This is a genomic window from Pseudomonas sp. GZJR-8, assembly GCF_002916705.1.
GTDB lineage: Bacteria > Pseudomonadota > Gammaproteobacteria > Pseudomonadales > Pseudomonadaceae > Aquipseudomonas > Aquipseudomonas synxantha_A.
The window spans coordinates 1-57,080 of record NZ_JXSI01000019.1; the positions used below are offsets into that span (position 1 = coordinate 1).

Consider the following 57,080-nt stretch of genomic DNA (forward strand, 5'->3'; position numbering starts at 1 on the left):
GACTGCGCCGGAAGTGGGGCGAATTATAGGCTTCCAGAATCTGCCGTCAACTCTTAATTTGGGTTTTCTATTAAATCCGCGGCAAACTCAAGAATTACACTATATAGACAACCACTGCGTGCGATTTGAGCAATATATTGCTCATCGCTTGACAGTTAAGCATCATAGCGTCTTCTGCTTATTGACTACGACCTCAGAAGAGCCCTCTCAATGACCACTTCACCCCGCAGCCTGGCCTCGGCACTGTTTCCCGTAGGCCTGCTGTTGATCGCCATGGCCTCCATTCAATCCGGGGCATCATTGGCCAAGAGCATGTTTCCCGTTGTCGGCGCACAAGGCACCACCGCCCTGCGTTTGATTTTTGCCAGTGTGATCATGCTGCTCATATTGCGACCATGGCGCGCCAAGCTGACGGCCAAGTCACTGCGCACAGTGATCATCTACGGGATGGCGCTAGGTGGCATGAACTTCCTCTTCTATATGTCACTGCGCACTGTCCCCCTGGGAATTGCCGTAGCGCTCGAATTCACAGGCCCGCTTGCTGTAGCTATCTATGCCTCGCGCCGAGCTGTCGACTTCGTGTGGATTGCTCTGGCGATCATTGGCCTGCTTCTGTTGATTCCGACGGACAAGGCCAGTAGCGGCATTGATCTGATAGGGGCCGCTTACGCGCTGGGCGCCGGCGTATGCTGGGCGCTCTACATTTTGTTCGGCCAAAAGGCGGGAAATGACAATGGCGTCCAGACCGCCGCGCTCGGGGTAATGATTGCCGCCCTCTTCGTTGCACCGATCGGCATCGTGCATGCCGGCGCCGCGCTGCTGACGCCGGCACTGATCCCTGTCGCCATCGGCGTGGCGATTCTGTCCACTGCCCTGCCCTACACCCTTGAGATGGTCGCACTAACACGCCTTCCCGCCCGTACTTTCGGCACACTGATGAGTATCGAGCCGGCGTTCGGCGCCCTCTCCGGCCTGTTTTTCCTGCACGAGCATCTATCGCTCGCCCAGTGGCTGGCCATCACCTGCATTATCCTGGCCTCGGTCGGTGCCACTTTGACGATGCGCCACGAATCCAAACCACTGGTACCCGCCGACTGATCATCTTTAACCCCAGCTCTGGTATTTGCCGCTCATTTAGGCCATGTTTAGGCCGTAACCGAATGTCATTCATGGAGAATTTCGACACGGACTGCATGAACGCTTCGCTCGAGAGCGAGTAAAGCAGCCCTGTTCTTTGCAGGGCGGCTATTAAGGATGGGAATGAAACGAATTTTGATACTGTTGCTGGTTGTGGGCATCGCGGGGTGTGCCGCCACCACTAAAACAGAAGTGAAACGCGGTAAAAAAGGACTGCATATCAACTGTTCGGGCCTGTCCTCCTCCTGGGACCAGTGCTACACCAGTGCCGCCAATTCATGCGGCGCCAAGGGTTATCGAGTGATTGCCAAGTCCGGCGACAACTCCGAAGAGCCAGGGGACTATCCCTTCGGTCTCAACCCTGCCGGCTATACCAGCCGCAGCATGATCGTCATCTGCAAATAGCTGCCCGAGCAGTCTCCCTGACTGCTCATCTTAAATTTCCACACAGGCCAGGCCATTTACGACATGGCGACTAAACTCCTGCTCGATCATCGAGCCAATGGAGTTCCCATGACGCACAACAACAAAATCGTATTGGTGGTAGGCGCCGGTGACGCAACCGGCGGCGCCATAGCCAAGCGCTTTGCCCGAGAAGGTTACATCGCCTGCGTTACCCGTCGTAGTGCCGACAAACTGCAACCACTGGTAGACAGCATTCAATTGGCGGGCGGGCAAGCCCATGGCTTTGCCTGTGATGCACGTAAAGAAGAAGACGTGATCGCACTGGTAGAGCAAATCGAAACGGAGCTGGGGCCCATTGAAGCGTTCGTCTTCAACATCGGTGCGAACGTGCCTTGCAGCATTCTGGAAGAAACCGCACGCAAGTACTTCAAGATTTGGGAGATGGCGTGTTTCTCCGGCTTCTTGAACGCGCGCGAAGTCGCCAAGCGTATGGCCACCCGTAAACGCGGCACCATCCTGTTCACCGGCGCCACTGCCGGCTTGCGTGGGGCCGCGGGATTTGCCGCATTCGCCGGGGCCAAACATGGTATCCGCGCCCTGGCCCAAAGCATGGCGCGGGAATTAGGCCCGATGAACATCCACGTCGCCCATGTAGTAGTCGATGGCGCCATTGATACCGAGTTCATTCGCGAAAATTTCCCGCAAAAATATGCCCTCAAGGATCAGGACGGCCTCCTCAACCCTGACCACATCGCCGAAAACTACTGGTACCTGCACAGCCAGCCCCGGGACGCCTGGACGTTCGAGCTGGACCTGCGCCCCTGGAACGAACCCTGGTAACACGCCCCTATAACAATAAGCAGCGAGTATCGACCATGAGTAAAACCCTGGAATTTTTCTTTGATCTCGGTAGCCCCGCGACTTACCTGGCCTATACCCAACTACCGGCACTCTGCACCGAGACCGGCGCGCATCTGGTCTATCAACCGATGCTGTTGGGCGGCGTATTCAAGGCTACTGGCAACGCCTCACCGATCACTGTGCCGGCCAAGGGTCGCTACATGCTGGATGACTTGGCGCGCTACGCCAAACGCTACAATGTACCGCTCAGTTTCAACCCGCACTTTCCCATCAATACACTGGTACTGATGCGCGCAATCACCGGCATACAAATCCATGAGCCTGAGCGCTTCTCCGACTTTATCGACTGCCTGTTCCGCGCCCTCTGGGTGGAAGGCCGACACCTGGGCGATCCGGAGGTCGTGGCCCACGTGCTGACCGAGCATGGGTTCGACCCAGAGCAGGTATTGGCCCTGTCCAATGATGAAGCCGTCAAAAACGCGCTCAAGGACAAAACCGAACAAGCCGTTAAACGCGGCGTGTTCGGTGCCCCCAGCTTTTTTGTAGGCAATCAGCTGTTCTTTGGTCAGGACCGACTGGACTTCGTGCGCGAAGCCCTCAGCTAAATATCGCTTGCAGCCGGCGCAGGCCGGCTGCAGCCAATCAAATAGCTGTGGTACGCACCTGCAACCACTCAAGCGCCGCACCACTGAGCAGCGGGCTCAAGCGCTCACGCACCTCGGCGTGATAGGCGTTGAACCATTCGCGCTCATCCGCCGTCAGCAACGACGGTTCCAGGCAACGGGTGTCAATCGGGCACAAGGTCAGGGTTTCGAACTTGAGGAACTCCCCAAACTCGGTCTTGCCCGCTTCACGGTTCAACACCAGGTTTTCGATGCGTACACCCCAACGACCAGGGCGATAAGTCCCCGGCTCGATGGAAGTAATCATCCCAGGTTGCATCGCTGTTTGTGGCGCGGCAGCGGCCTGGTAGGCAATAACCTGCGGCCCCTCATGCACATTGAGGAAATAACCTACGCCATGACCTGTACCGTGACCGTAGTCCACCCCTTCGGCCCAGATCGGCGCACGGGCAATCGCATCCAGCAACGGTGAGAGAATACCTTTGGGGAAGTGTGCACGGGACAGGGCAATCACCCCCTTGAGTACCCGCGTGCAATCGCGCTTCTGCTCATCACTCGGGGTACCGATGGGCACCATCCGCGTGATGTCCGTGGTGCCGCCCAGGTACTGGCCACCGGAATCGATCAATAGCAAGCCATCGCCTTCGATCAGGGCATGCTCTTGTTCAGTCGCGTGGTAATGCGGCATGGCGCCGTTGGCGTTGAACGCAGCAATGGTGTTGAAGCTCAGCGACACATAGCCAGGGCGGCGGGTACGCGCCGCAGTCAAGTGTTCGTCGATCGTCAGTTCGGTAATGCGCTCGCGGCCCAGGGCGCTGTCGAGCCAGGCAAAAAATTCGCACAACGCAGCGCCATCCTGCTCCATGGCCTGACGAATATGTTCCGCGTCCGCCAGGCTCTTGCGGGATTTTGCGAGCGTAGTCGGGTTGAGTCCTTCAACCAGCTTGACGCCGGCATCGAGATTTTCCAGCAAGCCGGCCGTCACGCGTGCGGGGTCCACTTGCAAACTGGCCCCCGACGGTACGGCACGCAGTGCATCGGCCACTTCGCTGTAGTCGCGCAACGTCACGCCATCCTGCTCGAGCATCACCCGCAACTCGGCATCGACCTTGCCCAGCGCGACAAACAACGTAGCCTGCTGTTGGTTGATCAACGCAAAAGATACAAATACCGGGTTGAAGGACACATCACCGCCACGCAGGTTGAACAACCAGGCGATGTCGTCCAGCGTCGCGATGAAATGCCAATCGGCGCCCTTGTCTTTCAAGCTGGCGCGCAGTGCGGCGAGTTTCTCGCCACGGCTGACGGTGGCTTGAGGCGGCAGATGCTGGTAGATCGGCTGGTTTGGTAGCGTTGGGCGGTCTTGCCAGACTTCATCGAGCAGGTCGATATCAGTGCGCAAGCGGGCGCCGCGCTCGGCCAGCTTGCCCCCCAGAGTACGTGCCGAAGCCACGGCCATGACCGCACCGTCCACAGCCACTACGCCACCTTCAGGGGTTTGCTCGGCCAGCCATTCCAACGGCCCAGGCTGGCCCGGTTGCAGCTTTACCAACTCAATGCCACTGCCCTTGAGTTCCTTGGTCGCCTGCTCCCAGTAACGGCTATCGGCCCAGACCCCGGCAAAATCCGCCGTGACGATCAGTGTCCCCACCGAACCATGGAACCCCGACAACCATTGGCGCCCCTGCCAGTAGCCCGGCAAGTATTCGGACAAGTGCGGGTCAGCCGATGGCACCAGCAGGGCGTGAATGCCCTCGCGGCGCATCAGTTCACGGGTATGCGCCAGGCGCTGGGGAACCGTTCCATGGGTCAAAGGCTGCGTACTCATTGTGTCTCCTGCTAACCACGAATAATTGTTATATGTTGCCAATGATAAATCAGACCGCCCAAAACGCCGGGGCGCTGGCCAATGCTGCCTTGATCAACTGTGCGGCTTCGTCGATGTCCTGTTCGGTGGTAAACCGGCCCAGGCTCAAGCGAATGGTACGACCGGCGGTGCGAGCATCATGCCCCAGGGCCAGAAGCACATGGGACGGTGCGTTGCTTGCCGAATTGCACGCCGAAGTCGCGGAAAAGGCAATGCCCGCGCTCAGTGTGGCAGAGTTGAACTCACCCTCGCTGAACGTCAGGCTCAGGGTATGTGGAATACGCTGAGTTGGGCTGCCATTGAGGCGCAAGCCGGTAACTGACGTCAGGTGATCCAGCAGGCGCTGGCGCAACGCTGCAATCCGAGCCTTCTCATCAGCAAAGGACGCTGCCGCCAAGGCAAACGCCGTCCCCATGCCGGCAATCTGATGGGTCGCCAGGGTGCCAGAACGCAAGCCCCCTTCGTGTCCACCGCCATGAATCTGCGCCAGCACTTTCTGCTGCGCCAAAGGCCCGACATACAACGCGCCGATACCTTTGGGGCCGTACAGCTTGTGCGCGGAGAATGACATCAAATCCACCGGCCACAGGCCCAGGTCGATGGCTACCTTGCCAGCCCCTTGCGCCGCGTCCACATGAAACAACGCGCCATGCTCACGTACCCGCGCACCGATGGCCGGGATGTCATTCAGGGTGCCCAGCTCGTTATTGACCAGCATCAGCGAGACCAGGAAGGTGTCCTCGCGCAGGGCTTCGCTGACCGCTTCGACGCTGATCAAGCCGTCCGCATCCGGCACCAGGTAGGTCACCGCCACGCCGGCTTCCTGCAGTTGCCGCGCAGTATCCAGTGTGGCCTTGTGCTCGATCTGGCTGGTGATGATATGCCCACCCGCCACACCCCGGGCCTGGGTCACTCCCTTGAGCGCCAGGTTGTTGGACTCCGTGGCGCCGGAGGTCCAGACGATCTGCTCCGGCTGGGCGCCGACCAGTTCAGCGACCTGGCGACGCGCCTGTTCAACCGTGTGCCGGGCCGCCTGGCCGAATGCATGGGAACTGGACGCCGGGTTACCAAAATTGGCATTGAAGCCCAGGCACTCGACCATCACCTGGATAACCCGCTCATCCACCGGCGTGGTAGCGGCGTAGTCAAAATACAACGGACGTTTATTCATGACGTTAAAACTCGCAGAGCGTGCTCCCGAACGCAGCGTCTCGGGGGGGCATCGACCGGAACAGAGGTCGTCAGGTTTAACCGATCGAATGCCATTAAAGAAGGTAACTTTATTTAAATGTGCGTAGGAACGCTCCTGGAATTGAGCTTAACAGGCTGAAGTAGCTCCATGGCAAACAAAAAGCCCGAGGTTCCTTAAGGGAATCCTCGGGCTTTTTATCGCAAGAGGCCGGCTCAACTGGGGCGACCATGCAGGACTACGCTGCGCTCGGCGTTCATTTCACCCTGGCGATCAAAAGAGAAAGGCTTCTGTGGCTGGCCAAGCAACGCAGCGCGCTGCTGCTGATATTCGTCAAACGACAAGCCGCGACGGCTCAGCGCCTCCAGGGCCAATTGCCTGGTCTCCTCGGCGGTGTATGGACGCAATTCCGGGGCTGGATGGGACGCACATCCGGCAAGGACAGAGGTAACAAGTAGCAGCGAAACAGCGAGGAAACGGTTCATGGCGGCGGCTCTGCGAGAGGGGGTTCAAGTCAATGAACACAGGCTACTCCCGGTCCTTCTCGGTGAAAAATCATCGCCCGTGATAGTCGCTATCAACCGGCACGCCACCTTCAACAATCAGCTGCTAATATTCCTTAAAGATCTATAAATATGCAAACACATCCATTTACGGAATAAATCATTTTCTCTATAAATAGCTTCACACGTCAGCAACTGTGCAGTGGCAACAGCCAACCCCAAAACTGGGGTCAGACAACAACTCCCTTTCTCGGCAGCGAGCGCCATACCCATACAGATCAAAGCCTGAACCCGTTGGTACAGCCCTTGTTCAACCTACTTCACCTCTGTTGCTCAGTACCCGCCGTTAAAGGAGCTGTTAACTAGTGTTCCCGTTGCTGCCGCAGCTGTATGCCAGCCTGGCCGGGTACGGGGTTACCAGCCTGACGGGGCCGCTGGGGCATTGAGCCAGTACTTGCCGATCCCGACGTTCTACTCCTGAGAGAGGTGCCCATGCAGCTTTTGACCCTACCGCCCTCGCCCGCCCTTGCGACCTCGATCCGCGCCACGGCCCAGGTCTTCGAAGACCCCAAATCCCAGGCACTGCTCGACCATATCCAACAAGTGGCGCCCAGCGAAGCCAGCGTGCTGATCATCGGCGAGACCGGCACCGGCAAAGAGCTGGTGGCGCGGCATATCCACAACCTCAGCGCTCGGCGCAACCGGCCGTTCGTAGCGGTGAACTGCGGGGCGTTCTCTGAATCCCTGGTGGAAGCCGAGTTGTTCGGCCACGAGAAAGGCGCGTTTACCGGCGCCCTCAGCGCCAAGGCCGGCTGGTTCGAAGAGGCAGACGGCGGCACCTTGTTTCTCGATGAGATCGGCGACCTGCCGATGGCCATCCAGGTCAAACTGCTGCGGGTGTTGCAGGAGCGCGAAGTGGTGCGCCTGGGCTCACGCAAAAGCATACCTATTGATGTAAGAGTCCTGGCCGCCACCAACGTACAACTGGAAAAGGCCATCAACGCCGGGCATTTTCGCGAAGATCTGTACTACCGCCTCGATGTGGTCAGCCTGGAGCTGAGCCCGCTGCGCGAGCGCCCCGGCGATATCCTGCCGCTGACCCGCCACTTTATCCAAGCCTACAGCCAGCGTCTGGGCTACGTCCCGATCACCATCAGCAGCGAGGCCGAGCACAAACTCAAGCGCTACAGTTGGCCGGGCAATATTCGCGAGCTGGAAAACGTGATTCACCACACCTTGCTGATCTGCCGCAACGGCGTGATCGAGCGCGACGATCTGCGCCTGTCGAATATGCGCATCGAGCGCCAGGACGACAGCCAGCACGCCACCGACAACAGCGCCGAAGCCTTGCTTGCGCGGGCGTTTCAAAAGCTCTTCGAGGAACAGGCCGGCGCCCTGCATGAAAAAGTCGAGGACGCTTTATTACGCGCCGCTTACCGCTTCAGCCATTACAACCAAGTACACACCGCCAACCTGCTGGGCCTGAGCCGCAACGTTACGCGCACGCGCCTGATCAAGATCGGCGAGCTGGCGGTAAACAAACGCCGGCCCGGGCAAACGCTGCTGGGCGAACGGATGCTGCATTTATCCATTTAAGCGGCAGTGCAAAGCATCGTCCTGACTGCGCTCAAAACTGCGCAACACCTGGAATGATCCGAAGGTTACAGCCGTCGCTTGATGCGCGCGGATCAGTGTCCAGAAATCTTCGTCGCCGTGCTCGAAACGCTTGAAGGCTGCTTCTCCGTCCTCGCGGGATTGCCATTGCAGGTAATTGAGCACCCGCCGCCCATCATCGCTGACCTGCACACTGGCACTCAGAAAGCCACCATGGCTTGCCGCGAGGCGCTCGCTCTGGGTGGTCAAGGCCGCCACCAGGGCTGATTGCTGGCGGGGCTCGATCTGAAATTCGATCAATTGAGTGAAGCTGCGATTTTTCTCTGATACCTGCATGAGCACTCCCCTTTCTCTGTAGGCAGAATCTTGCGATTCGATGTCACGCAGGGTAAAACCTCTAGTTAAGTCGAGGTCAAGCACTGTTTGGGAGTCTTACATGCTCAGCAACGAACTCAGCGTCGGTCAGTTGGCCGCCCGCAGCGGCGTAGCGGTCACCGCCCTGCACTTCTACGAATCCAAAGGGCTGATCAAGAGCAATCGCAATGCCGGCAATCAACGGCGATATCCACGGGACGTACTGCGCCGGGTGGTGCTGATCAAAATTGCCCAACGCCTGGGCATTCCGCTGGCGACCATTGGCGAGGCATTGCGGGCCCTGCCCGATGGGCGCACACCGAACGCTCACGACTGGGAACGGCTGTCGGCCTTGTGGCGTCAAGATCTGGATGAGCGCATCAACAAGCTGACGCTGCTGCGCGACAAGCTCAATGGTTGTATCGGGTGCGGGTGCCTGTCGATGGAGGCGTGCCCGTTGCGCAATCACGATGACCAGTTGGGTGAGCGTGGCCCTGGTGCGCAACTGCTGGAGCCCACGCTTGATTCCGATCGGTAAAGCCGGTTGCGCAATGCAACGTGACCTATAGTGAAAAGGCTGTAACTCCATAACCACAATCAAAGGAGAACGTTATGAGCGTTAAACCTATTCCCGAGGGTTACCACGGCATTACTCCCTACCTGGGCATCAACGAGGCCGCAAAGGCGATAGATTTCTACAAAAAGGCCTTTGGCGCCTCGGTGTTCATGCGCCTGGACATGCCCGACGGCAGGGTCGGCCATGCGGAGCTGCGTATTGGCGAAGCGGTGATCATGCTGGGCACGCCCTGTGACGAAACGGCCCTGCGCAATCCCGACTCACATCCCAGTGTCGGTTTGCACCTGTATGTGAATGACGTGGACGCACAATTCAAACAGGCGGTTGATGCCGGCGCCAGCGTAGTGTCCGAGCCGCAGGATCAGTTCTATGGGGATCGCTCGGCGAGTGTGAAGGATCCGTTCGGTCACCTCTGGTTCCTGGCCACCCATAAGGAGGACCTGACCGAGGAGCAAATCCGCCAGCGTGCCATGCAGATGTTCAAGCAAAATTAACCCTGTGGGCGTGAGCTTGCTCGCGCCTGCAACACGCCACGCCTTGCCCCAGGTTCCAGCCGGCCAACACGCGTGGCCTGCTCCGGCAAGCTAAAGGCCTGTGTGGAGTCTGGAACACTTCAAGGGTTTGTCGATCTGACACCCCGGTACGCATTGCGCCCCAGCCATATCGTCATGACCAACAAGGCGGTCAATGGCAGCCCATGGAACAACACGATCACCTGGGCCGGCGTCCACGTCACATAGAACGGCCCGACCACCAGCATGCCCACGCCAAAACCGGCCATCTGGATCAGGGTCAAGAGGCTGAACAGCGGCAAGCGCAAGCTATCGGGCTCGCTTTGCGCACGGGAGATCAACGCCACCTCGGACAATCCATCGCCCAGCCCTGCCCACACCACCAGCAACAGCGCCAGCCACAGTTCGGTCTGCTGGAATGTCAGGATAAAGCCGCTGGACATCAACGCCACACCGAGCATGAACAAGCGCTCCATGCCTTGGGTGCCACGACCTTTCAACACTGCACTGGCGATGCGCGCGCCAACAAACTTGCCACAGGCCCACACGGCCAGCAGATAGCCCATGACCGTCTTGGCCGTGTCCGGTGAAATGTACTGCGACAGCACTGGCCAGCCGACGTTATGGGCCGCGCTGCCAAGGGTGTCGAGCATGCTGATCAGCAACATCGCGGCCAGCACCGGCGCACCGCGCAACCCCTTGGTCAGCTCGTGCCATTCGGCGGCCAGCCCGCGATGCGCGGCAACAGCAACGCTAAACAACGCGCGCAAGGGCAAGACCAGGCAAGCGGCAATCACATAGGTGCCGATGTTGACGGCAAACACCGCTTCAAATCCGCCCGTGGCGATCAGCAAGCCGGAGAGCAAACTGCCGAAGACCGCGCCGGTGGCGGCCGCCGAGGTGATCCATGCATTGGTATTCACCCGCTGCTCCAGCGCGACCCAGGTGGGCAACTGACTGTTGAGGCCAATGGCAAACAGCGAATTGCACAGGCCGATACCGAAGGCGATAAAGGGAAGAAGGGTGAGTTGATGGGCCGGTAACAACACCAGCAGCGGCGTCAGCAACAGCGCCCGGGCCAGGTCCAACCCCGCCAACGTCCCACGCCCGGCAAACCGCCGAAAAAACGGGATGCCAAACAGGCTGGCGACAATCCCGCCGGTGACCCGGCACGCCAGGAAAATGCTGACAAACACTACGCTCTGGCTGAGCCAGTACACATAAGTGGACAACGCCACCATGTTGAGGAACGCGCCAAAATCCGACACACCGCGAGCAAAGATGATCAGGCGAGCGTTGCGGGTCGACAGATTCAGTTGTTGATCGTGGCTCATGCAGGCTGTGCCTCCTCGACACTGCGCAGGCTTACCAAGAGCACATCGCGCCAGGCCGGTGCCGTCTCCACCCGCGGTCGCACCTCCCCGGCCCGATGGTAGAACCCACGGTCGTTGATCACGATAGTCTCCAGAAATTTCTCCATCGGCAGTTGCAGCAGCCGGCTGTGCTCCGTTTCGTCGGCAAACACCTCCGACACCACCGGCACCGTGTTGCATTCGCCAATAAAGTGCATGAACACCCAATCCAGGCCGTCCTGGTGAATCCCCGAAGTGGTCGGGCTGCTTGATGGCCCATCCGCCCGCACCCGGAACTGATGGATATCGATCGTATAAGTCTGTTCGCCCAGGTGCGGGGCAATCACTGCAAGGTCCGTCGCCAGCAGCTTCTGCATGAGTGGGTGCTCGATAAAGCCCTCCTCGCTATAGCTCAGGTGGTTCACGCCCTGGCGATAGTTCACCGCGTAGGTGACCGGCGATTTGAACGCCGTATTCCTGTCGATCTGCAATTGCCGTGACGGTAACAGACGATAGCGCAAGATGCGCCGTTCGCGGTGGGTGTAAGTCCTGAACGCCTCGTCGCGCACCAGGTTATCCCAATACGCGCGAAAGCTTTGCTCCTCACCCGGTTCAACTTTGACCAGTTCGCGAAAGTCCGGGCGATGACAGAAGTGATGTTCGCGCAAAAGCGCCGAAATCTGAGGGATGTCCATATCGCTATCCTGCAACCGGTGGATCGATGAGGATGCGCAGGTGTTGCTGCAACGCATCGTGCAAGGCATGAGCGTCGGCGGCATTGCCAACCTGGGCCCAGCATTTGAGCAAATAATGCTCCTCGATATCCGCGTCAATGTAGTGGCCGGGGTCCTGCGGGGCATATTCCAGCACCGAGCGGTGTTGGTCCAGGAACTGCAGGCCGTCAATGCCCCTGAAAAGGCCACTGTGCTGCGGATAAATCGCCAGCATCGCGTAGTGTTGCCCCGCCTCGGCGATCTTATGTGCGCCGGCCTCCAACTGTGCATTGATGCCCTTCTCGCCCAACAACAATCCCATGTACAACTGATAAGGATCGACACCGGCCAAGTCGCGGAACGCCGAGTTCACATACAGTCCGCCCAGGCGCGGGTTGATCTCGATGACCACCGGCCCTGCGTCCGTCATGCGAAACTCGAAATGCACCACAGCGTTGGTCAGGCCCACCGCGTGCAGGCAGTCCACCGCGTACTGGCGGATCTGCTCACACTGGGCCTGGCTGAACGACGTCGGCGGGGAAATCAGCAGGTTCTCAAGGACGGTGCCGCTGCGCTCGGTCAGTAGCAGTTTTTCATTGATCAGCAGCGGATGGACACGCTCGCCGGCAATCACACATTCCACACTGCCTTCGATGCCAGGAATATAACCTTCCAACAGAATGCTGCGCCCTGGCAGGTATTCACGCCGCAGCCCACCCTCAGGCGGCAGGGCGTGCGCACAGCCGTAGAAGTCCGCATAAGCGGCGGCGCCATGATCACTCACGAAATGCCGATAGTGGCTACGTAGCTCCTCCCAGTTCGAGCATTTTTTGATAAACGCCGAAGCCCCGCCAAAGGGCGGTTTGGCGATCAGTGGATAGCCCACGCGCTCGGCGCTTTGCTGGAGTTCCTGTTCGTTGTTGCACAGCACGAACGGTACCGAACGCAACTCATGCTGTTTCAACACGCGGCGCATCAAGAACTTGTTATTGCACGCCGCAATCGCCTCTGGGTGGCTGTAGACCAAGCCCAACCGCTGACACGCCTGCGCAACGATACAGCCCACCTCCCCTTGTGCGGACGGGTGCCCGGCCTGGCAGAAAATCCCCCGCACCTGATAACGCCCGTCCAACTGTCCGACCAACTCCAGGATGGACTGCTCACTGAGCGTTTCGAGCAGGAACACTTCGTCACTGTCGTCCCTGAGTCGTTGCAGGTGCTTGCGCCCCGCCACGGCGGCCGTCAAACACGCCAAGCCGTGGGCGCGGGCCACCGTGAAATGCGGTTCCCGGTAGCGGTAGCGAGCGCAAGCGCTGTCATCCACATCAATAAACAGAATCGCACCCTGTTTCATACCGCATCCTGCCAACTGCACCATTGGCCCTCCCAGTTGCGAAAACGGTAAGTACGCTGCCCATCGCGAACTTCAAAATGCGGTAAGTCTTCAGGTTTTTCAAAGTCCAACAACGGCACGGTGAACTTGCCTTGTGCGTGAGGAAGTACATATTCGGGCAGGGCAATATTGGATACGCGGCGTTTGAGCCGATCCATTATGACGATGGCTTGGCTGATCGAGGCCTTATACTCTGAAGCACCGGGTGAAAACGGCATGAAGTGATATAAGTAATAGGGCTTTACGCCCAGACGATAAAGATCAATGAATAATTTATGCAACGTCGCTTCATCATCATTCACGCCACGCAACAGCGGCATGTTAGAGAATACTATCGGCACCACGCCCTGAATCCGTTTAACCGCGAGGGCAAAATCAGCACTGAGTTCAAGCGGGTGGCAGACATGCACACCAAATGCATTGACTTTGTACTTGTGCAGCATCGCCACCAACTCATCGGTCACGCGAAACGGGTTGAAACTCAACGCCCGCGAATGAATGCGTATCAGCAGGTCATCACGAATGCCGCGCAATACGGCCAACATCTCCTCAAGCTTGCGGTCGGCCAGCATCAGTGGGTCACCGCCACTGAGAATCACCTCTTCAATCGCCGGGTTAGCGCGAATGTACTCCACCGAATCCTTGAACGAGTCGGTGTTGGCGTTAGCTTTGTCGGTGCCCACCTGCAGCGTGCGCAGCGCCTCGAAACAGAACTGGCAATAGGCATTGCAGGTGTTGGTGGTGCGCAGGATCACGCGGTTGTCGTACTTGTGCTGGCAGATGGGCGTCTTCATCTCATGATTGAGTTCCCAGTTTTCGGAACTGCCGTCGTAGTCGCCCTGCACCTGTTCGCTCCAATACGGTACTACCTGGCGCCACAGTGGGTGGTCCATCACCTCGCCGGTGGTGAGTGAACGCTTGATCAAATCAATGTAGTAAGGCGTGATCTGCATCTTGCGATCTTGCAAGTTGTGCTCGATATGCGCCGTTGTGGCCTCGCCCCATCCACCGCAGGCATTGCGCAGTGCAGGTTCATCGCGGATGGCATTCTTCTGCTGCCAACGCCAGTCTTGCCACTGAACTGAACGATGCATGGCTTGATCAAAAATCGACATGAGTTTGAACTCTCTGTTAAGGCATAGGGACGCGTACTTTTCCAGCGCAGGAAAAGTATTATTCGCAACAATGACAACCGACGGGCAGGCGACAGACCACGATCAAGTAACTAATTTGATCACCGGCACCAGAGAGATAAAACAGTTCGCCACGTGATGGCGCGAATAAACGACTAGCACGGTCATGCAATCAACTTCCTTTTTATAATATTTCGACTTCCAAGTCCGCACCCACTAAAGCCGATACCCGCCAATGTGTCAATACAATAAACTTGTAATTTGTCTGGAATTAACCTGCCCCCGCGCCAACACCCTTTAATGACAAGGGGGGGGCTTTCGTTCAAGCCAAGCTATTTGAAAAACAAATAATACTGAAAGCAACGCGCGCCGCTGTTATAGAGAGCGTTATTTCTACTTATATAACTACGTAGCCGCACTTCCGCTGAGCCAGGGGTTGGGCGCGAGGCAGTGGCGCTCAAATGCATGGCTGATGACGAAATCACCCAGCGGCATGATCACGTCCCTGGAGGTCAGGCCCGGCCTCACGCAAGCCGCTGAACGCTTGCAGGCTGGTGTATTGCGTGTTCGATCAGCTCTCAAATGCGGCCTGAATGTGAACCTGAAACATTTTCTTTCATATGCGCCTTAGGGATTTCTCATTCTCATTCGTCTTAATTTAGATACAGCCCGTCGCGTCAGCAAAAGCTACGACTGGCCTTTTCCGGGCTTTCATTGCCCCCTTCGCTCAAGACCCTCATTCATATGTCGAAGAAGTCACGCTCCAAACTCTGGTTTCTCGTACATAGCTGGCTGGCGTTGCCCATCTGGTTCTTTGTACTGATCGTCTGTGTCACCGGCACCCTGGCCGTGGTGAGCCAGGAAATCGTGTGGCTGGCCAACCCGGATATCCGTGCGAGCAAGCCGTCGGATGACGCCCAGCCACTGAGCTTTGACCAGGTGATCGCGGCCATCAAGCGCGATGAGCCCAAGGCAATCGTCCAGTCCATCATTCGCCCGGATGAGTCGCACTTCGCCCTGAGCGTCGGCCTCAGCTACCCGGATGGGCGCTCGGTGGACGTCTACGCCAACCCCTATACCGGAGCGATCCAGGGCATCAGCCCCTCGTTCAACTTCCAGCAATTTACCCGCGCGCTGCATGGCTGGTGGCTGGTGCCGTTCACCAATGGGTACAGCTGGGGCTGGTACCTGGTATCCGCGCTGGGCTTGCCACTGCTTGCCTCGCTGATCACCGGGCTGGTGGTGTACAAACGCTTCTGGAAAGGTTTCCTGCGCCCTACCCTGCGTATCCGACACGGTGCGCGGATCTTCTGGGGCGACTTTCACCGCCTGAGCGGCATCTGGTCCATCTGGTTTATCGCGGTCATTTCAATCACCGGCACCTGGTTCCTGATCGAGGCGGCCTTGAGCGACAACCAGATATCCATTTCCAGTGAGCCCATCGTGCCGGTGATTGCCCGTGAAAAGGTGCCATTGTCGGCGTCGGGCGTCCCGGCACCGATGATCCCTATCGATAAGGCCATCGACATCGCCGCCGAAAAAATCCCGGGGCTGGACGCCAGCTTTGTGTTCATGCCAAGCAACGCGTACAGCCACCTGCAAATCGGCGGGCGCGGCTGGTACCCGTTGATGTTCCAGACCGCGCAACTGAACCCCTATGACGGTGAAATTGCTGTCTCGAACCTGTTGTCCGACCGCACCCCCCTGGAGTTCGTCACCGAGTCGATGCGCCCGCTGCACACAGGTGACTTCGGCGGTTTGTGGATCAAGTTGATCTGGGCCTTCTTCGGCCTGGTGCTGAGCATGATGGTATTGAGCGGCTTGCTGATCTGGACCAAGCGCACGGCCCTGGCCACCCTCAATGCCCTCAAGCGCGAAGCCAAGACGCAACGTCAGCCCGCTTCTATCCCGGCCATGCACGCCAAAACCTCGGAGGCACAGCGATGAGCAAGGTCGCGACCGTACCGCCATCCCCCCTGCGCGCCTTCTGGCTGAAATGGCGTTTTCACATCAATGTTCTGCTGTTGCTGATACCGCTGGGGTTCATGCCCAAGTACTTCGCCGACGCCGCGCTGTTTCGCGGGGATGCCGGCATCGGCGAGCGCGTAGCCGGGCAAGTGCAAGTCGGACCCTGGAGCCTGACCCTGGCCGAGTTCCGCAATGAAGGCCCGAGCCCGAACCCGGCCGGGCCGATGAAATTCTTCAACGCCGCCCTGTGTGACACCTGCGCCAACGAAGTCAAGGCCACCTACCTGCGTATCGGTAAACCCCGCAGCCTGCGGGCCGCCGGGGTGATCTTCTTCGGTACGCCATACCGTATGGGCGCCGCCCTGCCGGTGCCAGAACGCACACCAGTGGACGCCGAAGTCTGGGTGACCATGGAAGGCTGGGACGGCAGCATGCACCAGGGTTCCATCCCGCTGAACCAGGCTTCGCCTGCCACCATCGCCTGGCTGAACAAGCAAGGAGTCAAACCATGACGTTCAAGCGCCTGACCCGCGCCGCACTGTTACTGTGCGCCGGCTTGAGTACCACCGCCTTTGCCCACAACCCGATGTGCGAATGCAAGGAAATCCCCGGCGAGCAGATCCAGTGCAAAGGCGGCTTTTCCGACGGCAGTGGCGCACCCGGCGTGACGCTGGATGTGATCGGCTACGACGAAACCATCCTGGTGCCCGGCAAGCTCGGTGAAGATTCGACCCTGACCTTCAAGAAGCCCGCAGCCGAGTTCTATGTGCTGTTTGATGCAGGCCCCGGCCACGTGGTGGAAATCGACCAAGCGGATATCCAGGCGCAATGAGTACTACACAGGTTGTACGCCCCGCCGGTGCCGGCCATGAAACGCTCTATGTGCTGCTGCTGTGCCTGATCATCCTGGCGGTGGCGGGCACGGTCGTGGCGCTGCACGGTGAAACCCAGGAAATTGCGGCGGTGCCAAGCCACCAGTTGGACGCCCGCCGTGACCTGAGCGCCGCCGAGCAAGGCATCTACGCCGACCTGCGGGTGACTCTGGATGAAATCCACTTGTTGCAGCAGGAGCAAAGCGCCCTGCCGACACCTGAGCAACTGGCCGACGAAGGCTTCGCCCCCTTTGCCCAGGATGCCAGCTCGGTCAGCCGTGGTGGCCATCGCTGGCAGTTACTCCCCTCGGCCGCCTACCTGGGCTTGAGCCAGGCACCGGCCACCAGCGGCTCGCTGCTGATGCGCGTGCAGGGCGACGAGCCGGATATCTGGCTCAACCGCAGCGTCAATCTTGCCGCCCCCTCCGACCTCACTGACCAGGCACTGATCGCAGCCGGCTGGCAGCAAGTGGTTGCGCAATTCGATGCCGGCGTGACCCGCCAGCATCGTCACTGAACGAGAAGACCGATTGCCCATGTCTATTTCATCGCCCCTGTTGCGCCTGTTACTGGTCAGCTTTCTCAGCCTGCTGCTCGCTCCCCTGGCGAATGCCGAAGCAGCTAAACGCCTGCGTATCGGCATCACCCTCCACCCCTACTACAGCTACGTGGCCAATATCGTCGGCGACAAGGCTGAAGTGGTACCGCTGATCCCGGCCGGCTTCAATCCACACGCCTACGAGCCCCGCGCCGACGACATCAAGCGCATCGGCACTCTGGACGTGATCGTGCTCAATGGGGTTGGCCATGACGACTTCGCCGACCGCATGATCGCCACCAGCGAGCGCCCGGACATCAAGGTGATCGAGGCCAACGCCAACGTGCCGCTGCTGGCGGCCACCGGCAATGCCGCGCGCGGTGCGGGCAAGGTGGTCAACCCGCACACCTTCCTGTCGATCAGTGCATCGATTGCCCAGGTCAACAACATCGCCCGCGAGTTGGGCAAGCTCGACCCGGACAACGCCAAAACCTACACCCAGAACGCCCGCACCTATGGCAAGCGCCTGCGCCAGATGCGCGCCGACGCCCTGGCCAAGTTGACCAGCGCCCCCAACCCGGACCTGCGCGTTGCCACGGTGCACGCAGCCTACGACTATCTGTTGCGCGAGTTCGGCCTGGAAGTCACCGCAGTGGTAGAACCGGCCCACGGTATCGAGCCAAGCCCCAGCCAGTTGAAGAAAACCATCGATGAACTGCGCGCCCTGGATGTGAAGGTGATCTTTTCGGAGATGGATTTCCCGTCCACCTACGTCGAGACCATCCAGCGTGAATCCGGGGTCAAGCTGTACCCGCTGTCGCATATTTCCTATGGCGACTACAGCGCTGAAAAATACGAAGTGGAAATGACCGGTAACCTCAACACTGTGGTCCGCGCAATCCAGGAGTCAGGGGCATGACCGCCGCCCAACAACTGAACGCCGTCAGCGTCGGCCCGACCCTGAACTTCGACCAGGTCTCGCTGACCCTGGGGCGCACCGTGATCCTCGACGACGTGAGTTTCCAGGTACAGCCAGGCAGCATCCATGCGCTGGTCGGTCCGAATGGCGGCGGCAAAAGCTCGCTGATCAAGACCCTGCTCGGCCAAACGCCCCACCAGGGCCGTTTAAGCCTGGAGTGGCCGGCCGCGCCCGGCACCATTGGCTACGTGCCTCAGGCGCTGGAGTTCGACCGCGGCCTGCCGATGACCGTCGACGATTTCATGGCTGCCATGTGCCAACGGCGGCCTGCGTTCCTTGGCCTGTCCCGGCATTACGCAGCGGCGATCGGTGACGCACTTGAGCGCGTCGGCATGCACGACAAACGCAAGCGTCGCATGGGCGCGTTGTCCGGCGGTGAACGCCAGCGCGTGCTGCTGGCCCAGGGCCTGATCCCTGCACCGCAATTGCTGGTGCTGGACGAACCCATGTCGGCCCTTGATGAAGCCGGCATCCAGGTGTTCGAACGGCTGCTCAATGATTGGCGCCTGGCCGGGATCACCGTGCTGTGGATCGAGCACGACCTGGAAGCCGTCGGCCGCCTGGCTGACCGTGTCACCGGCCTGAACCGTCGCGTGCTGTTCGACGCCACGCCAAAAGAGGCGCTGACCCCGGACCGCCTGCTGACCCTGTTCTCCACTCACCCGCGGAGCCCGGCACAATGAGTTATGAAGCCTTTCGCTTGATGGTCCAGGGCTGGGCGTCTTCCGGTTACCTGCCGGAAGCCCTGGCCTACGGGTTTGTGGTCAACGCCCTGCTCGCTGGCTTGCTGATCGGCCCGGTGCTGGGCGGCCTGGGCACGCTGGTGGTGGTCAAGCGCTTTGCGTTTTTCTCCGAAGCGGTCGGCCATGCTGCGCTGACCGGCGTGGCCGTGGGCATCCTGCTGGGCGAACCCTACACCGGGCCCTATGGCAGCCTGTTCGGCTACTGCCTGCTGTTCGGCATCCTGCTCAACTATCTGCGCAATCGTACCGGCCTGGCGCCGGATACCTTGATCGGCGTGTTCCTGTCGGTGTCGCTGGCGCTGGGCGCCAGCCTGCTGCTGATCCTGGCCGGCAAGATCAACGTGCATATCCTCGAAAACGTTTTGTTTGGCTCGGTACTGACGGTCAACGGCAATGACTTGCTGGTACTGGCAATCGTCGGTTCGCTGGTCATGGCCCTGGCATTGCCGCTGTACAACCGCATCATGCTCGCCAGCTTCAACCCGCAACTGGCGGCGGTGCGCGGTGTGGCGGTGAAGACGTTGGACTACCTGTTCGTAATCCTGGTGACGCTGATCACCGTGGCTGCGGTCAAGGTGATCGGCGCGATCCTGGTCGGTGCGCTGCTGGTGATCCCTGCCGCCGCGGCGCGCCTGTTGAGTCAATCGCTCAAGGGCTTTTTCTGGGTCTCGGTGCTGATCGCCACTGTGAGTACCCTGTGCGGCATCCTGCTGCCGATCATCTTCGACCTGCCGATCCCGTCCGGCGCTGCAATCATTCTGGTTGCCGGTATCGCCTTCGCCTTCGCCGCCATCGCTCGCGGCACCGTGCCCAGCCTCAAAGGGAATCTTGGATAATGCGCCCTGTCTTTCGCCCAATGGCCCTGGCCATCGCTTGCTTGATCAGTACATCGGCACTGGCTGCCGTTGATGGTTTTGACCCGAAGGAATTCAAGGCCAATCACGGCCTCGGCCATGCCGCGCTGACCAAGGCCAAGTCGGTAAAACCGGTCAAGGTGCTGGCCTCGCTGCCCATTACCTACGGTTTGGCCGAAGTGCTGCTCAAGGATACCGACGTGCAACTTGAACGCGCCGCGCCAGCCAACCTACCTGGCTCGCGGCAGGTGTCCTACTTCACCGGCCGCGGCGCGGCGGCACTCAACACCTTGGCGCAGGACGCCGACGCCGCCATCGGCTTGCGCTCGCTGTGGGCCGATGATCCGCTGTACCCCGTGGCACGGCGCAGCAATATCCGCATCGTTGAAGTGGACGCTGCACGCCCGGTGGACGGTGGCTTGCCGGGCATTGCGGTACAACCGGGTGTCACCGATGGCCTCAACAGCCAACCCTGGCAATCGAGCAACAATCTGGGCCGTATGGCCGATGTATTGGCCGCCGACCTGAGCCGCCTGGCGCCGGCTGTCAAACCCAAGATCGACGCTAACCTGGCCGCGCTCAAACAGCGTTTGCTCAAGCTCACCGCCGACAGCGAGGCGCGCCTGGCCAAGGCCGATAACCTGAGTGTGGTCAGCTTGAGCGATCACTTTGCCTATTTGATCAGCAGCTTGAACCTGGAACTGGTCAGCACCGATGCTCGCCCAGACGCAGACTGGACGCCTGAAGCGCTGCAAAAACTCAGTGCGCAGCTCAAGGACAACGAAGTGGCGGTGGTGTTGCACCATCGTCAGCCGAGTGAAGTGGTAAAAGCAGCTGTCACTGCAGGTGGCTCCACACTGCTGGTGTTGAATGTGGACGGCGCCGAACCGGTGACAGAGTTGCAAACCAATGTGGATCAGGTGATCAAGGCGCTGACGCCATAACGTCTACCCCCACATGAATCGCATCATGGCGCCAGAACTCCAGGTCGCAGTCGATCAAACGCTGGTGCTGGTCATAGTTGACCCGGGCGATGCGCAAGCCCGGGCTGCCCACCGAGACGCGCAGCGCAGCGGCCGCTTCCACCGGCAGTGAGGTCGGCACAATCTCGAAACGCACCCGCCCGTAGTGCAAGTCATATTTGCTGGCATACAGCTCAGTCATCGACTGATTCAAATCACACGCCAGGATCCCCGGAAAATACTGCGGGTTCAGGTAGTGCTCCACGTACAACACCAGGCGTCCGTCAATCCTGCGGCCCCGGCAAATCTGGATCACGCTCGACAACGCCGGCAACTGCAACCACGCGCACACCGCCGCCGACGCCGGTTGCAAGCGTGCGGAAATGACCTGCGTGGAAGCCTCACGCCCCTGGTCGCTGACCATCGCGTGAAAGTGGCTGCGCTGCATCAGGTTATAGGCCAGCCGCGGTGGCGAGACGAACCAGCCCCGGCGCTCTTCGCGATAAATCTGTCCTTGGGCCTCCAGTTGTAACAAGGCTTCCCGCACGGTAATGCGGGTGGTACCAAACAACTCGCTGAGCTTGCGCTCGGCGGGCAATTTGCTGGCTGGCGGCAACAGGCCGTGGTCAATCTGCTCCTGCAGCGCCAGGCCGATGGAAGTTACCGCCTTGATTGCCTCATCCCGCATCAACTTTACCTATCTGGACTAGACCAGCACCGTTCAGGTGCACAAATCGCGCTCTATCTGGGCTTTTGCTGCTGCGAGCCAGCCTAGGCATTACAGATGACCGACAGATGACAGCCGGTATCCACCGCCTGCACCACACCCTGCAATACATCGGCCAAGTCCAGGGCCTGCGGGCTGTTGGGCATGGTCTACGCTAAGTCTGAGCTGAGCGACACCCGTGCTTCAAAAACGACATCGACATGAAACTGTCATCCATCGGGCCTAAATTGGCTCAGGTATTGCTGACCTAGACCACACCCTCGCCAACGTTCGTATAAGACGCCGCGTGTAAAACGCCCAAAGGAGCTTCGGATGAAACAGCTTTTCCTGGCATCACTGTTAGGCTCGACCATTGCCATGTGCACCGCCGCCATGGCCGCTGATACCGATCTAAAAACACTGGAAGCCGCCGCCAAGGCGGAAGGCGCCGTCAACAGCGTCGGCATGCCCGATGATTGGGCCAACTGGAAAGGCACCTGGGAAGACCTGGCCAAGACCTACGGCCTCAAGCACATCGACACCGACATGAGTTCGGCCCAGGAAATCGCCAAGTTCAAAGCCGAAAAAGACAACGCCAGTGCCGATATCGGTGACGTGGGCGCAGCCTTCGGCCCGATCGCGGTGAAGCAGGAAGTCACCCAGCCATACAAACCCTCCACCTGGGCGCAGGTTCCGGATTGGGCAAAAGACAAGGACGGTCACTGGGCCCTGGCCTATACCGGCACCATCGCGTTTATCGTCAACAAAAAACTGCTGCACGGCTCCGAAGTCCCGACCAGTTGGGCCGACCTGCAAACCGGCAAATACAAGGTGTCGGTGGGTGATGTAAGCACCGCAGCCCAAGCCTCCAATGCGGTACTCGCCGCCGCTATCGCCAACAAGGGCGACGAGAAAAACATCGCACCGGGCCTGCAGTTTTTCACCAGGATCGCCCAGCAAGGTCGCCTCTCACTGTCCAACCCGACCATCGCCACCATGGAAAAAGGCGAAGTCGAAGTTGGCATTGTCTGGGACTTCAACGGCCTGAGCTACAAAGCCAAGATGGCCAACCCGGATGACTACGTGGTGCTGATTCCATCGGATGGCTCGGTGAAATCGGGCTACACCACCATCATCAACAAATACGCCAAGCACCCGAACGCCGCCAAGCTGACCCGCGAATACATCTTCAGCGATGCAGGCCAACTCAACCTGGCCAAGGGCAATGCGCGTCCGATCCGTGCAGAAACCGACCTGAAGCTGCCGGCCGATATCGCCAAGAACCTGATCCCGGGCGAGCAATACACCAAGGCCAACCCGCAGCCGATCAAAGATGCCGATGCCTGGGAAGCGACGTCCAAGAAGCTTCCGCAGATGTGGAACGAGCAGGTCATCGTAGAGATGAAGTAATCGGTCTCTCTGATCGAAGTGCGGTCAGTGTGGGAGCTGGCTTGCCTGCGATAGCGGTCTGACATTCAACATTGGTGTCCACTGATACACCGCCATCGCAGGCAAGCCAGCTCCCACATTTGATCCGGTTTCAACCGAAAAAACGATATCTGCCCATCTGTCGCGGAGCCCCAGCCCCCATGAAGCACACTGTCATCCTTGTCGTGCTCGACGGCCTGAACTTCGAGGTCGCCCAGCACGCCATGGGACACTTGCAGGCCTACGTCGGCGCAGGACGCGCAGCCCTCTACAAACTGGAATGCGAACTGCCCGCCCTGTCCCGCCCGTTGTATGAATGCATCCTCACCGGCGTGCCACCGATTGACAGCGGCATTGTCCATAACAACGTCTCGCGCCTGTCCAACCAGCGCAGCATTTTCAATTACGCCACCGACGCCGGCTTGAGCACCGCTGCGGCGGCTTACCACTGGGTCAGCGAGTTGTATAACCGCACGCCCTTTCTCGCCGCCCGCGATCGTCACACCGACAACAAGGCACTGGCGATCCAGCACGGGCATTTCTACTGGACTGACCACTATCCGGATTCCCATCTGTTCGCCGATGCCGAGAGCCTGCGGCTCAAGCACGCGCCCAACTTTTTGCTGGTGCATCCGATGAATATCGACGATGCCGGCCACAAGCATGGCCTCGACACCGCGCAATACCGCAACAGCGCCCGTTCGGCCGACATTATCCTGGCCGACTACCTGCAAGGCTGGCTCGACGCCGGCTACCAGGTGCTGGTCACGGCCGACCACGGCATGAACAACGACCGCTCTCACAACGGCCTATTGCCGCAAGAGCGCGAAGTGCCGCTGTTTGTCCTCGGTGACGCCTTCAGCCTGGATGCTGACGCCGCGCCGAAACAAACCGATCTGTGCGGTACCGTCTGCGAGCTGCTTGGCGTGCCGCACGACAAACCGGTGTGCCGGGAGTTGCTCAAGTGAATTCGATGACCCGCGGCAAATGGCTGGCCCTGCTGTGCCTGGTGCCCTTCGCACTGTTCTTTATCGTGTTCGAGATCGCGCCGCTGGTATGGGTGCTGATCAACAGCCTGCAAACCGAAGAGGCCGGTTGGGGCCTGGAAAACTTCACACGGATCTTCAGTTCGAAGTTCTACCGGCAGGCGATTCAGTTCAGCCTGGAGATCAGTTTCTACTCCAGCATCTTCGGCATCGTCATCGCCACCTTGGGCAGTTATTCGTTGCGCCGGGTGGATTCGCCGCTGCGCAACTTCGTCACGGCCTTTGCCAACATGACCAGCAACTTCTCCGGCGTGCCCCTGGCCTTCGCGTTCATCATCCTGCTGGGCTTCAACGGCAGCATCACCATCATGCTCAAGCAGGCCGGGATCATTCAGGACTTCAACCTGTACTCCAAGACCGGCTTGATCATCCTCTACACCTACTTCCAGATTCCTCTTGGTGTGCTGTTGCTCTACCCGGCCTTTGATGCATTGCGCGAAGACTGGCGTGAGTCGGCTGCGCTGCTCGGCGCCAATGGCTGGCAGTTCTGGCGACATATCGGCTTGCCGGTGCTCACCCCTGCCCTGCTTGGCACTTTCGTAATCCTGTTGGCCAACGCCCTTGGCGCCTACGCCACGGTCTACGCCCTGACCACCGGCAACTTCAACGTGCTGCCGATCCGCATCGCGGGGCTGGTCTCTGGTGATGTGTCGCTGGACCCGAACATGGCCAGCGCCCTGGCCGTGGTACTGGTGGCGCTGATGACGGTGGTCACCGTGGTCCATCAACTGCTGCTCAAGAGGAGCTACCATGTCTCGCGCTGATGCCGGCCCGGCCTCCCTCTACCATCGGGTAGTGGTGTACCTGCTGTTCCTTATTCTGGTACTGCCGCTGATCGGCACCTTTGTCTACTCGATCTCCAGCAGTTGGTCGGCGACTATCCTGCCCGCCGGATTCAGCGTGAAATGGTACGTACAGCTGTGGAGCGACCCGCGCTTTCTGATGGCGTTCGGGCAATCGTTGCTGGTGTGTGTGGGCGCGTTGATCCTTTCGGTGGTATTGATTTTGCCGCTGCTGTTCGTGGTGCATTACCACTTTCCCAAGCTTGATGCGCTGATGAACATTCTGATTCTGCTGCCCTTCGCGGTGCCGCCGGTGGTGTCTTCAGTCGGTTTGCTGCAACTGTACGGTTCCGGGCCGTTGGCGATGGTGGGTACGCCGTGGATTCTGATCGGCTGCTACTTCACCGTGGCGCTGCCGTTCATGTACCGGGCGATCACCAACAACCTGCAAGCCATCAACCTGCGCGACCTGATGGACGCCTCGCAACTGCTCGGCGCCAGCACCTGGCAAGCGGCGATCCTGGTGGTGCTGCCTAACCTGCGCAAAGGCCTGATGGTGGCATTGCTGTTGTCGTTCTCGTTCCTGTTCGGTGAGTTCGTGTTCGCCAACATCCTCGTCGGCACGCGCTACGAGACCCTGCAGGTGTACCTCAACAACATGCGCAACAGCAGCGGCCACTTCACCAGTGCCGTTGTGATCTCCTATTTCTTCTTTGTGCTGGTGCTGACCTGGGCCGCCAATATCTTGAACAAGGACAAAAGCCAATGAGCTTCGTCAGCGTCCAACATCTGCAAAAAAGCTACACCGGCACGCCAGTGTTCAGCGATATCAACTGTGAAATCGCCAAGGGCGAGTTCGTCACCCTGCTCGGCCCGTCCGGTTGCGGCAAGTCCACCCTGCTGCGTTGCATCGCGGGGTTAACCTCGGTAGACAGCGGCACAATCCTGCTGGATGGGCAGGACATCGTGCCCCTGAGCCCGCAGAAACGTCAGATCGGCATGGTGTTCCAGAGCTACGCGCTGTTCCCCAACATGACCGTGGAGCAGAACGTCGCGTTCGGCCTGCGCATGCAAAAGGTCAACGCCGACGACAGCCACAAGCGCGTGCAGGAAGTGCTGCAATTAGTTGAGCTAACGGAACTGGCCGGCCGCTATCCGCACCAGATGTCCGGCGGCCAGTGCCAGCGCGTCGCCCTCGCCCGCTCCCTGGTGACCCGCCCACGCCTGCTGTTGCTCGATGAACCGCTGTCGGCATTGGATGCACGTATTCGCAAGCACTTGCGCGAACAGATCCGCCAGATCCAGCGCGAACTGGGGCTGACCACGATTTTCGTGACCCATGACCAGGAAGAAGCCCTGACCATGTCCGACCGCATCTTTTTGATGAACCAGGGCAAGATCGTGCAGAGCGGCGATGCCGAAACCCTCTATACCGCCCCGGTGGATGTGTTTGCCGCCGGTTTTATCGGCAACTACAACCTGCTCGATGCCGACAAGGCCAGCCAGTTGTTGCAACGGCCAATCAAGGGGCGCATTGCCATTCGCCCCGAGGCCATCGAGTTGAGCCGCAGCGGCGAGCTCGATGCGCTGGTGCGCAGCCACAGCTTGCTGGGTAACGTGATTCGCTACCGCATCGAAGCCCGTGGCGTGGAATTGGTGGTCGACGTACTCAATCGCTCGGCCGACGACCTGCACCCGGACGGCCAGCGCCTGGCACTTTCCATCGACCCCAGCGCCCTGTGTGAAGTAGCCTGACAGGCAGCGACCTATTGAGAGAGAACATGACGGATGGCATTGGTAATTTTTGATCTGGACGACACCCTGATCCACGGCGACTGCGCCACCCTGTGGAGCGAACAGATGGGCCGCCTGGGCTGGGTAGACCCTGAGTCGTTCATGCGCAGGAACAACGAATTGATGGACGCCTACAGCCGAGGCGAGTTGCGCATGGAAGACTTCATGGACTTCAGCCTGGAGCCGATGATCGGCCGCACCCCCGAAGAAATCGAGCATCTGGTGGAGCCGTGGGTTGAGGACGTGATCGAGCCGCTGATCTATAGCGACGCCACCAAGACCATCGCCCGCCACCGTGCGAATGGCGACCGGATCCTAGTGATTTCCGCCTCGGGCACTCACCTGGTCACGCCGATTGCGGCGCGTATCGGTATTGAAGAAGTGTTGGGGATTAACCTGGACGTCGGCCACGGCGTGTACAGCGGCAAGACCGTAGGCGTGCTGACCTATCGTGAAGGCAAGATCACGCGCCTGCTGGAATGGCTGGAGCAGGAAGGAGAAACGCTGGAGGGGGCGTATTTCTACTCGGATTCGCGCAATGACTTGCCGCTATTGCTCAAGGTCGACCACCCGCAGGTGGTGAACCCGGACCCGGTGTTGCGCGCCCACGCCGAACAGGCCGGCTGGCCGATCCACCACTGGACCTGAATCAATAGAGATCAACCTGTGGGAGCTGGCCTGCCTGCGATAGCGGTGCAACAGTGAAGAATTCTTCATCTGGTGCACCGCTATCGCAGGCAAGCCAGCTCCACACTGACTGCATTTCAATCCAGGATTCGGTCAGGCTGTTGGCAATATGGACTACATCGAATGTAGGACTGGGTTCTTCTAACCCTCCACATGCCCCTCAACGCCTTGCAATGCTTTCACAGTGCCTCCATAGTGAGTCTGGACTGAGCCCGTAGCAGTAGCGTCGGGCTTTTTGCATTATGCGACCGGACCATATGGAACCGGCTCCCTCAAAGACGGCCTAATATGCGTTATCAATTGCCCCCGCGTCGAATCAGCATGAAGCATCTGTTCCCCAGCACCGCCCTCGCTTTTTTCATTGGTCTCGGCTTCGCGTCGATGTCGACCAATACGTTCGCAGCCAATAGCTGGGACAACCTTCAGCCTGATCGCGATGAGGTGATCGCCAGCCTTAACGTTGTCGAGTTGCTCAAGCGCCATCACTACAGCAAGCCGCCGCTGGACGACGCTCGCTCAGTAATCATCTACGACAGCTACCTCAAGCTGCTGGATCCGTCGCGCAGCTACTTCCTGGCCAGCGATATCGCTGAGTTCGACAAGTGGAAGACGCAGTTCGACGACTTCCTCAAAGGCGGCGACCTGCAGCCCGGCTTCACCATCTACAAGCGTTACCTGGACCGCGTCAAAGCGCGTCTGGACTTCGCCCTGGGTGAGCTGAACAAAGGTATCGACAAGCTCGACTTCACCCAGAAGGAAACCCTTCTGGTGGATCGCAAGGATGCCCCTTGGCTGACCAGCACGGCAGCGCTGGACGACCTGTGGCGCAAACGCGTCAAGGACGAAGTGCTGCGCTTGAAGATCGCCGGCAAAGAGCCCAAGGCCATTCAGGAACTGTTGACCAAGCGCTACAAAAATCAGTTGGCGCGCCTGGACCAGACCCGTGCCGAAGATATCTTCCAGGCCTACATCAACACCTTCGCGATGTCCTACGACCCGCATACCAATTATCTGTCGCCGGATAACGCGGAAAACTTTGATATCAACATGAGTCTGTCCCTGGAAGGCATTGGTGCCGTCCTGCAAAGCGACAATGACCAGGTCAAGATCGTACGTTTGGTACCGGCAGGTCCGGCGGACAAGACCAAGCAGGTCGCCCCGGCAGACAAGATCATTGGCGTGGCCCAGGCCGACAAAGAGATGGTCGATGTGGTCGGCTGGCGCCTGGACGAAGTGGTCAAGCTGATCCGTGGCCCCAAAGGCAGCGTGGTGCGCCTGGAAGTGATTCCGCACACCAACGCACCGAACGACCAGACCAGCAAGATCGTGTCAATCACCCGTGAAGCGGTGAAGCTCGAAGACCAGGCGGTGCAGAAGAAAGTCCTCAACCTCAAGCAGGATGGCAAGGACTACAAGCTGGGCGTGATTGAGATCCCGGCCTTCTACCTGGACTTCAAGGCGTTCCGTGCCGGTGACCCGGACTACAAGTCCACCACCCGCGACGTGAAGAAGATCCTGACGGAACTGCAGAAAGAAAAAGTCGACGGCGTGGTCATCGACCTGCGCAACAACGGCGGCGGCTCCCTGCAAGAAGCCACCGAGCTGACCAGCCTGTTTATCGACAAAGGCCCAACCGTGTTGGTCCGCAATGCTGATGGGCGTGTCGACGTGTTGGAAGACGAGAACCCGGGCGCCTTCTACAAGGGGCCGATGGCGTTGCTGGTCAACCGTCTCTCGGCCTCGGCTTCAGAGATTTTCGCCGGCGCCATGCAGGACTATCACCGTGCGCTGATCATCGGCGGCCAGACTTTCGGCAAGGGCACCGTGCAGACCATTCAGCCGCTGAACCATGGCGAGCTGAAACTGACGCTGGCCAAGTTCTACCGGGTTTCCGGGCAGAGCACCCAGCATCAGGGCGTGCTGCCGGATATCGATTTCCCGTCGATTATCGACACCAAGGAAATCGGCGAAAGCGCACTGCCTGAAGCCATGCCATGGGACACCATCCGCCCTGCGATCAAGCCGGCGTCGGATCCGTTCAAGCCGTTCCTGACGCAGTTGAAGGCAGACCACGACACCCGCTCTGCCAAGGATGCCGAGTTCGTGTTTATCCGCGACAAGCTGGCCCTGGCCAAGAAGCTGATGGAAGAGAAAACCGTCAGCCTCAACGAAGCGGATCGCCGTGCACAGCACTCCAGCATCGAGAATCAGCAATTGGTGCTGGAAAACACTCGCCGCAAAGCCAAGGGTGAAGATCCGCTCAAAGAGCTGAAGAAAGAAGATGAAGATGCCTTGCCGACCGAAGCGGATAAAACCAAACCGGAAGATGATGCCTACTTGGCCGAGACTGGCCGGATCCTCCTCGACTACCTGAAGATCACCAAGCAGGTGGCCAAGCAGTAAATGATGGCAATTTAATGTGACCGCTCCACGCAGTGTCATCATATAGACATCATTCTGTCGTGAAATGAAAGGACCGCAGGCTTAACGCCTGCGGTCCTTTTTTTTCGATCGAGATCGCCATGACCGTGACCGAACCGCTGGATGCATTGGGCTCAATCCTGGCTCAAGGCAGTTTGCACACCGCAGGAAGCGCGCCTGATGTTGCCCAAGCCGGATAACACCACGACTGCCCTCAGCGATGAAGGCAGTGACCTCAGCGCCCTGCTGAACGAACAGCCAGCGGTGGATCAAGACACCGCCACGGCTCAAGTGCTGGAAGCGTTCCATCACCAGGCCAATCTCAATTCACTGGCGGTGCTGGATGGCGGCGGTCGCCCGATTGGAATTGTGCACCGACACTCGCTGTCGGACGCGCTGCTCAAGCCGTTCGCGACCGACTTGTTTGCGCGCAAACCGATCAGCCGATTGATGAGCGATGATTTCCTGGCGGTGGAGTTGAGCCAGTCCTTGCAACAGGTCAGCCGTTTATTGACCAGCCGCGCACGGCAGCGCATCGAAGAAGATTTCATCATCACGTTGAACGGTGACTATCTGGGCCTGGGCCGGGTGATCGACGTGCTCAAGCTGATCACCGAACTGAAAATCCAGCAGGCGCGCTACGCCAACCCGCTGACTTTGCTGCCAGGCAACGTACCGATCCAGCAATGCCTGGCTCGGCTGTTGCAGCAACAGCGCGAGTCGCTGATCTGTTATGTGGATATCGACAGTTTCAAGCCGTTCAACGATATCTACGGCTACGGGCGTGGGGATGAAGTGCTGCTGTGCCTGGCGCAATGCCTGAACGACCAGGTAGACCCCAGCCGCGACTTTGTCGGGCATATTGGCGGCGATGACTTTTTGCTGGTGCTGGGCCCGCAGGATTGGCGCAAGCGGCTCAACCAGTTGCTGGACGACTTCCATACCCAATGCCGACGCTTTTACCGCGCCGAGCACGTGGATGCTGGTTGCTTCGTGTCACTCAACCGTCAGGGCGTGCGCCAGGAGTTCGCCTTGCTATCGCTGTCTATCGGTGTGGTGCATCTGTATCCACAGGCCTGTGCGCAACTCGATGCCAGCCAGTTGGCAGAACTGGCCTCGCAAGCCAAGCACCATGCCAAGGACGTGGCCGGCTACAGCATCCATGTGATCGACAGCCTGGACATGTACTCAGCAGCGCTTTAAGCCTCGGCGGACTCCGGGTATTCGTACTCGAACACCCGCACCACTTCCGAAGCGTGCCAGGACGCAGCCGCCACGCCATCGGAGGGTCCACTGAAGCGCCCGAGACGCTCCACACACTCAAAGAACCCGGTACGTGGCAGGCGGCTGGCACCCTGGCTGATCACCAGGGAACTGCGCAGCGGCTGCTCGGCCTTGGCATCCAGCGCCGCCAGGTGCTCCAGGGCAGCCGCCAGGGTTTGCATGGCTGGCGTCGGAAATTGCAGGCGCTCAAGCAGCGCCCGGTACGTCAACAAATGGCGCTGGCGACGCGCCTGATCCAATTCGTTGAGCAACCCATCCCAGTGTTGACGGCTGATACGTAGGCTCAAGACTCATCCCTCCAACCTGCCACGCCCAATTCCCAGGCCAGGCTGCGGCGAATGGCGGCATCCGGCTGGCGTTCACCACTTTCAATCAAACCAAGGTACGAGGGGCTGATCCCCACCGTGCGTGCCAGGGTCTCGATAGCCAGGCCCTTGGCTTCACGCAGGCCGCGCAGGTCTGCGAGCGGGCGCAGGTCCTGGTCGATGGCGGCAGAGGCGGCAGGAGAAGAAGCGGGTGTAGGTGGCTGCTGACCGGCAGCTCTTAGCAGTGCCTGGTACTGGTCCCATGGCAACACCGCATATTCGGGTGCGCCATCGCGCGAAATGATCTGAATATCCATGACTGCCCCGTAGGATAAAAACACTTACTAAGTAAGTTCTTTCCTTAGAAGTGTAATCCTAACAGCCGCGAAGGTCGCTGGGGGATCCCCGGCATCATTAGTTTTTTTGTGGGTTTTCCTGGGCCAGCAGCTCAGGCGTTGCAGGGAGGCGCTCAACCACCGCGAGTTTTTCCGGGCGTTGCGCATCCCGCCAGGCGCGAAAGGCGCTCAGTTCGCCGCTCAGGGTCTTCATGACCCATGCCAGCACCGCGATGTCGTCGAACATGCCGAACATCGGGATGAAGTCCGGGATCGCGTCAATCGGGCTCAGAAAGTACATCAACCCCGCCACCACCGAGATCAACGCCTTGGGGCTGATCGCTCGGTATTCGCCGCGCCAGTAAGCCAGGCAAAGGGCTTGGAGCAATTTGAGATCATCCTTGAGCTGGCCCAGGCGATTGCCCTGGCTTGAGCCTTTGGCCGCAACGGCAAACAGCAAGGTCGGCAAACGTCCACGGCCCAGCAGACGCGCGGCCATGGGCAGAAAACGGGTGAAGTTGAAGGGTGGTTTCATCAGGCACTCCAGTTCCAGGCGAGGTAAAAGGTTATCCACACAAATTGTGGATAACCTTGTGAACAGAGCCTGTTTTATCAGCTGAAAGCCACGGTCTATAAGGCTTACAGTCAGATCGGGCGTTTTTTGCGCACATAAAAAAAACCCAAGATTTCATTGACTTGGCCTGTATGTGCGGCTACCCGTGCTCGAGTCTTACATCAGACTGCGCGCAATGCTGCGGGTTCTATCGGATTTACCCAGAAACAACAACGCCCCGTCGAGACGGGGCGTTGTGTGTTCAGGCGCCGATTACTTCTTGGCGGCTGGTGCAGCAGGTGCGTCAGCAGCTTCTGCCTTGGCTGGGTCCTTGATGCCCAGCAGTTCCAGGTCGAATACCAGCACGGAGTTGGCTGGAATCGCCGGGCTCGGGCTCTGGGCGCCGTAGGCCAGGTCGGACGGGATGTACAGCTCGACCTTCTCGCCAACGTGCATCAGTTGCAGGCCTTCGACCCAACCCGGGATCACGCCGCTGACCGGCAGGTCAATCGGGCTGCCGCGATCCACGGAGCTATCAAAGGTGGTGCCGTTGGTGAGCTTGCCGGTGTAGTGCACAGTCACCACGTCGGTTGGCTTGGGCTGGGCGCCGTCGGCCTTCTTCACGATCTTGTACTGCAGACCGGAAGCGGTGGTGACGACGCCGTCTTTCTTGGCGTTGTCTTCGAGGAATTTCTTGCCGGCAGCTGCCGACTCTTCGCTCATTTTGGTCATGCGCTCTTCAGCACGCTTTTGCAGCGCGGCGAAGGCTTCAACCAGCTCGTCATCTTTGAGCTTCTGCTCTTTCTTGCCGACAGCATCTTCGATGCCTTGGGCTACCGCTTTGGAGTCCAGGTCATCCATGCCTTCTTGGGCAAGGCTCTTGCCCATGTTCAGGCCGATGCCGTAGGAAGCTTTTTGCGCCGGGGTTTTCAGCTCTACGCTGGTCTGCGAATCACAACCCGCAAGTACCAGGCTAACCAGGGCCACCGCCGCCGCCAACCGATGCTGTTTCATGCTATTTCCTTGTTCATGCGCCAAAAGGGCATTCGAATAAAGTCGCGAGCTTATCAGGCGGCCACGACCAATGGCTACCGGCATGTGAGCAGGAAACTTCTGATAAGTTCACGTGTTTAAAAGCATTTCCATTTATCATGGGGCACCGCGACGGATCGCGGGACCGCCTGCCAGCAGGCTCATCGCTACTTGCCGCACCTGTGGCGCAGTGGCATAACAACGCGACAATTCGACAAGGATAGTTATCTTGCGCACTTTTTCCCGTGTTTTACTCCTGATACTGATCGCCCTGGGCCTGATTCTGGCCGTGGTGCTCTATTACACCGTCAACCCCAAGCTACCCGACTACGTGCCAGTAAAGCAGGTGCACTACCAGGATCAATGGAGTGCCGCTGACCGTCAGACCTACTACTTCACGCCCCAGGGCACCCAGGTAAAGGGCCTGCACTACGATTGGTTCACGGCCCTGGAGCTGCCGTTCTCCGAGCAACGCTTTGCCGCGCCGGAGTACCTGGCGCGCTTTGGTTTTCTGGTCGACCCCAAGCAAGTGCCCACCCCGCAAAACCCTGGCAACCTGCCGGTAGGTTTTGCCCGACACCAGAACGCCGACAGCCAGGTTCAATACCTGGACATCACCTGTGCGGCCTGCCACACCGGTCAATTGCACTTCAAGGGCCAGGCCCTGCGTATCGACGGTGGCTCGGCGCAACACGTGCTGCCCTCCAGCGTACCCACCTTGCGGGGCGGCAGTTTTGGCCAAGCCCTGGTCGCCAGCCTTGCCGCTACGTATTACAACCCGTGGAAGTTCGAGCGCTTCGCCCGCAAAGTCCTGGGTGATCAGTACGATACCCAGCACAATCAGCTGCGCCAGGACTTCAAACAATCGCTGAACCAGTTCCTCAAAGTCGCCTGGAATGATACCCATCGCGGCCTCTATCCCACCGAAGAAGGCCCCGGTCGTACTGACGCCTTCGGGCGCATCGCCAATGCCAGCTTTGGCGACGCTATTTCCCCCGACAATTATCGTGTCGCCAATGCCCCAGTGGACTACCCGCAGTTGTGGGATATCTGGACATTCGACTGGGTGCAGTGGAATGGCTCGGCTCAGCAGCCCATGGCGCGCAATATCGGTGAAGCCCTTGGTGTAGGCGCAACCCTGGCCTTCTTCGACAGTGCCGGCCAACCGCTCCAGGGCGACGCTCGCTACCCGTCCAGCGTACGCGTGCGGGACCTGCACCTGATCGAAGAAACCCTGCAACGCCTCAAGCCGCCAACCTGGCCGGAGGACTTGTTCGGCGCCATCGACAAACCCCTCGCCGCCCAAGGCCGCGCACTCTTCGCCGAAAACTGTGCTGGCTGCCATATACCCGCGGTCACCGAGGAAAATGGCCGCCCGGTGCAGCAGTTGAAAATGCTGCCGGTGGACTACATCGGCACCGACCCCGGCACCGCCAGCAACATTGCCGACCAGCGTTATGACCTCAGCGCCCTGCAATGGGACCCGGCCGAACTGGCCCAACTCAATGTTGAACTACACCCTGCGCCCACCGCGCCACTGGATCTGAAAAAAATGTCCGTGGCCCAGGGGCTGGCCTACGTCACCGCCTTTGTCGAAGAACATGCCTACCGCGCTGCCGGCGTGACCCCGGCCGAGCGCCCGAGCCTGGACGGGTTCGGCCTGCCGATTGGCGTGCGCGAATTACGCGCCTATAAAGCGCGACCACTGGCAGGCGTATGGGCTACCCCGCCGTTCCTGCACAACGGTTCGGTGCCGACGATCTACCAACTGCTTTCGCCCCAGGACGAACGCAGCACCACCTTCTATAAAGGCACGTTCAACTACGATCCACACCATCTGGGTTTTGAAACCGCCTCGTTCAAGAATGCCTTCCTGTTCGATACCCGAATCACCGGCAATCACAACAGCGGCCACGAATTCCGCGCAGGCGCGCGGGGCAATGGCGTCATTGGCCGTGGCTTGCTGCCCCAGGAGCGCTGGGCGCTGCTCGAGTACCTCAAAGTACTGGGCGGCCCGCTGGAGCACCAACTGCCATGATTATTCGATCACAAAACAAGGAACGTTCCATGCTCGCTCGTCTCTGGCTGCGCCTCGGCGCTTTTCTCGGCAAGACCCTGTTGTGGCTGGTGGGCGTTGGGCTGTTGGGGTGGCTACTGGCGACCATATGGTTCGCCTGGCAGCACAGTGGCCCGGTGTCAGCGGATGAACAGATCCCGCCGGGTGAAGCAGCGATGACCCAAGGCATCATCCAGACCGCCGTACGCATCGTTGACCAGCACCGCGAAGGCACTCGCTACCTGCGCGATGCCCATGCCAAGGCCCATGGTTGCGTGAAAGCCGAGGTCAGCGTTCTGGCGGATCTCGACCCGGCCTTGCGCCAGGGCGTGTTCGCAGAGCCGGGCAAGGTCTGGCAGGCGACGATGCGCCTGTCCAACGGCAACGCCTACCCACAATTCGACAGCATCCGCGATGCCCGCGGCATGGCGATCAAGCTATTGGATGTGCCGGGCAAGCAACTGATGGCCGACCAGCAAGCCCGCACCGAGCAGGATTTCGTGATGTTCAGCCACCCGAATTTCTTTGTCAGCGATGTCGCCGAATACGCGCAGAACATCGGCGCGCAAGCGGATGGCAAGAAGGTCCTGGCGTTCTTTCCCAAGCTCGACCCGCGCAGTTGGCAAGTGCGCCACCTGTTTATCGCCCTGGCAACGCTGGCGCCCGCACCGGCCAGCCCGACGCAGACGACTTACTTTTCAGTGTCGCCCTACAAGTTTGGCGCGGCCAACGCCAAGTTTCGCGTCGCGCCCGACCCGCAAAGCTGCCCGGAATACGTACTGCCTAAACAGAACCAGGCCCTGCCGAACTTCCTGCGCAGCGCCCTCAATCAGCAACTGTCCACCGACCGCGTAGCGGCCTGTTTCGTGCTGCAGATCCAACGGCAGAACCCGCAAAAGTTCATGCCCATCGAAGACACCAGCATCGAATGGAAAGAAAGCGATGCGCCGTATGAAACCGTGGCCAAGGTCAGGATTCCTGCCCAGGATTTCGACACGCCGGCGCAGAACCTGGCCTGCGATAACCAGCCGTTCAACCCTTGGTTCGGTGTGGAAGCACACCGCCCCATCGGCGGCATCAACCGGTTGCGAAAGGCGGTGTATGAAGCGGTCAGCGACTACCGTCACAGCCGCAATGCGCCGTAGCGGCCGTTGCGCGTAAAGAGCGCGTAACAATGGGCCCGGCGCCGTAAGGTTTGCGTCGGGTCTATTGAAGCCAGGAAGCCGAGGCCCTAGCGTGATCGTCAACTCAAATCTAAGCAGGAAATCACCGTGGAAAGCTCAACTCTCGGCATGCTCGTGCTTTCAATAATTGCAGTGTTCGGCACCGCGTCGTTTATTTTCGAACACTTGGCCGTTCGCCAGACACGCAAGAAAAAACTCAAATAACCCAGCAGTACTCGCCTGGCTTGGGAGTCAGCCGAACCTGTCCGAGGCAGACTTGCCCATACGCTCGAACTCCAACTCAAGATCATCGTCTGCAATAACCCCTGCGCAGTACAAGCGCAGCAGCATGTACAACGGAACAAGCATCCGCCCCGTCTTTTCAATTCGACTTCCTGAACTCTGGGTGACACCAAATTTCGCCCAGAAATCCGCCTGGGTCATCCCTTTTTTCGTTCGAAAAAAAATGACCTCATTCACAAACTTTGAACATCTATACATAAACGCCCAACTCCCGCTCAGAAGAAGGGGATCTTCACATACTCCTTGATATCAGGATACCTATCAACACTTATAGTTTAACGCTTATGCAATCTGCATAAAGCTATGCACTTCGAAGCCGAGGAAGCCAGCATGAAATATCTAATAGACAAACGCGAGAACATATCACCACGTTATCTGGAGGGCATGCATAAACTTCGGGCTTCAATCTTCAAGGATAAAAAAGGCTGGGATGTGTCGATAATTGCCGACATGGAGATAGATGGTTACGACGCCTTGGCCCCCACTTATATGCTGCTGATCGATGATATCAACGAAAACAAAGTGGCGGGCTGCTGGCGTATATTGCCAACCACAGGTCCCTATATGCTCAAAGACACGTTCCCCAACCTGTTGACCACTAAAAAACCTCCGCGTGCCGCCAACATCTGGGAGCTTAGCCGATTTGCCATAAGTGCCAGTGAGCGCGGCGGCTTCGGCTTTTCCAATACCGCCATGAAGGCCATTGGTCACCTCATCAGGCATGCGCACTCGCAGCACGTTGAAAAGCTCATCACCGTTACTTCCGTGGGTGTCGAAAAGATGCTGATGAAAGCGGGGCTGGAGTTGGTCAGACTAGGCCCGCCCCTGACTATCGGCGTAGAACGAGCCATCGCTGTTGAAGTTAACTTGAGCAACAAGACCCTGGACGCAGTCAATGCTATTTGATCTGAGTACTTGACGCCGCTGAAGAGTGAGGCGGGCTACGATGTCGCCAGGGCCGTGCAACTTCAAGCGAACGTGCAAGTTGCAGCAGCAAGGCCTCATTGCCCATCTTTGCGATGAACTGTGTGCCGATGGGAAGTCCTGTTTCGTTCCAGTACAGAGGCACACTCATCGCCGGTTGCCCGCTCATATTGAACGGTGTCGACCACCCCATATATTCCATGACAGTGCGCGAATGTTCTGCAAGGCGATTGCCCAGTCGCAGGGGCCAGTCCATTCCCCATTTACCTAATACTCTACGCGATAGGCGATCCTCCAACGGACTCAAGCGAAACGCTCCCACCTTCGATGCCAACTGGTTGGCTACCGGCGTCACCAGCACATCGTAGTGTTCATGAAAGGCGCTCATGATGCGCCCCTGATGAAGCGCCAACTCTCTCGCCCTGGCGAGATCGACCGCTTTGAGGATATGGCCCTGCCGGGCCAGGGCCCAGGTCCCGCTCTCGAAATCCGCGTAAGTCGCCACGCGATCAAGCATGCGCCCCGCGTTCTGCACCAGGCTCGCCATTTCCCCGCACACCAGGGTCAGCATGGCTTCGCATAATTGATCGGGGGATGCCAAGGGTGGATGGGCTTCAACCACCTCGTGCCCAAGGTCCGTCAACAGCTTCAAACTGCTTTCCAACGCGGCGCGACAGTCGGGACTCAAATCCCCACCCAGAAAAGGCTTGAAGGTGTAAGCAATGCGCAGCCTGCCAGGCGCATCGCCGATACCCGCAAGAAACGATTGAGCCGGTGCGGGCCAACGGTAAGCATCAGCATCATCACTTCCCGCAATCAGGATATCGAGCATGGCAGCACTGTCGCGCACGCTTTTTGAGACCGCGTGTTCAACTACCAGACCCTGCCATAACTCTGAAAAATGCGGCCCGCAGGGAGACCGACCACGTGTTGGCTTGAGGCCGAAAACCCCGCAATGGGAAGCGGGTAGCCGAATTGAGCCACCTCCATCGCTGCCGTGGGCAATCGGGGTCATGCCCGCCGCGACCGCTGCACAGGCACCGCCGCTGGAGCCGCCCGGCGACAGTTCCAAGTTCCAGGGGTTACGTGTGGCACCGGTTGCATCAGACTCGGTATAGGGATGCAAGCCCAACTCCGGCGTCGCGGTTTTACCGACAAAGATCAACCCCGCCTGTCGATAACGCTTGATCGTCTGCGAGTCCTCCCTGGCAACATAGTGCGCGAACAGCCGGGAGCCGTTACGTGTGGGGCAGCCCTGAATTTCCGCAAGCAGGTCCTTGACCAATAAGGGGACGCCGGACAACGGGCCGTCTGCCAATGGCACCTCGCATTGTGCCTTGGCCTCGCGCTCAAGAAGATGCACCACCGCGTTGATCGCGCCATTTCCTGCGTCGATCCGCTGAACGGCGGCGCTCACAAGCTCCAGAGGGGTTACTTCTTTAAGGCGCACCATCTCAGCCAGCGCAATGCCGTCCAACTGGTCGTATTCAGGAAAGTGGAACGCGCTGACCATAAGAACCCTTATTTGAAGGCGTTATCGATAATCCGCATCAGGGCGTGACCAGGCCGGAACGGATGCCGCTGATCACGGCATGCTGGCGTGATTCAGCATTGAACTTACGCATAAAGTTGGTGACATGGTAATTAACTGTAACTTCTGCACAGGACAGAATTCGCGAAATTTCCCAAGAGGTTTTACCGGCGGCCACCCACTTCAGACATTCCAGCTCACGAGCGGTCAACTTCGGTGGTTTTTCGACCTCCTTTTCAGCAGCACTCTGTATTTTCTGGAACGATTCGATCAGATAATCACGCATCAAGGCAAATTGTGGCAGCCCCTTGGAACGAATGACGTCGGCCGGTGACTTCTCATCCGTAATAAAGTTCAACATTCCGAACTCTCCGCGCGGCCCATGGATGGGCATACACAGCCCCGAACAAACACCACTGGCGCTCGCAGCCTCATACAATTGCTGTTCGGGCTTGTTAATAAAATTTTCCTTTGTCCAGACCAACGGCAATGAACTGTTCAAGCAATGAAACACAACAGGGTCGACTTCGTAATAGGCATTCGCGTCATAGATACTGCGCCATGACCTGGAATAATTACTGATGATGGTCGAAGAGCTGAAAGGCGTACTGATCGTGGGCTTAACCCCAAACAGCACCGAAGAAAATCCATACTCTTTCGCCAAGGCAAACAGCACTTTACTCCAGGCCTCCAGCGTCTCACACATCAGAATGTCTTCAAGCATCTTAACCTCCTTGTTATATGGGGACTATTAGTGGCCGCCCCACATTGAATGGCCACTATTCGAAGAGCAACGCTCACCTTGTTAGGCAGGTTGGATCCAATCCACTTCAAGAAGTAAGTTAACGAAAAAACATAGATTGTCAAATTAAACAAAAGTCATAATGGCGCGCATTAAGTCCCGCGACGAATGGTTCAATCGCGCCTGTCAAGATAGTGCATAAGTGTGTTATGGAAGTGCCGTATCCTGGATTCATGAAGATCGCTCAATACCAGCGGGTCATTGCTCAAGGCTTGCAGGCCCGCACGCATATTCTTGATATTGTCCATGTCCTGATCGTATACATAGCCTAACCAGTCAGGCAGTACACCGGCGTGCTCATAGGTGTCGTCCGGCCCCATTTCCACGGTCGCTGCAGGCTCGGGTCGCTGCGCGCCCTTGGGTATGTCGACCAAGTAGAAAAGATCGAAGATGCAGCTATTATGGTCGTTTTGGTTGGGGCGAAAACGCAGCACGGGCGGCAGAGAAATGCCGCGAAAGAAGATCATATTCGGGAACAGCGAATACTGCAGTACATCGACGGCTTCAGCGTCAGACAACCCACTGACATCCCTGCCACTGGCCAACCCGTATTGCAAACGCATCACACTGGCCATGTAGCGCCTTGCTGTCATGCCGGCCTGAAGGTGAGGGGCGTAGGGGCCGCTTTTCCCATTGAGTACGTTGCGATGAAATTGATCCATGATCGCCTGTTCGGACAGCGGCTCATGATCCTCGCAGACCGACAGCCCGACCGCGTGAAAACTGCGGCTCACATGACGCTCATCGGGTCGAACATCGTATTGCAGGGTATCGCTCAGATGGGCCCATGTATGCCCGTGCGTCTCGGGGGCATGCAACCCTTCCATGAAGGACTCCATGACGTTTTTCCAGTTCGCCGGGAGTATGTGCCGGCTGTGCCCCGCAATGTACTTGCCCTCATACTGATTGATGGCCAACTCACCGGGCAGGCTCTCCATATAATCGGCCAAAGGCTCGCAGGCAGGATCCATATTGATGAAAATGAAACCGCCCCAGGTGTCTGTCTTGACCTCCAGCAAACGGCGACCCTCCCAGTCAAGGTGGGCAAAATCCCATGCCGCCGGTATGCGCTTGAGGGTGCCATCCAGGTCCCAGGCAAATCCGTGATAGGGGCAACGCAGTTCTCGCACGCTCGAATCGCCCGAGCACAGGCGCCGGCCACGGTGACGACAACTGTTGTAGTAGGCCTTGATTTCCAGTGCTTCGTTACGAACGAGGATGAAGGATAACTCGCCGATCTCGTAGAGCGTCAAATCCCCCGCCTCTGGAATTTGTTCCTCCCGCGCAGCCATCTGCCAAACTCGAGACCACATCCGATCCATTTCCAGTTGATGAAAACCGGCAGACAGATAGGCGTCGCGATCAACCTCCATCCTGTACCGGCCTGCGGGAAAATGCTCCCGCATATCGGCCGGGACACTGCTCTGATCGTCGCGTGCCAGGACCTCTTGATAATCGATGGGCATGGACAAGTCCGCGACGTGCTCGATCAATTTGCTTTTCATCTTCCCTCCTTTGATGCCGTGTGGATGAGCAGGCTGGACTTATGCATCCGCCTGGGAACCCGGCATCACCGGGCTGAGGTTCTTGATATACGCCGTCACCACTCCCAACAACCCCAGGTGGTTATACAAACCAAAATGATCCATGCCAGCGATTTCCGAATAGTCAGCACCCTCATGCAGTTCGATAAAGCGCTTTGACTCATGGGGGCTCACAGCTTCATCACAGGTGCCGGCGATGACATGGCACGGTACCCCGAGTTGCTCATCCTGCAGCGGGTACTCGCCGACTTGCAGCGCGGTAATAGCCCGGCTATAGCAATACAGCGACTCCGCGGATTCAAAGGGCAGGCTCGTCAGGTGGATAAGGTTCGGATCCGTCGCGTCGAGGATCTCGCTGGATTGGCGGCTCTGTGTCGCACTCTCGGTATTCTCACTGCCGGAGCGCGCAAAAAACGACGCGTGAAAGCGCTCTGCCTGGCTACGCGACTGTGAAATAAGCGGCAACACCTGCCGCAGGTTGCGCATGAAAGCGGTCTCCTCTTCCTCTGCGCTCACCAGGCCATACGCGCCACTGATAAGCGTCAGGCTCGCGACTTCTTTCAACTTGCGGGCGTGATAGGCGATGTAGGCCCCCGAACACCAGCCGATCAGATGTGCTTTTTCTATATTGAAGTAATCAAAAATCCGCTGCAGGTCGCCGATATGCGCCGCAACACTGACGTCAATGGTGTCGATATCATCCACGGGGCTGGGGATACCGCGGCTTTCCCAGGTAACAAAGCGGAAGTCATCTTCCAGGGCCTCCCTGAGGCGGTTGGCCAGTTCCAAAGGCATGCCGACTGCGTTGATGAAGACCACGGTTTCCTTGCGCTTGTCCGCCGAGGCATAGACATTGAGGGGCACCCGGTCTTGTGTATCGATCACGTATTGACGCAAGAGGTCAGGTTTGCGTTGGCTCAGCGCCACCACCCCACCCTTGATGTAGCCCTCGACGTCTGCAATCGTCAGCGCACAGCCGCCTCCATCGGCCCGAAGAAAGGTCTTGGTGTTGTGGATGTAGGGGTTGTAAAACACGGTTTTACGGGCCAGCAGTTTCTCGATGGCCGAGGGGTTTTCCAGCCCGCTTTCATCGATCTGCAAACCACTGAGCTCAATGGCCCGGGAAATAATATCGAGCAACACGCGCACTTCGATATTGGTCGACGACGTGGCGTGGAAGATGCCCCGCGGGCAACTCGCCAGATTGTCGTACACCCGCATGATGTCCTGGCACACCTGATCTACTGGCACCAGGTTGACCCTGGCGTGGGGCTTACCCGACAGGCGCACGGTTTGTTCAGTGTTGCGCATGGCGCGCTTGAGGCGGTTGACCTCCCTCAGGAACCCATACAGGCCAGTGGTGCTGCCACCTGCGGATTGAGTGGCCTGCGGACCGATAACAATCGACGGTCGGATAATCACCAACTCAATTCCACTGGCAGTGCACAGGCGGTCAATCAAGTGCTCGGCCGCACATTTGGTTTCTTCGTAATAGTTATTGAATTCAGTGCTCTGGTGCAGGCATTCCTCCACCTCACCCGAACCAACGCCTGCGGTATAAGCAGTCGAGATATAGAAAAACGTCTGGCAGCCCAACGCCTGTGCTGCATGGAACGCATGGGTCAGGCCGTTGATATTGTGCTCATAGATAATGTCGCGGTTCTTTTCTTCGAAATTGAGCGATGAAGCAAAGTGCAGGAAGACCGCCTGCTCCGAGGCCTGCGCCCGGGACTGAGCGATATCCATCCCCGCCAACGGCTGGGTGATATCGGCGCGCCGGGCTTTCAAGCCGGCAAAAGAGAGTCGCGCGTCAGTGGCAGGATAATGCTGGCCCGCCGAGAGCACCGCATCGCGGATACGATGTCGGCACTCATTGTCGTCGCGCCCCCTGACCAGGCAGGTCACATCGAACTCACCGGTGAGCAAATGCCGATAGATAAAATGGCTTCCCAGAAAACCAGTGCCGCCGGTCACATAGAGCTTTTTCATGTCGCCTTCCTCAAACGGTAAATGACGGGCCTGCTCAGGCCGGTTCATGGGCCTGTTGCAAAGCCATCTGGCGCAATTGATTTTTGGCAATCTTGCGCAAGCCGGCACGGGGAAAATCTTCCAGGAAAATAATTTCGCGAGGCCGCTTGAAGTCGGCCAGGCGCTCGCGGCAGGCCTGTTCGATATGCCGCCTGGCGAGCGCCTGGTCCTCACGACCGCTAGCGTTGAGCACGGCAAACAACACCGGTGTTTCCGTCAACAAGGGATCGGGGCGCGACACTACCGCCACTTCGCTGATCATGGCGCTGGCGTACGCAGCGAACTCAATCTCCGAAGCCGATACGTTTTCCCCGCCCACCTTGATGATGTCTTTCAAGCGCACATCAAAAAACAGCACGCCCTCGGTAGTCTCGAAAAAGCGGTCGCCGGTGATGTACCAACCGTCCTCTGTGAAGGCGTCGCGGGTTTCGCCAGGCTTGTTGAGATAGCCCAGAAACAGATTCTTGCCGGGTTGCGCGTTGAACTGCAGATCGGCACTGATTCGCGCATTGAACGGCCCGGCATTCGTGACGGGATCGGTCAACCGATAGCGGTAGCCACTCACTGGCTTGCCAATCGAATAATTGAGGTCCGCGCTGTGCTGCTCGCTCGTCACACTGCCAATGGCAAACAGCTCAGTCATGCCCCACCACCCTACGGTCTTCACACCAAACAGCGCCTCCACGTCGGTGTTGCGGCTGGGAAAGCCCCAAAACCTGAAGCTGTGTCGAACCGGTTTCTCCAGGGCTGCCAGGGCATGACAAACGAACGGCAGGATCGCGGCCCATGTGCATTCAAAGTGTGCCGCATCGCTCCAGAAGCGTTGGGGGTTGAACACCCGCCGCAGCACCATGGCGGCTCCCGAAAACAATGAGGTGAGCACTTGATAGGAAAAAGCCATGGTGTGGCAGAGCGGAAAAAACACCAGCGTCACATCGTTTTCGGTGACCTGCAGGTGCTCGATATTGGACTGCGCTGACCACACCAGGTGCGCGTGGGAGATGACGACGCCCTTGGGCTGGCTGGTAGTGCCCGACGTATAGAGGATCAGCGCTGGATGATCGCCTGCGACGCACGCCATGCCGACGCAGGCCCCCCGCATGGAGACGAGCTCATCGATGCCAGGAAAAACGGAGCACTCGCCGGTGTCCTCGTCCGAGGCTGCCACCACTACCAGGGAAGTATGCAGGTCGCCGGCAAACAACCCCAGGTCATTGAGTGAGGTGACGACCATCTTCGGCGCAGCATCGCTGACGATGTAGCGCATTTCTTCCTGACTGAGGCGATTACCCACTACTACAGCGGTCGCTCCGAGATAGGCGCAGGCGAATACCAGGATCAACGCATGGGCTTCGACATCGAGGCACAGCACGATTCGATCGTCACGCTTGATACCCAGCCCGGCCAAGGCCACCGCTGCGTTGCTGATAGCTTGATGAAGCTGGGCATAGGACAGCTTCGCGGCACTGCCCAGATCCGGTAAGTGCAGCGCGGTACGCTGGGCATGCCGATCGCACACCTGCGCTAATGCCAGGCATACATTTGCACCGACGCCAGGGGTCAACTGTTCCATCTCACATTCCCTTGCCATACCAAAAATAGAAGACGCACATTGCCAGCCGCGGTGCCAGGCGAAGCAGGCTCACGTACCGCACTCCGGCCTGGCCTGTGCGCGTTGCTCGATCATCACGTCGCTGTCGATCAGATGCACCTTGTAGGTCGTCAGTGCGCAGCGGGTATGCGGCCCCAACGCCTCGCCCGTCTCCAGGTCGAACCTGGCGCCGTGGTGCGGGCAAATCAGTTGGCCGCGCCGGATCAAGGCGCCGTCCATCGTCTTACCCTGATGCGGGCAGCGGTTTTCCACGGCATAGACCGCCTGCCTGGCCTGGCAAAGCAATATCGCCTGCCCTTCTACTTGAACAGCCAGCGTGCCGCCTTCCTCCAGCGCATCCCGCTTCGCGGCGAACTGACAAGCGGGCGGATGCTCTACCAACGGCGACGACGCCTTCACGACCTCACTGCTCACGTTGGGCGAACCACTGGACGATCTGGTCGATACTGCAACCGTAGAGGCCAACTGCATCCTTTTGCGCAACGGTGACCTGGCTGACACGCTCAAGCTGCGCGAACAGTGCCATCATGGTCAGCGAGTTGATTTTCAATCGAGTCTCGATCAGTGGCACATGTGGCTCGACCGTCACGGCTCGGCCCAGGGTGGCCTGCAACGCGTCCTGGACGGTCTGGCGAGTGATCTGCATCTACGCCTCCTGTGGATGCCGGCGACCCGGGCATCGGTGCGGATTGGATTTTTATATTCCCCATCTTCCTGGCGGCCATCAACCTATAAGCCTTATGGGGAGACATCTTCCCGCGCCCATGAAAAACTTACCGCACGCGGGCTTTCAGTCTTCAACTGGCCAATAGCGTTGACGGGCGAACGGATACGTGGGCAATGACAGTTTCTGTGCCTTTACCAAGCGGTAATAATCCAGCCAATCAAAGCTGACTCCGGCCTGCACAACGTCGCAGGCAAAGCGTTCCACGTCAGCGAACGTCAGCATTTCCTCGGCCAGATGCACGCAGCGCCCGGACGATGGCACGGTTACAGCCCAGGCCTGGCGGCTGACGACGAGCACTGCAACCTGGGCCGAATCAGGCCAGCCAGGGGAAGCAAGCTGGGCGGCGCCCTGCCCCTCCTGCACAAACGCGCTCAACCACTCAGGGCTAGCGTCTAGTGCCGACGATGCGCCGCACCCGAGCTGCAGACAGCGGTTGATCCAGTGGCCGTAACCCCTGTCGATCACGGCCTCGAACACCATCCCCCAGCGCACCAACTGTTGATACAGCGCCACTTCGAACGCCAGTTCGGCGCAGCGAGCCGCCGCTTCAACGGTCTGTGGCGTACTGGAGAGACGGCCCAGGCACTCTGCGTAATCATCGGCCATGCGCTGGTATCTCGGCGCCGCCAGCCATGCCTGCCGACTGGCATCGTCAAGGTGCTGCGGCTGCTCGCACAGGTAATACACCAGGCGCGGCGTGAACGTCGCCGGCGCATCCAGCACGCTGTGTGCGGCCTCTTCAAAAAACCTGTCCACGTCTATGCCTGCTTTCAACACACCAGCGAACCGCTCGCGATGTGCGCTGCGGCTGATGTTTATGGTATGCGCCAGCGCCAGACGATCAATTGGCCCGCTGTCACGGACGAAATGGGCGAACCGCAGCAGGTATTGGCGTAGTTGCTCTCGCGTTGCGGCAGACAGACAAATCGGCACGTCCACCGCTGCGTCGGTCCCGCGCACCAGAGCTGGCGCAACGGACTGCAGCACGCTGAACACATTGGTGCCGCCGATCCCCAGGCAATTGATCGCTGCCAACCGCGCAGTGTCGGCGGGTTGCTCCAGCGCCTGCGACCACACCCGGGTGTCCTGGCTGACCCGGAACGGCGAATGCTCGAAATCGATGCGCGGATTGGGCGTGGTGAAATTGAGTGAAGGCACCAGGGTGTCGTGCTTTAGCATCAACGCCACTTTGATCAGGCTGGCGATGCCGGCTGCCTGTTCAAGGTGACCAATATTGGATTTGACACTGCCTATCGCACAAAAACCGTGGTCATGGGTATCCAGGCGGAAGGCTTTTTCAAGCGCCTTGATTTCCAGAGGGTCGCCCAGGCTGGTGGCGGTACCATGACACTCCACATAACTGATCTGCCGCGCATTGGCGCGCGCCAGCGTGATCGCCCGCACCATGGCTTTGGCCTGCCCTGGCACACTGGTGGCGGTGTAGCCGATTTTCATCGCCCCATCATTGTTGACATGGCTGGATTTGATCAGCGCATACACATGATCACCATCGCGTATCGCGTCGGCGTGGCGGCGCACGATGACGCTCGCCACGCCGCTGCCGAACAACGTGCCGCTGGCATCACTGGAAAACGGACAGCAACGACCGTCGCGAGACAATAACGGGCTCTGTCCGAGGGGATAACCGGTATGGTGCGGAATACGAATGGCGGCTGCCCCCACCAGCGCAGTGTCGACCTCCCCCAGGCGCAGAGCGTTGCAGGCCAGGTGCAACGCCACCAGCGAACTTGAACACGCGGTCTGCACGGTCATGCTCGGGCCTGTCAGGTTGAGCTTGAAGGACAGGCGCGTGGCGAGAAAATCCTTGTCGTTACCCTGGTGAACCAGGCTGGCGGTTTCATGATGCAAGGGGTCGAGACGGTCACCAAACTGATGCAAATAGCTGGTGGTGATGCCCCCCATGCATGCATAGACACCCGTCACGCCGGCTTGAGCCGCCTTGACATGCCCGGCATCCTCAAGCGCCTCATACCCCACCTCCAGCAACAGTCGATGCTGCGGATCGAGCAATATGGCCTCGCGCGCGGAAACCCCGAAGAACCGCGCATCGAACCATTCGATGCCTTCAAGCACCGGGCTGCGCCGGATATAACCAGGCTCGCTCCATTGCTCGCGGGTGACACCCGCCGCGCTCAGTTGCTGATCGTCAAGGTCAACGATCGACTCGCGGCCCTGGCGCAGGTTCTCCCAGAACACTCGCTGGTCAGGTGCACCCGGAAAGCGGCATGCCAACCCGACAACGGCCAGGTCGCCCAGATGGCTCTCTAGGGCCTGGCTCACAGTTGGCGCAGATCACGCAGTTGGGCGTCCAGCGGGTCCGGACTCGGCCCCGGCACACCCTGTTGCGCATACGCTCGACACAAGTCCGCCACGGTCACGATGCTGGTGATCGCCACGGCATCGGCGAAGGGGTCTGTTCCATAAACCGCTTCCAGGTTGCTGATCAGCGTCGCCAGATCCAGGGAGCTCAGGCCCAAGTCGCTGAAGCGGCTGTCAATTTCCACCGCCACCAAAGGCCCACCCTTCGCCCCCAGAACCTGAGCGATCTGGTGCTCTACTTGATCGAATACTTGATCCATGACTTGATGATTCAGCATGTGAAACCTCCATCGACTGCGATGTTTTGACCGGTGACAAAGGTGCCCCGGTCTACCAGGTACAGGATCAGATCCGCGACTTCCTGCTGGGTACCCAGACGCCCCAACGGTGTGCGGCGCTCGATCCTGCTGAGTGTCTGGGGGCTCAGGTCCTTGACCATGTCGCTGGAAAAGTAGCCAGGCGAAACTGAGTTGACGCGAATGCCCCGTGGGCCCAGCTCCTTGGCCAGGCTGCGGGTCAAGCCATCCATCGCGGCCTTGGTTGCGCTGTAAACCGTCAGGCCGGAATGACCCCGCAGGGCATTGATAGATGACACATTCACCACGCTGCCCGCGCCACGCTTGAGCAGCTTGGCCGTGACCAGCTTGGTCAGGTACAACTGGCCCTTGAGGTTGATATCAAGCGCACTGTCGATGTCCGCCACGCGCATCGTGCTGAGGATGCCTTCAACACCGGTGGCGGCATTGTTGACGAGCCCGTCGAGGCCACCGAAGCGCTTTTCCACCTGCTGGACGAAGGCGGTGAGCGCTGAGTAGTCGGTGCAGTCCAGTGCCTGCCAATGAAAGTCGGCACGCTCGCTCAACTCCGTGACAGCCGGGGACTCTCGACGACTGAAGGTCGCGACGTTATAGCCTGCCTCCAGGAAACATCGGACCGTCGTCAATCCCAGGCCCTGGCTACCGCCACTGACAATGATGGTGCCCTTTACCGCAGATGGAGCGCTGTCATGGCGAGTGTGTAAAGCGTCAGAAACTGCATCAGTCATTGCGAGGCCACCTTGATTTTCTTGAATCGATCGCTGTGCAGGCGCCCGGTCACAAATTCGATATGACGCGGCACCTTGAAATCTTCCAACCCTTGCTGGCAATGCAGCATGATCTGGCGCTTGGCGTCGTCGGTGTCCAACTCACCCTCCAGAACGACCGTGGCGGCCACGATCTGCCCGGTGACCGGACTCTTGCGCCCCCATACCACGGCATCCTTGACGAAGGGGAGGCTCAACAGCCGACTCTCGACTTCTACCGGCAGCACTTTGAGCCCTCCCACATTGATCAGGCTTTCTCCACGCCCGAGGATGCGGAAATAATCGCCACGGGTTTCAACCATATCCCCCGTGCATAGCCAGCCCTCCTGATCGATCACCGACGGCGCGTTCAGATAGCCGAGCATCGCGGTGCGGGTCTTGATCCACAGAATCTGATCAACCACCTTCACCTGCACATCGTCAGTGGCAATTTGAATCCACAGCGAGTCACTCGACTCCGAGCGCGTGGAGAGGATGCCCAGCTCGCTCATGCCATAGGTCTGCTTGAAACGCACAGCCGGGAACACCTCGTTCAGCGCGGCCAGGGTCGATTCGGGCATGGTCTCGGTGCCGTAGGTCACCAGTTCCAGGCTGGAAAGATCGTAGGTCTCGTACGCCCGTCCCCATAGCAGCATGTTGAGAAATGTAGGGGTGGCGGGAAGGAGCTGGATCCGGTGTTCAGCAATCTGCCGGCAAATGCTCACGGCGTCGCGGGAATCGAGCTTGACCAGTGTCGAGCCGCTGAATAAACAGTGCAGCAACGTATTGAAACCGCCGATATGGTCCAGCAACAGGAATGCAGCCGTGGTACGAGGCCTTGAGCGCGGCGCATCGCGGTATTTGGCAAAAAGCCTTTCGAGGCTGAGCAGGATGGCCTTGGGCTCGCCGCTGCTGCCTGAACTGAGCAATATCAGACCGGCTTCTCGGCGATCGAACAGGCCTGCCACCAACTCGTGGGTGGGCAACTGTGTGGTTAACGCCTGCAGATCGCCGGGGTGATCGGCGTCGATGATCCAACTGGCCCCTGTCGTACGTGCCACCGCCGCGCAGCGTTCAGACGAACTGCGATTGAGTGGCACCACCACGCAATGCCGGGTGTACAAGGCCAGAATCGCCCCCACCATCGCGCAGCTATAATCACCATTGACGATTACCGTGCAGCACGCGATGTTCTGGTGCGCCAGAAGCGCCCGCCAGGACATCATCGCTTGCCCTATGGCGTTGAAGGAGGACTGCTGCCCATCGGCGATCAGCGCAATGCCGTCGCCGAACGAAGCCAGGCGGTCGCTGATCCAATTACGTTCCTCTCTCATGTCTGCCTGTGCTCCTGTTGCTGTTTGCCAAAACACCGCACGAACGCTCAAGGCGATGCGCGAGCCATCCTGGCCGACAACCCGACCAGCCCTCCAATCAGTAACCGCGCCAGCCTGGCCAACCTTCCGGGAGCGCGAAAGCCCCAGATGGCATCCATCCAGGCGGGCAATTGCAGCAACTCCACCGACAGCCCAGCGCGGCTGCGCAGGTACACCACGTGGGATAACCCACCGCCAACCGGCGGCGTGCTTGAGCTGAAGCCTTCACGCAGCACGCGTCGGTAAAGGGCATTGAAGTGGCTTGGGCGGCGTACGCCCAGGGCGACATTCATCAGTCCGGGTTCATTGAGTGGTCGTACGGCGCCCACGCCTTGGCGGTGCACCAGTTCGATCCAGTGCTCACCCGCATCCAGGGCGCAGCGCGGCGTGTCGCAGCTGACCGTGGCCGAGGGCTGGCACGCCGACAGCGGCAGCCCCAGCGCCCGATGAAAATAATCCACGGCGTCCTCCAGATCTTCGACCACCAGCCGTACGCCGATAATGCGCCCGACCGCGCCGCCAGCCTCAGCCTCCACCAGTTGCACCGGTACGCCATCGGGGTCGCGCAGCACTGTGCCGGTGAGGTCGACGGGTATACCGGCCGCCTGCAAGCGCGCCACGGCGGCGTCTATATCGGCTACCGCGACAAACAAGCGCTCGTAGCCGCTGCGTGTGCGCGTTGCCGCCGGCAACCGGCACGGTTGGCTGAACTCGAAGAATTCAAGCTGAAAAAATGCCTGTGCGTCAGCCATCCAGTAATTGACGCCCTGCACCGCCGTCATCTCGAACAGTCGGGCAGCCATGGGTCCGCGAACCTGAAAACTGCCGGTGGCACGCAAACCCAACAACGCGGCATAAAACTGCATGCTGGTGGCGGCGTCGGCGGAGCAGATTGCGACCTGGCACAATCGCGGCGGCGCAAGTTCGGACCTGCTCACGGGCGATTCCGTGGCGTAAAGGAAATGGCAAATCGCTCGCTCAAGCCTGCGGCGGGGTTGGAGAAATCCATCTTGATATCGCTGAGCTTGCACGCCGGGCGCAAATCGGTGTGATACAAAAACAGCGCCAGGTTCAACGACAACAGGATATTGGCCAGCCCCGCCCCGATGCAGGTGTGCGGCCCACGACCGAAGGGTGCCCAGGCGCCGCTGGCGCGGTGTTCAAGCCGCGGCTCTTCATAGCGAGTGATGTCGAAGACCTGAGGGTTCTTGAACCACGCAGGATCCGTGTGGTTGGCAGTGGTGAATAGAATGATGTCCTGCCCTTTGTCGATCGAGTAACCCTGAAACTCGAAGTCTTTCGCTGCCGTACGGCGCACCGCGTAGGCCGTTGGATAAAGACGCATCACCTCGCGGATGAAGTTCTTCAGGGTCTCCATGTTTTCCAGGCCATCAGCGTCCGGCAATCCCTGGCTGAAACAGGCATCCACTTCATCACGCAACGCCTGGTGCAAGTGCGGCTGCTTGAAAAGCTCCAGCAGCATGAAGCTCAAGGTGGCACCGACGGTGTCGATGCCTGCCAGGTAGGAGATGATGGCGTGGTTGCGCATATCTCCTGGGGTAAACCACTGGGGCTGGACCATCTGCCCTTTTTCCTTGAGCGTCTGGAAGTAACCCTGGGTTTGCTCCTGGGTCCGTTCCGACTCGATAATCCGGTCAGCCAGCGCCTGCACCTGCTTTTTCGCCGCCCGGTAACCCGGCAGGCGCAACGCCAGCCGCGGCCACTTTTTCAGGGCACAAACGTTCATCGCGGTATTCTGATACCGCATCAGCGCCTCGACTTCATCCGGCGTGGGTTGATAACCCTGCAGTGATCCACCAATCTGCTGCGACAGCACATGCCGAAACAGCGCCGACACCTTTTGATCAACGCCGTAGCGCGCTTGCAGGGTATCCGTGAAGATCTGCGCAAGCATGGGAATGCGCTCGTTGAACGCCGACTTGGAGAACAGCGGCTTCATCAGGTTGCGCTGGAAGCGATGGGCATCACCATCCACGCCGATGAACGAATGCGGGCATTGCATCTCTTGCAAGGTCGCTTCCCAGAACCCGCTTGAGACAAAGCAATCCTTGCCCTTGTCCGCCACGAATCGGTTCGCCTCCATGCCGGCCAATACCACGAAGTTCATATGCGCGGCCTTGACCCGGTAGACATCGCCATAGGTACTGCGCGTGGTTTGCAAGAAGCCCAGGGGGTTGCGGATCAAGGCAAACGCACTGCCGAGCAGTGGCCAGCCCTTGACCACGGGAAGCTGGCGGTTGCCGGCCCCACTCGAGACCTCTCTTTCCCACGATGTCATCGTTGCTCTCCCGGATGGCGTTTGGTCTATGCATTGCCGCGCCCTGCCTGCGACACATCAGTGCCCAGCGAAAAAAGCATAACCAAAAGCGGCGCGATCCAAACCTATAAGCACTGATAGGTAAATTAGCCGAGGTCGATCTCGGGTGTGGCGCAGATGCCCGGCAGCCTCCATGGCGGCGTCACCGTGTGGGGGGCCGCTTGGCGCCGACACAGGCAGGCCAGGCCGAGGGTACGCACGCGGGGAATGACTTCCTGCACGCGCAGGCAAAACCTGGCCCGAGGCGATTCATGACAGGCAGCCACAGCCAGGCAGTAGCGCGCCAGCAGCAGTGTTGACCAGAATTGCCAATGCCGGGCGTCGGTTGTCGGTGGGTTGAATTGAAGGGAATGCCCGCAGCTTGGCCCCAGCCGGAAGGCAAAGCTGTCGAGCGGTACAGCAAGACCTTCGCCGCGGGCCTTTATGTAGGCTTCCTTGAGTGTCCATATCTCGAAAAATCGCTGCGCACGGTGCGCTGCGCCACACTGCTGCAGGTCGTGGCGCTCGGCGGCCGCAAAGAACGTATCGGCCACCGAAACGCCGTCGCCCTGGCGCTGCAGGTCTTCAACATCGATGCCGATTGCCTGTCGCGACACGGCCATGACGATCAAGCCATCGGTATGGGAAACATTGAAGTGCAGGGACTGCGAGGGGTCCAACACCGGATCGATACACGGCTTGCCGTGATCGTTGTAGGCAAAGCACCAGTGCTGCGGGGGAATACCGGGGTGATACATCGACAACACATGACGCACAAGCGCCCGGGTAACCAGGTACTGATGGCGATGTCGGGCAAAATGAAATTGCGCCATCCGCTGGCGCTCACTGTCACTGAGCACCGCGGCATATTCGGCCAACAGGTCAGCCGCGACGATCAACTCATCACGACAGACCCACAACTGGATATCGCCCGGTGGTAACGGCCACTCACGATCCATCGTGACTCCAGCGGCACCACCTGGTGCCGCTCGACAGCGCGGCACCAGGTCGGCATTGCCTCAGGCCAGTACGCTACGGCGCAGTTGAATACGCACAGGGTCGCCCTCGGGCAGCTCGACTTCGTCCACTGCCAGCGGCGCCTCAAGATCGCTGCGCAACAAGCTCTGGACCAGTAACTGGCTCTTGAGCCAGTCCTCGTGGTGCACCAGGATCTCATCGACATAGGCACCGCCGAGCACGGCGATGTCGACTTTTTCGGTGTAGCCCAGCTTGGCTTTCTTGCGCAGGTCTTGCAGCCTGCGGTTGAGCTCACGTACGGCGCCTTCGCGCTTGAGCGAGGCATCGATGTCCAAGTCCAGCCAGACCACCATGTTCTCGACAATCCCGACGTTATTGAGCGTGTCACGCACGGTCAGGCGACGCTCGAACTCGTGGGGCTGGATCGTCTGCCCTGCGGCAACCAGCACCCCCTGTTCATCGATTACATACTCTCCAGCCTTCACCGCTGTGGTGACCGCCTTCATCGCCGGGCCCAGTCGCTTGCCGAGCAAGGAGAAGATCAATACCACCACGGGCTGCGCCCACTCGTCGGCATCGGCGGCCCACTGGACCTGCTTGACGTTGAGTTCCTCCTCGAGGAACTGTGCATAGCGCTCCAGTACGGCCTGTTCGATACCCGCGACGCGAATGCTGCGCAACGGAAACTTCTGCGAAACCCCATTGGTTTCGCGCACATTGCGCACGCTGGCGATCAAGTTACGCAGGCTGCTCATCTCATCGGCCAGCTCGTACGACAGGTACTGGCGATCGATGCTCGGCCAGTCTTGCAGGTGCACAGAGTCGGCATACCCCAGTTCGGTGTAGACCGCCTCAGCCAGAAACGGCATGAAGGGCGCCAGCAGACGAGCAAAATTAGATAACGCGTAGTGCAGCACTTCATAGCACTGGCGCTTGTCGTCATCCAGGCCATCGCGCCAGATGCGTGCCTTGTTCAAGCGCAGGTACCAGGTACTCAAGACGTTGATGAACACTTCGATACGCGAATAGATCTTGGAAAAATCCAGAGACTCCATCCACATCTTGATATCCGATTCCAGCGCCGCCAACTCATGCAACAAGTAGTGGTCCAGGACATTGTCCAGGGGCTGGCCAAGGTCGCCGGAAGGACTGAACTGGTCGATTTCGGTGAACGTTTTATAGAACTGCAGGCAATTCCAGAACAGCAGATGGTAGCGGCGCACCACGTCGCGCACCGACTCTTCACTGAACTTGATGTCCTCTCCCTTGCAGACCGGCGATGCCAGCAAGGCCACGCGCAAGGCGTCCGAACCGTGGGTCTGCATGAGATCCATCGGGTTGGGGTAGTTCTTCAGGCGCTTGGACATCTTGCGACCGTCCTTGGCCAGAATCACCCCGTGGCACATGGCGTTCTTGAAGGGGTTCTGCTCGAAACAGCCGGTGGAGATGACCATCATCGTGTAGAACCAACCGCGGGTCTGCGCAAGGTACTCGACGATGAAGTCGGCAGGGAAAGTCTGTTCGAACTCCTGCTTGTTTTCGAACGGGTAGTGCCGACTGGCGAACGGCATTGCGCCCGATTCGAACCAGCAATCGAAGACACCGGTCACCCGACTCATGGTGCCCTCGCAGCACTGGCAGGCGAAACGATGCTCGTCGATATGAGGCACATGCAGGTCTTCGACCTTGCGCCCGGAACGCGCTTCGATCTGCGCGATGCTGCCCATCACCTCGACGGTGCCGCACTGGTCACAGCGCCATACCGGGATGGGCGCACCCCAGAAACGGTTGCGTGACACCGCCCAATCGCGGGCATTACGGATCCAGTCCCCGAAGCGCCCTTCCTTCACATGCTCGGGCACCCAGTTGACCTGGCTGTTGTTTTCCACCAACTGCTCGCGCAGCGCCGACGCGCGGATGAACCAGGACTCTACCGCGCGATAGATCAGAGGGTTATCGCAACGCCAGCAGTGTGGATAGTTGTGTTCGATCTGTTCTTGCTTGAACAGCAAGCCACTGCTCTTCAGATCTGCAAGGATGCGCGGCGTGGCCTCGAAAATATTCTGCCCGGCATACTGCGCCACCGCATCGGAAAAGGTACCGTCGTCGCGAACAGGGTTAGGTGCAGGCAACTCGTATTGCTGCCCGAGCAAGGCGTCGTCCTCACCGAACGCAGGGGCAATGTGGACAATGCCAGAGCCATCGCCCATCTGTACGAAGTCGGCGGTGACCACGCGATGGGCCGAGGCATCGATCACCTCGCCGACCACCGGCAGATAACGCAGCCCAGCCAGCTCTGCGCCGGTACAGCGTTCCAGGATCACCGGCTCATCGAACAAGCCGCCCAGGCAACCTTCGGCCAGCCATAGGCGCTCTTCGCCGTGCTCGATGCACACATAGTTTTCATCGGCGGCCACGGCCAGTGCGACGTTGGCAGGCAACGTCCAGGGTGTGGTGGTCCATGCCAGGAAGAAAGTGTCCGGGCGGTCTTGTTGCCTGAACTTGACATAGGCGGACATATCGCGGCGCGGGCGGAAGGCGTCGTCCAGGCGCGCCTCGAAATTCGACAACACCGTCTGGCAACGCACGCAGTAAGGCACGATCTTGCCGCCCTCGTAGACATGCCCCTTGTCATGCAAGGTTTTAAAGCCCCACAGCACCGACTCCATGTAGTCGTTATCCATGGTCTTGTAGGCGCCATCGAAATCGACCCAACGGCCCATCCGGTTGACAAAGCCACGCCAGTCATCGGCGTACTTGAGCACCAGTTCTCTGCACTCGTCGTTGAACTGCTCCA

General features: G+C 59.1%; 55 protein-coding genes and 2 pseudogenes (1 of these 57 running past the window's edge). 28 read left to right on the forward strand and 29 right to left on the reverse strand.

Features of this window, described 5'->3' with window-relative positions; all coding sequences use genetic code 11:
* The 5 genes from TK42_RS27050 to TK42_RS25695 form a co-directional block, all read left to right on the forward strand.
* On the forward strand, window positions 1-214 hold a 214-nt coding region (locus TK42_RS27050), incomplete at its 5' end, for a hypothetical protein (RefSeq protein ID WP_218276557.1).
* Complete coding sequence (gene rhtA, locus TK42_RS25680; protein ID WP_103735448.1) at window positions 211-1,098, forward strand: threonine/homoserine exporter RhtA; 888 nt, start codon at window positions 211-213, stop codon at window positions 1,096-1,098. The genes TK42_RS27050 and rhtA, both read left to right, overlap by 4 nt.
* A gap of 162 nt (window positions 1,099-1,260) precedes the next feature.
* Window positions 1,261-1,542 (forward strand): hypothetical protein, encoded by a 282-nt coding sequence (locus TK42_RS25685; protein WP_003190182.1) that lies wholly within the window; start codon window positions 1,261-1,263, stop codon window positions 1,540-1,542.
* Window positions 1,543-1,650: 108 nt separating this feature from the next.
* On the forward strand, window positions 1,651-2,382 hold the full coding sequence (locus tag TK42_RS25690) for an SDR family oxidoreductase (RefSeq protein WP_032876930.1): 732 nt from the start codon (window positions 1,651-1,653) through the stop codon (window positions 2,380-2,382).
* A 35-nt stretch (window positions 2,383-2,417) separates the two neighbouring features.
* Window positions 2,418-3,008: a 2-hydroxychromene-2-carboxylate isomerase gene (locus TK42_RS25695; protein WP_103735449.1), complete on the forward strand. Its 591-nt coding sequence runs from the start codon at window positions 2,418-2,420 to the stop codon at window positions 3,006-3,008.
* A 37-nt stretch (window positions 3,009-3,045) separates the two neighbouring features.
* Here the strand turns inward: TK42_RS25695 and TK42_RS25700 are convergent, their stop codons facing one another.
* The 3 genes from TK42_RS25700 to TK42_RS25710 all read right to left on the reverse strand — a co-directional run bounded on the left by TK42_RS25700 (window position 3,046) and on the right by TK42_RS25710 (window position 6,567).
* A complete protein-coding gene (locus TK42_RS25700) occupies window positions 3,046-4,854 on the reverse strand; it encodes an aminopeptidase P family protein (RefSeq protein ID WP_078820807.1) in 1,809 nt (602 codons plus the stop codon).
* 49 nt (window positions 4,855-4,903) lie between these two features.
* Complete coding sequence (locus TK42_RS25705; protein ID WP_078820806.1) at window positions 4,904-6,064, reverse strand: cysteine desulfurase family protein; 1,161 nt, start codon at window positions 6,062-6,064, stop codon at window positions 4,904-4,906.
* A 233-nt stretch (window positions 6,065-6,297) separates the two neighbouring features.
* Entirely contained in the window at window positions 6,298-6,567 is a 270-nt protein-coding gene (locus TK42_RS25710) for a hypothetical protein (protein WP_032876941.1), read from the reverse strand.
* A gap of 380 nt (window positions 6,568-6,947) precedes the next feature.
* Here TK42_RS25710 and TK42_RS27240 point away from each other — a divergent pair.
* Together TK42_RS27240 and TK42_RS25715 are read left to right on the forward strand one after the other, a co-directional pair.
* A pseudogene (locus tag TK42_RS27240) lies at window positions 6,948-7,031 on the forward strand (hypothetical protein); the annotation flags it as partial.
* A gap of 46 nt (window positions 7,032-7,077) precedes the next feature.
* On the forward strand, window positions 7,078-8,181 hold the full coding sequence (locus TK42_RS25715; protein WP_103735450.1) for a sigma-54-dependent Fis family transcriptional regulator: 1,104 nt from the start codon (window positions 7,078-7,080) through the stop codon (window positions 8,179-8,181).
* Here TK42_RS25715 and TK42_RS25720 read toward each other — a convergent pair.
* On the reverse strand, window positions 8,170-8,535 hold the full coding sequence (locus tag TK42_RS25720) for an antibiotic biosynthesis monooxygenase (protein ID WP_005786757.1): 366 nt from the start codon (window positions 8,533-8,535) through the stop codon (window positions 8,170-8,172). The two genes, TK42_RS25715 and TK42_RS25720, sit on opposite strands and share 12 nt — an antisense overlap.
* Before the next feature lie 100 nt (window positions 8,536-8,635).
* On the opposite strand from TK42_RS25720, the gene soxR reads away from it, so the two are divergent.
* Together soxR and TK42_RS25730 are read left to right on the forward strand one after the other, a co-directional pair.
* Entirely contained in the window at window positions 8,636-9,091 is a 456-nt protein-coding gene (soxR, locus tag TK42_RS25725; RefSeq protein ID WP_078820804.1) for a redox-sensitive transcriptional activator SoxR, read from the forward strand.
* A 74-nt stretch (window positions 9,092-9,165) separates the two neighbouring features.
* A complete protein-coding gene (locus TK42_RS25730; protein ID WP_032876949.1) occupies window positions 9,166-9,624 on the forward strand; it encodes a VOC family protein in 459 nt (152 codons plus the stop codon).
* A 119-nt stretch (window positions 9,625-9,743) separates the two neighbouring features.
* Here the strand turns inward: TK42_RS25730 and TK42_RS25735 are convergent, their stop codons facing one another.
* Genes TK42_RS25735 through TK42_RS25750 form a run of 4 tightly spaced genes read right to left on the reverse strand, consistent with a single transcriptional unit; the run spans window position 9,744 to window position 14,194 of the window.
* Complete coding sequence (locus TK42_RS25735; RefSeq protein WP_005786751.1) at window positions 9,744-10,976, reverse strand: MFS transporter; 1,233 nt, start codon at window positions 10,974-10,976, stop codon at window positions 9,744-9,746.
* Entirely contained in the window at window positions 10,973-11,689 is a 717-nt protein-coding gene (locus tag TK42_RS25740; protein WP_103735451.1) for a 2OG-Fe dioxygenase family protein, read from the reverse strand. Before TK42_RS25740 ends, TK42_RS25735 begins: the two co-directional genes overlap by 4 nt.
* A 4-nt stretch (window positions 11,690-11,693) precedes the next feature.
* Window positions 11,694-13,061 carry an acetyl-CoA carboxylase biotin carboxylase subunit family protein gene (locus TK42_RS25745; protein ID WP_103735452.1) on the reverse strand — a complete coding sequence of 456 codons (1,368 nt, stop codon included), beginning with the start codon at window positions 13,059-13,061 and terminating at the stop codon, window positions 11,694-11,696.
* Entirely contained in the window at window positions 13,058-14,194 is a 1,137-nt protein-coding gene (locus TK42_RS25750; protein ID WP_248128368.1) for a KamA family radical SAM protein, read from the reverse strand. The genes TK42_RS25745 and TK42_RS25750 overlap by 4 nt, the downstream gene beginning before the upstream one ends.
* A gap of 783 nt (window positions 14,195-14,977) precedes the next feature.
* Between TK42_RS25750 and TK42_RS25755 the strand changes: the two genes are divergently transcribed.
* Genes TK42_RS25755 through TK42_RS25790 form a run of 8 tightly spaced genes read left to right on the forward strand, consistent with a single transcriptional unit; the run spans window position 14,978 to window position 21,131 of the window.
* On the forward strand, window positions 14,978-16,180 hold the full coding sequence (locus TK42_RS25755; protein ID WP_032876963.1) for a PepSY domain-containing protein: 1,203 nt from the start codon (window positions 14,978-14,980) through the stop codon (window positions 16,178-16,180).
* Complete coding sequence (locus TK42_RS25760; protein WP_078820799.1) at window positions 16,177-16,713, forward strand: thiamine pyrophosphate-binding protein; 537 nt, start codon at window positions 16,177-16,179, stop codon at window positions 16,711-16,713. The genes TK42_RS25755 and TK42_RS25760 overlap by 4 nt, the downstream gene beginning before the upstream one ends.
* Entirely contained in the window at window positions 16,710-17,033 is a 324-nt protein-coding gene (locus TK42_RS25765) for a hypothetical protein (RefSeq protein WP_005786738.1), read from the forward strand. Before TK42_RS25760 ends, TK42_RS25765 begins: the two co-directional genes overlap by 4 nt.
* Complete coding sequence (locus tag TK42_RS25770) at window positions 17,030-17,590, forward strand: DUF6162 family protein (protein ID WP_032876971.1); 561 nt, start codon at window positions 17,030-17,032, stop codon at window positions 17,588-17,590. The genes TK42_RS25765 and TK42_RS25770 overlap by 4 nt, the downstream gene beginning before the upstream one ends.
* A gap of 19 nt (window positions 17,591-17,609) precedes the next feature.
* Entirely contained in the window at window positions 17,610-18,530 is a 921-nt protein-coding gene (locus TK42_RS25775) for a metal ABC transporter substrate-binding protein (RefSeq protein WP_032876974.1), read from the forward strand.
* Window positions 18,527-19,273, forward strand: a complete 747-nt coding sequence (locus TK42_RS25780; RefSeq protein WP_005786733.1) for a metal ABC transporter ATP-binding protein — start codon at window positions 18,527-18,529, stop codon at window positions 19,271-19,273. The genes TK42_RS25775 and TK42_RS25780 overlap by 4 nt, the downstream gene beginning before the upstream one ends.
* On the forward strand, window positions 19,270-20,169 hold the full coding sequence (locus TK42_RS25785) for a metal ABC transporter permease (protein WP_005786732.1): 900 nt from the start codon (window positions 19,270-19,272) through the stop codon (window positions 20,167-20,169). Before TK42_RS25780 ends, TK42_RS25785 begins: the two co-directional genes overlap by 4 nt.
* Window positions 20,169-21,131, forward strand: coding sequence for a metal ABC transporter solute-binding protein, Zn/Mn family (locus TK42_RS25790; protein ID WP_103735454.1), 963 nt, complete (start codon window positions 20,169-20,171; stop codon window positions 21,129-21,131). Before TK42_RS25785 ends, TK42_RS25790 begins: the two co-directional genes overlap by 1 nt.
* Here the strand turns inward: TK42_RS25790 and TK42_RS25795 are convergent.
* Window positions 21,112-21,837 (reverse strand): UTRA domain-containing protein, encoded by a 726-nt coding sequence (locus TK42_RS25795; RefSeq protein ID WP_032876981.1) that lies wholly within the window; start codon window positions 21,835-21,837, stop codon window positions 21,112-21,114. The genes TK42_RS25790 and TK42_RS25795 overlap by 20 nt on opposite strands.
* A gap of 351 nt (window positions 21,838-22,188) precedes the next feature.
* Between TK42_RS25795 and TK42_RS25800 the strand changes: the two genes are divergently transcribed.
* The 8 genes and pseudogenes from TK42_RS25800 to TK42_RS25835 all read left to right on the forward strand — a co-directional run.
* Entirely contained in the window at window positions 22,189-23,265 is a 1,077-nt protein-coding gene (locus tag TK42_RS25800; protein ID WP_005786727.1) for an ABC transporter substrate-binding protein, read from the forward strand.
* 179 nt (window positions 23,266-23,444) lie between these two features.
* Complete coding sequence (locus TK42_RS25805) at window positions 23,445-24,251, forward strand: alkaline phosphatase family protein (protein WP_103735455.1); 807 nt, start codon at window positions 23,445-23,447, stop codon at window positions 24,249-24,251.
* Between the two features lie 5 nt (window positions 24,252-24,256).
* Window positions 24,257-25,093, forward strand: coding sequence for an ABC transporter permease subunit (locus tag TK42_RS25810; protein ID WP_177464543.1), 837 nt, complete (start codon window positions 24,257-24,259; stop codon window positions 25,091-25,093).
* Window positions 25,080-25,880, forward strand: coding sequence for an ABC transporter permease (locus TK42_RS25815; RefSeq protein ID WP_032876990.1), 801 nt, complete (start codon window positions 25,080-25,082; stop codon window positions 25,878-25,880). The genes TK42_RS25810 and TK42_RS25815 overlap by 14 nt, the downstream gene beginning before the upstream one ends.
* Window positions 25,877-26,866, forward strand: a complete 990-nt coding sequence (locus TK42_RS25820) for an ABC transporter ATP-binding protein (RefSeq protein ID WP_032876992.1) — start codon at window positions 25,877-25,879, stop codon at window positions 26,864-26,866. Before TK42_RS25815 ends, TK42_RS25820 begins: the two co-directional genes overlap by 4 nt.
* 33 nt (window positions 26,867-26,899) lie before the next feature.
* Window positions 26,900-27,553, forward strand: coding sequence for an HAD family phosphatase (locus tag TK42_RS25825; RefSeq protein ID WP_103735456.1), 654 nt, complete (start codon window positions 26,900-26,902; stop codon window positions 27,551-27,553).
* Between the two features lie 360 nt (window positions 27,554-27,913).
* The gene (locus TK42_RS25830; protein WP_228309648.1) at window positions 27,914-29,995 is read left to right on the forward strand and encodes a carboxy terminal-processing peptidase; all 2,082 of its coding nucleotides are present in this window, start codon (window positions 27,914-27,916) and stop codon (window positions 29,993-29,995) included.
* 180 nt (window positions 29,996-30,175) lie between these two features.
* Window positions 30,176-31,216: pseudogene (locus TK42_RS25835) on the forward strand (GGDEF domain-containing protein); the annotation flags it as partial.
* Here TK42_RS25835 and TK42_RS25840 read toward each other — a convergent pair.
* The 4 genes from TK42_RS25840 to TK42_RS25855 form a co-directional block, all read right to left on the reverse strand.
* The gene (locus TK42_RS25840; protein WP_005786715.1) at window positions 31,213-31,584 is read right to left on the reverse strand and encodes a hypothetical protein; all 372 of its coding nucleotides are present in this window, start codon (window positions 31,582-31,584) and stop codon (window positions 31,213-31,215) included. The pseudogene TK42_RS25835 and the gene TK42_RS25840 sit on opposite strands and share 4 nt — an antisense overlap.
* Entirely contained in the window at window positions 31,581-31,919 is a 339-nt protein-coding gene (locus tag TK42_RS25845; RefSeq protein WP_103735457.1) for a helix-turn-helix transcriptional regulator, read from the reverse strand. Before TK42_RS25845 ends, TK42_RS25840 begins: the two co-directional genes overlap by 4 nt.
* A gap of 97 nt (window positions 31,920-32,016) precedes the next feature.
* Window positions 32,017-32,472, reverse strand: coding sequence for a YkvA family protein (locus TK42_RS25850; protein WP_005786711.1), 456 nt, complete (start codon window positions 32,470-32,472; stop codon window positions 32,017-32,019).
* 291 nt (window positions 32,473-32,763) lie between these two features.
* The gene (locus TK42_RS25855; RefSeq protein WP_005786709.1) at window positions 32,764-33,504 is read right to left on the reverse strand and encodes an FKBP-type peptidyl-prolyl cis-trans isomerase; all 741 of its coding nucleotides are present in this window, start codon (window positions 33,502-33,504) and stop codon (window positions 32,764-32,766) included.
* Between the two features lie 247 nt (window positions 33,505-33,751).
* Here TK42_RS25855 and TK42_RS25860 point away from each other — a divergent pair, with 247 nt between their 5' ends.
* Both TK42_RS25860 and TK42_RS25865 read left to right on the forward strand, forming a co-directional pair.
* Window positions 33,752-35,560: a di-heme-cytochrome C peroxidase gene (locus TK42_RS25860; RefSeq protein ID WP_103735458.1), complete on the forward strand. Its 1,809-nt coding sequence runs from the start codon at window positions 33,752-33,754 to the stop codon at window positions 35,558-35,560.
* A 29-nt stretch (window positions 35,561-35,589) separates the two neighbouring features.
* Window positions 35,590-36,723 (forward strand): catalase family protein, encoded by a 1,134-nt coding sequence (locus tag TK42_RS25865; protein WP_371920301.1) that lies wholly within the window; start codon window positions 35,590-35,592, stop codon window positions 36,721-36,723.
* A 270-nt stretch (window positions 36,724-36,993) separates the two neighbouring features.
* On the opposite strand, the gene TK42_RS25870 is transcribed toward TK42_RS25865, so the two are convergent.
* Window positions 36,994-37,242, reverse strand: a complete 249-nt coding sequence (locus TK42_RS25870; protein WP_103735460.1) for a helix-turn-helix transcriptional regulator — start codon at window positions 37,240-37,242, stop codon at window positions 36,994-36,996.
* Between the two features lie 132 nt (window positions 37,243-37,374).
* Between TK42_RS25870 and TK42_RS25875 the strand changes: the two genes are divergently transcribed.
* A complete protein-coding gene (locus tag TK42_RS25875; protein WP_050549314.1) occupies window positions 37,375-37,950 on the forward strand; it encodes an acyl-homoserine-lactone synthase in 576 nt (191 codons plus the stop codon).
* Here TK42_RS25875 and TK42_RS25880 read toward each other — a convergent pair.
* The 15 genes from TK42_RS25880 to ileS form a co-directional block, all read right to left on the reverse strand.
* Window positions 37,943-39,481, reverse strand: coding sequence for an amidase (locus TK42_RS25880; protein ID WP_078820789.1), 1,539 nt, complete (start codon window positions 39,479-39,481; stop codon window positions 37,943-37,945). The genes TK42_RS25875 and TK42_RS25880 overlap by 8 nt on opposite strands.
* A 37-nt stretch (window positions 39,482-39,518) precedes the next feature.
* Window positions 39,519-40,223 carry a LuxR family transcriptional regulator gene (locus TK42_RS25885; protein WP_050549315.1) on the reverse strand — a complete coding sequence of 235 codons (705 nt, stop codon included), beginning with the start codon at window positions 40,221-40,223 and terminating at the stop codon, window positions 39,519-39,521.
* Window positions 40,224-40,414: 191 nt separating this feature from the next.
* Window positions 40,415-41,806: an SRPBCC family protein gene (locus TK42_RS25890; RefSeq protein ID WP_032877002.1), complete on the reverse strand. Its 1,392-nt coding sequence runs from the start codon at window positions 41,804-41,806 to the stop codon at window positions 40,415-40,417.
* 39 nt (window positions 41,807-41,845) lie between these two features.
* Window positions 41,846-43,834 (reverse strand): alpha/beta fold hydrolase, encoded by a 1,989-nt coding sequence (locus tag TK42_RS25895; protein ID WP_050549316.1) that lies wholly within the window; start codon window positions 43,832-43,834, stop codon window positions 41,846-41,848.
* Window positions 43,835-43,868: 34 nt separating this feature from the next.
* The gene (locus TK42_RS25900; protein WP_158254352.1) at window positions 43,869-45,446 is read right to left on the reverse strand and encodes a class I adenylate-forming enzyme family protein; all 1,578 of its coding nucleotides are present in this window, start codon (window positions 45,444-45,446) and stop codon (window positions 43,869-43,871) included.
* 69 nt (window positions 45,447-45,515) lie between these two features.
* Window positions 45,516-45,899, reverse strand: a complete 384-nt coding sequence (locus tag TK42_RS25905) for a Rieske (2Fe-2S) protein (protein WP_050549317.1) — start codon at window positions 45,897-45,899, stop codon at window positions 45,516-45,518.
* A complete protein-coding gene (locus TK42_RS25910; protein ID WP_032877005.1) occupies window positions 45,889-46,131 on the reverse strand; it encodes a hypothetical protein in 243 nt (80 codons plus the stop codon). The genes TK42_RS25905 and TK42_RS25910 overlap by 11 nt, the downstream gene beginning before the upstream one ends.
* A 144-nt stretch (window positions 46,132-46,275) precedes the next feature.
* On the reverse strand, window positions 46,276-48,513 hold the full coding sequence (locus tag TK42_RS25915) for a polyketide synthase (RefSeq protein ID WP_103735462.1): 2,238 nt from the start codon (window positions 48,511-48,513) through the stop codon (window positions 46,276-46,278).
* The gene (locus TK42_RS25920; RefSeq protein WP_032877008.1) at window positions 48,510-48,830 is read right to left on the reverse strand and encodes an acyl carrier protein; all 321 of its coding nucleotides are present in this window, start codon (window positions 48,828-48,830) and stop codon (window positions 48,510-48,512) included. The genes TK42_RS25915 and TK42_RS25920 overlap by 4 nt, the downstream gene beginning before the upstream one ends.
* Entirely contained in the window at window positions 48,824-49,597 is a 774-nt protein-coding gene (locus TK42_RS25925; protein WP_078820783.1) for an SDR family NAD(P)-dependent oxidoreductase, read from the reverse strand. Before TK42_RS25925 ends, TK42_RS25920 begins: the two co-directional genes overlap by 7 nt.
* Window positions 49,594-50,949, reverse strand: coding sequence for a fatty acid--CoA ligase family protein (locus tag TK42_RS25930; protein ID WP_103735463.1), 1,356 nt, complete (start codon window positions 50,947-50,949; stop codon window positions 49,594-49,596). Before TK42_RS25930 ends, TK42_RS25925 begins: the two co-directional genes overlap by 4 nt.
* A 47-nt stretch (window positions 50,950-50,996) precedes the next feature.
* Entirely contained in the window at window positions 50,997-51,926 is a 930-nt protein-coding gene (locus TK42_RS25935) for a VOC family protein (protein WP_032877010.1), read from the reverse strand.
* Window positions 51,923-53,287 carry a cytochrome P450 gene (locus tag TK42_RS25940; RefSeq protein WP_103735464.1) on the reverse strand — a complete coding sequence of 455 codons (1,365 nt, stop codon included), beginning with the start codon at window positions 53,285-53,287 and terminating at the stop codon, window positions 51,923-51,925. The genes TK42_RS25935 and TK42_RS25940 overlap by 4 nt, the downstream gene beginning before the upstream one ends.
* 125 nt (window positions 53,288-53,412) lie before the next feature.
* Window positions 53,413-54,264 carry a 4'-phosphopantetheinyl transferase superfamily protein gene (locus TK42_RS25945; protein WP_103735465.1) on the reverse strand — a complete coding sequence of 284 codons (852 nt, stop codon included), beginning with the start codon at window positions 54,262-54,264 and terminating at the stop codon, window positions 53,413-53,415.
* A gap of 60 nt (window positions 54,265-54,324) precedes the next feature.
* On the reverse strand, window positions 54,325-57,080 hold the 3' portion of the coding sequence (gene ileS / locus TK42_RS25950; RefSeq protein WP_032877014.1) for an isoleucine--tRNA ligase. Its footprint extends 337 nt past the window's final position; 2,756 of the gene's 3,093 nt are visible here — the last part of the coding sequence; the start codon falls outside the window, past its right edge; its stop codon occupies window positions 54,325-54,327.

Bases quoted from the DNA above. Each gene is read 5' to 3' on its own strand.
- TK42_RS25900 (WP_158254352.1), bottom strand. From the start codon at position 45,446: ATGGAACAGTTGACCCCTGGCGTCGGTGCAAATGTATGCCTGGCATTA.
- TK42_RS25805 (WP_103735455.1), top strand. From the start codon at position 23,445: ATGAAGCACACTGTCATCCTTGTCGTGCTCGACGGCCTGAACTTCGAG.
- TK42_RS25815 (WP_032876990.1), top strand. From the start codon at position 25,080: ATGTCTCGCGCTGATGCCGGCCCGGCCTCCCTCTACCATCGGGTAGTG.
- TK42_RS25830 (WP_228309648.1), top strand. From the start codon at position 27,914: ATGAAGCATCTGTTCCCCAGCACCGCCCTCGCTTTTTTCATTGGTCTC.
- TK42_RS25710 (WP_032876941.1), bottom strand. From the start codon at position 6,567: ATGAACCGTTTCCTCGCTGTTTCGCTGCTACTTGTTACCTCTGTCCTT.
- TK42_RS25740 (WP_103735451.1), bottom strand. From the start codon at position 11,689: ATGGACATCCCTCAGATTTCGGCGCTTTTGCGCGAACATCACTTCTGT.
- TK42_RS25930 (WP_103735463.1), bottom strand. From the start codon at position 50,949: ATGAGAGAGGAACGTAATTGGATCAGCGACCGCCTGGCTTCGTTCGGC.
- TK42_RS25920 (WP_032877008.1), bottom strand. From the start codon at position 48,830: ATGCTGAATCATCAAGTCATGGATCAAGTATTCGATCAAGTAGAGCAC.
- TK42_RS25790 (WP_103735454.1), top strand. From the start codon at position 20,169: ATGCGCCCTGTCTTTCGCCCAATGGCCCTGGCCATCGCTTGCTTGATC.
- TK42_RS25945 (WP_103735465.1), bottom strand. From the start codon at position 54,264: ATGGATCGTGAGTGGCCGTTACCACCGGGCGATATCCAGTTGTGGGTC.
- TK42_RS25695 (WP_103735449.1), top strand. From the start codon at position 2,418: ATGAGTAAAACCCTGGAATTTTTCTTTGATCTCGGTAGCCCCGCGACT.
- soxR (WP_078820804.1), top strand. From the start codon at position 8,636: ATGCTCAGCAACGAACTCAGCGTCGGTCAGTTGGCCGCCCGCAGCGGC.
- TK42_RS25865 (WP_371920301.1), top strand. From the start codon at position 35,590: ATGCTCGCTCGTCTCTGGCTGCGCCTCGGCGCTTTTCTCGGCAAGACC.
- TK42_RS25820 (WP_032876992.1), top strand. From the start codon at position 25,877: ATGAGCTTCGTCAGCGTCCAACATCTGCAAAAAAGCTACACCGGCACG.
- TK42_RS25685 (WP_003190182.1), top strand. From the start codon at position 1,261: ATGAAACGAATTTTGATACTGTTGCTGGTTGTGGGCATCGCGGGGTGT.
- TK42_RS25850 (WP_005786711.1), bottom strand. From the start codon at position 32,472: ATGAAACCACCCTTCAACTTCACCCGTTTTCTGCCCATGGCCGCGCGT.
- TK42_RS25715 (WP_103735450.1), top strand. From the start codon at position 7,078: ATGCAGCTTTTGACCCTACCGCCCTCGCCCGCCCTTGCGACCTCGATC.
- TK42_RS25855 (WP_005786709.1), bottom strand. From the start codon at position 33,504: ATGAAACAGCATCGGTTGGCGGCGGCGGTGGCCCTGGTTAGCCTGGTA.
- TK42_RS25755 (WP_032876963.1), top strand. From the start codon at position 14,978: ATGTCGAAGAAGTCACGCTCCAAACTCTGGTTTCTCGTACATAGCTGG.
- TK42_RS25690 (WP_032876930.1), top strand. From the start codon at position 1,651: ATGACGCACAACAACAAAATCGTATTGGTGGTAGGCGCCGGTGACGCA.
- TK42_RS25705 (WP_078820806.1), bottom strand. From the start codon at position 6,064: ATGAATAAACGTCCGTTGTATTTTGACTACGCCGCTACCACGCCGGTG.
- TK42_RS25745 (WP_103735452.1), bottom strand. From the start codon at position 13,061: ATGAAACAGGGTGCGATTCTGTTTATTGATGTGGATGACAGCGCTTGC.
- rhtA (WP_103735448.1), top strand. From the start codon at position 211: ATGACCACTTCACCCCGCAGCCTGGCCTCGGCACTGTTTCCCGTAGGC.
- TK42_RS25885 (WP_050549315.1), bottom strand. From the start codon at position 40,223: ATGCTTGAAGACATTCTGATGTGTGAGACGCTGGAGGCCTGGAGTAAA.
- TK42_RS25775 (WP_032876974.1), top strand. From the start codon at position 17,610: ATGTCTATTTCATCGCCCCTGTTGCGCCTGTTACTGGTCAGCTTTCTC.
- TK42_RS25780 (WP_005786733.1), top strand. From the start codon at position 18,527: ATGACCGCCGCCCAACAACTGAACGCCGTCAGCGTCGGCCCGACCCTG.
- TK42_RS25800 (WP_005786727.1), top strand. From the start codon at position 22,189: ATGAAACAGCTTTTCCTGGCATCACTGTTAGGCTCGACCATTGCCATG.
- TK42_RS25825 (WP_103735456.1), top strand. From the start codon at position 26,900: ATGGCATTGGTAATTTTTGATCTGGACGACACCCTGATCCACGGCGAC.
- TK42_RS25760 (WP_078820799.1), top strand. From the start codon at position 16,177: ATGAGCAAGGTCGCGACCGTACCGCCATCCCCCCTGCGCGCCTTCTGG.
- TK42_RS25810 (WP_177464543.1), top strand. From the start codon at position 24,257: ATGACCCGCGGCAAATGGCTGGCCCTGCTGTGCCTGGTGCCCTTCGCA.
- TK42_RS25730 (WP_032876949.1), top strand. From the start codon at position 9,166: ATGAGCGTTAAACCTATTCCCGAGGGTTACCACGGCATTACTCCCTAC.
- TK42_RS25925 (WP_078820783.1), bottom strand. From the start codon at position 49,597: ATGACTGATGCAGTTTCTGACGCTTTACACACTCGCCATGACAGCGCT.
- TK42_RS25700 (WP_078820807.1), bottom strand. From the start codon at position 4,854: ATGAGTACGCAGCCTTTGACCCATGGAACGGTTCCCCAGCGCCTGGCG.
- TK42_RS25785 (WP_005786732.1), top strand. From the start codon at position 19,270: ATGAGTTATGAAGCCTTTCGCTTGATGGTCCAGGGCTGGGCGTCTTCC.
- TK42_RS25765 (WP_005786738.1), top strand. From the start codon at position 16,710: ATGACGTTCAAGCGCCTGACCCGCGCCGCACTGTTACTGTGCGCCGGC.
- TK42_RS25795 (WP_032876981.1), bottom strand. From the start codon at position 21,837: ATGCGGGATGAGGCAATCAAGGCGGTAACTTCCATCGGCCTGGCGCTG.
- TK42_RS25750 (WP_248128368.1), bottom strand. From the start codon at position 14,194: ATGCATCGTTCAGTTCAGTGGCAAGACTGGCGTTGGCAGCAGAAGAAT.
- TK42_RS25890 (WP_032877002.1), bottom strand. From the start codon at position 41,806: ATGAAAAGCAAATTGATCGAGCACGTCGCGGACTTGTCCATGCCCATC.
- TK42_RS25910 (WP_032877005.1), bottom strand. From the start codon at position 46,131: ATGCAGATCACTCGCCAGACCGTCCAGGACGCGTTGCAGGCCACCCTG.
- TK42_RS25845 (WP_103735457.1), bottom strand. From the start codon at position 31,919: ATGGATATTCAGATCATTTCGCGCGATGGCGCACCCGAATATGCGGTG.
- TK42_RS25940 (WP_103735464.1), bottom strand. From the start codon at position 53,287: ATGACATCGTGGGAAAGAGAGGTCTCGAGTGGGGCCGGCAACCGCCAG.
- TK42_RS25870 (WP_103735460.1), bottom strand. From the start codon at position 37,242: ATGTATAGATGTTCAAAGTTTGTGAATGAGGTCATTTTTTTTCGAACG.
- TK42_RS25720 (WP_005786757.1), bottom strand. From the start codon at position 8,535: ATGCAGGTATCAGAGAAAAATCGCAGCTTCACTCAATTGATCGAATTT.
- TK42_RS25880 (WP_078820789.1), bottom strand. From the start codon at position 39,481: ATGGTCAGCGCGTTCCACTTTCCTGAATACGACCAGTTGGACGGCATT.
- TK42_RS25895 (WP_050549316.1), bottom strand. From the start codon at position 43,834: ATGAAAAAGCTCTATGTGACCGGCGGCACTGGTTTTCTGGGAAGCCAT.
- TK42_RS25875 (WP_050549314.1), top strand. From the start codon at position 37,375: ATGAAATATCTAATAGACAAACGCGAGAACATATCACCACGTTATCTG.
- TK42_RS25770 (WP_032876971.1), top strand. From the start codon at position 17,030: ATGAGTACTACACAGGTTGTACGCCCCGCCGGTGCCGGCCATGAAACG.
- TK42_RS25735 (WP_005786751.1), bottom strand. From the start codon at position 10,976: ATGAGCCACGATCAACAACTGAATCTGTCGACCCGCAACGCTCGCCTG.